General features: G+C 64.2%; 47 protein-coding genes and 1 tRNA gene (1 of these 48 running past the window's edge). 19 read left to right on the top strand and 29 right to left on the bottom strand.

Annotated elements, in window-relative coordinates; all coding sequences use genetic code 11:
• The 5 genes from R2N16_RS15525 to rng all read left to right on the top strand — a co-directional run.
• A protein-coding gene (locus R2N16_RS15525) for a nicotinate-nucleotide adenylyltransferase (RefSeq protein ID WP_316666637.1) crosses the window boundary here: on the top strand, positions 1 to 192 show its final stretch. 519 nt of this gene lie to the left of the window's left edge; the window shows 192 of its 711 coding nt (coding positions 520–711); the start codon falls outside the window, past its left edge; the stop codon is at positions 190 to 192.
• Between the two features lie 70 nt (positions 193 to 262).
• Complete coding sequence (rsfS, locus tag R2N16_RS15520; protein WP_316666636.1) at positions 263 to 889, top strand: ribosome silencing factor; 627 nt, start codon at positions 263 to 265, stop codon at positions 887 to 889.
• 21 nt (positions 890 to 910) lie between these two features.
• The gene (gene rlmH / locus R2N16_RS15515; RefSeq protein ID WP_316666635.1) at positions 911 to 1381 is read left to right on the top strand and encodes a 23S rRNA (pseudouridine(1915)-N(3))-methyltransferase RlmH; all 471 of its coding nucleotides are present in this window, start codon (positions 911 to 913) and stop codon (positions 1379 to 1381) included.
• Positions 1378 to 2001: a Maf family protein gene (locus tag R2N16_RS15510; protein WP_316666634.1), complete on the top strand. Its 624-nt coding sequence runs from the start codon at positions 1378 to 1380 to the stop codon at positions 1999 to 2001. The genes rlmH and R2N16_RS15510 overlap by 4 nt, the downstream gene beginning before the upstream one ends.
• Positions 2002 to 2128: 127 nt before the next feature.
• Positions 2129 to 3598, top strand: coding sequence for a ribonuclease G (rng, locus tag R2N16_RS15505; protein ID WP_316666633.1), 1470 nt, complete (start codon positions 2129 to 2131; stop codon positions 3596 to 3598).
• Positions 3599 to 3616: 18 nt separating this feature from the next.
• On the opposite strand, the gene R2N16_RS15500 is transcribed toward rng, so the two are convergent.
• From R2N16_RS15500 to mdlC, 4 genes are all read right to left on the bottom strand, one after another.
• Positions 3617 to 5008, bottom strand: coding sequence for an MFS transporter (locus R2N16_RS15500; protein WP_316666632.1), 1392 nt, complete (start codon positions 5006 to 5008; stop codon positions 3617 to 3619).
• Between the two features lie 147 nt (positions 5009 to 5155).
• Positions 5156 to 6091 carry a ketopantoate reductase family protein gene (locus R2N16_RS15495; protein WP_316666631.1) on the bottom strand — a complete coding sequence of 312 codons (936 nt, stop codon included), beginning with the start codon at positions 6089 to 6091 and terminating at the stop codon, positions 5156 to 5158.
• Positions 6092 to 6098: 7 nt separating this feature from the next.
• Positions 6099 to 7583, bottom strand: a complete 1485-nt coding sequence (locus R2N16_RS15490) for an aldehyde dehydrogenase (protein WP_316666630.1) — start codon at positions 7581 to 7583, stop codon at positions 6099 to 6101.
• Positions 7583 to 9172: a benzoylformate decarboxylase gene (gene mdlC / locus R2N16_RS15485; RefSeq protein ID WP_316666629.1), complete on the bottom strand. Its 1590-nt coding sequence runs from the start codon at positions 9170 to 9172 to the stop codon at positions 7583 to 7585. The genes R2N16_RS15490 and mdlC overlap by 1 nt, the downstream gene beginning before the upstream one ends.
• A gap of 92 nt (positions 9173 to 9264) precedes the next feature.
• On the opposite strand from mdlC, the gene R2N16_RS15480 reads away from it, so the two are divergent.
• Positions 9265 to 10164, top strand: coding sequence for a LysR family transcriptional regulator (locus R2N16_RS15480; RefSeq protein ID WP_316666628.1), 900 nt, complete (start codon positions 9265 to 9267; stop codon positions 10162 to 10164).
• Between the two features lie 13 nt (positions 10165 to 10177).
• Here R2N16_RS15480 and R2N16_RS15475 read toward each other — a convergent pair whose 3' ends face one another.
• Complete coding sequence (locus tag R2N16_RS15475) at positions 10178 to 10774, bottom strand: peroxidase-related enzyme (protein WP_316666627.1); 597 nt, start codon at positions 10772 to 10774, stop codon at positions 10178 to 10180.
• Between the two features lie 52 nt (positions 10775 to 10826).
• Positions 10827 to 12551, bottom strand: coding sequence for a lipid A export permease/ATP-binding protein MsbA (gene msbA, locus R2N16_RS15470; protein ID WP_316666776.1), 1725 nt, complete (start codon positions 12549 to 12551; stop codon positions 10827 to 10829).
• A 232-nt stretch (positions 12552 to 12783) separates the two neighbouring features.
• Here msbA and R2N16_RS15465 point away from each other — a divergent pair, with 232 nt between their 5' ends.
• Positions 12784 to 13566, top strand: a complete 783-nt coding sequence (locus tag R2N16_RS15465; protein WP_316666626.1) for a glycosyltransferase family 25 protein — start codon at positions 12784 to 12786, stop codon at positions 13564 to 13566.
• A 16-nt stretch (positions 13567 to 13582) separates the two neighbouring features.
• Here the strand turns inward: R2N16_RS15465 and R2N16_RS15460 are convergent, their stop codons facing one another.
• From R2N16_RS15460 to dnaE, 5 genes are all read right to left on the bottom strand, one after another.
• Positions 13583 to 14425: a glycosyltransferase family 2 protein gene (locus tag R2N16_RS15460; protein WP_316666625.1), complete on the bottom strand. Its 843-nt coding sequence runs from the start codon at positions 14423 to 14425 to the stop codon at positions 13583 to 13585.
• Entirely contained in the window at positions 14412 to 15185 is a 774-nt protein-coding gene (locus tag R2N16_RS15455; protein ID WP_232040607.1) for a glycosyltransferase family 2 protein, read from the bottom strand. Before R2N16_RS15455 ends, R2N16_RS15460 begins: the two co-directional genes overlap by 14 nt.
• 12 nt (positions 15186 to 15197) lie before the next feature.
• Positions 15198 to 16418 carry an O-antigen ligase family protein gene (locus tag R2N16_RS15450; protein WP_316666624.1) on the bottom strand — a complete coding sequence of 407 codons (1221 nt, stop codon included), beginning with the start codon at positions 16416 to 16418 and terminating at the stop codon, positions 15198 to 15200.
• Between the two features lie 56 nt (positions 16419 to 16474).
• Entirely contained in the window at positions 16475 to 17542 is a 1068-nt protein-coding gene (locus tag R2N16_RS15445) for a glycosyltransferase family 4 protein (RefSeq protein WP_316666623.1), read from the bottom strand.
• Positions 17543 to 17625: 83 nt separating this feature from the next.
• Positions 17626 to 21144 (bottom strand): DNA polymerase III subunit alpha, encoded by a 3519-nt coding sequence (dnaE, locus tag R2N16_RS15440; RefSeq protein WP_316666622.1) that lies wholly within the window; start codon positions 21142 to 21144, stop codon positions 17626 to 17628.
• A 150-nt stretch (positions 21145 to 21294) separates the two neighbouring features.
• Between dnaE and R2N16_RS15435 the strand changes: the two genes are divergently transcribed.
• Positions 21295 to 22143: a sulfurtransferase gene (locus R2N16_RS15435; RefSeq protein ID WP_316666775.1), complete on the top strand. Its 849-nt coding sequence runs from the start codon at positions 21295 to 21297 to the stop codon at positions 22141 to 22143.
• 186 nt (positions 22144 to 22329) lie between these two features.
• On the opposite strand, the gene R2N16_RS15430 is transcribed toward R2N16_RS15435, so the two are convergent.
• Both R2N16_RS15430 and R2N16_RS15425 read right to left on the bottom strand, forming a co-directional pair.
• Entirely contained in the window at positions 22330 to 22902 is a 573-nt protein-coding gene (locus R2N16_RS15430; RefSeq protein ID WP_316666621.1) for a flavodoxin family protein, read from the bottom strand.
• A gap of 76 nt (positions 22903 to 22978) precedes the next feature.
• Positions 22979 to 23677: a pirin family protein gene (locus R2N16_RS15425; protein WP_316666620.1), complete on the bottom strand. Its 699-nt coding sequence runs from the start codon at positions 23675 to 23677 to the stop codon at positions 22979 to 22981.
• A 106-nt stretch (positions 23678 to 23783) separates the two neighbouring features.
• On the opposite strand from R2N16_RS15425, the gene R2N16_RS15420 reads away from it, so the two are divergent.
• Together R2N16_RS15420 and gluQRS are read left to right on the top strand one after the other, a co-directional pair.
• Positions 23784 to 24686: a LysR family transcriptional regulator gene (locus tag R2N16_RS15420; RefSeq protein ID WP_316666619.1), complete on the top strand. Its 903-nt coding sequence runs from the start codon at positions 23784 to 23786 to the stop codon at positions 24684 to 24686.
• Positions 24687 to 24748: 62 nt separating this feature from the next.
• Positions 24749 to 25693, top strand: coding sequence for a tRNA glutamyl-Q(34) synthetase GluQRS (gene gluQRS / locus R2N16_RS15415; RefSeq protein WP_316666618.1), 945 nt, complete (start codon positions 24749 to 24751; stop codon positions 25691 to 25693).
• Between the two features lie 39 nt (positions 25694 to 25732).
• Here gluQRS and R2N16_RS15410 read toward each other — a convergent pair whose 3' ends face one another.
• The gene (locus R2N16_RS15410; RefSeq protein ID WP_428984136.1) at positions 25733 to 27214 is read right to left on the bottom strand and encodes a DEAD/DEAH box helicase; all 1482 of its coding nucleotides are present in this window, start codon (positions 27212 to 27214) and stop codon (positions 25733 to 25735) included.
• Between the two features lie 253 nt (positions 27215 to 27467).
• Here R2N16_RS15410 and R2N16_RS15405 point away from each other — a divergent pair, with 253 nt between their 5' ends.
• Entirely contained in the window at positions 27468 to 28283 is an 816-nt protein-coding gene (locus tag R2N16_RS15405) for an oxygen-binding di-iron domain-containing protein (RefSeq protein ID WP_316666616.1), read from the top strand.
• Here the strand turns inward: R2N16_RS15405 and R2N16_RS15400 are convergent.
• Positions 28267 to 28977, bottom strand: a complete 711-nt coding sequence (locus R2N16_RS15400; protein WP_316666615.1) for a TetR/AcrR family transcriptional regulator — start codon at positions 28975 to 28977, stop codon at positions 28267 to 28269. The genes R2N16_RS15405 and R2N16_RS15400 overlap by 17 nt on opposite strands.
• Positions 28978 to 29178: 201 nt before the next feature.
• Between R2N16_RS15400 and R2N16_RS15395 the strand changes: the two genes are divergently transcribed.
• Genes R2N16_RS15395 through R2N16_RS15385 form a run of 3 tightly spaced genes read left to right on the top strand, consistent with a single transcriptional unit; the run spans position 29179 to position 35508 of the window.
• Positions 29179 to 30882, top strand: a complete 1704-nt coding sequence (locus tag R2N16_RS15395; protein WP_316666614.1) for an AMP-binding protein — start codon at positions 29179 to 29181, stop codon at positions 30880 to 30882.
• 14 nt (positions 30883 to 30896) lie between these two features.
• Positions 30897 to 34205, top strand: a complete 3309-nt coding sequence (locus tag R2N16_RS15390; RefSeq protein WP_316666613.1) for an acetyl-CoA carboxylase family protein — start codon at positions 30897 to 30899, stop codon at positions 34203 to 34205.
• Positions 34206 to 34230: 25 nt separating this feature from the next.
• Positions 34231 to 35508, top strand: coding sequence for a branched-chain amino acid ABC transporter substrate-binding protein (locus tag R2N16_RS15385; protein ID WP_316666612.1), 1278 nt, complete (start codon positions 34231 to 34233; stop codon positions 35506 to 35508).
• A gap of 15 nt (positions 35509 to 35523) precedes the next feature.
• Here the strand turns inward: R2N16_RS15385 and R2N16_RS15380 are convergent, their stop codons facing one another.
• The 7 genes from R2N16_RS15380 to rpoD form a co-directional block, all read right to left on the bottom strand.
• Positions 35524 to 36537, bottom strand: coding sequence for an MBL fold metallo-hydrolase (locus R2N16_RS15380; protein WP_316666611.1), 1014 nt, complete (start codon positions 36535 to 36537; stop codon positions 35524 to 35526).
• Between the two features lie 236 nt (positions 36538 to 36773).
• Positions 36774 to 37265 (bottom strand): hypothetical protein, encoded by a 492-nt coding sequence (locus R2N16_RS15375; protein ID WP_316666610.1) that lies wholly within the window; start codon positions 37263 to 37265, stop codon positions 36774 to 36776.
• A gap of 109 nt (positions 37266 to 37374) precedes the next feature.
• Positions 37375 to 38199, bottom strand: a complete 825-nt coding sequence (locus R2N16_RS15370; protein WP_316666609.1) for an OmpW/AlkL family protein — start codon at positions 38197 to 38199, stop codon at positions 37375 to 37377.
• Positions 38200 to 38273: 74 nt separating this feature from the next.
• Positions 38274 to 39533 carry a DUF2957 domain-containing protein gene (locus tag R2N16_RS15365; RefSeq protein WP_316666608.1) on the bottom strand — a complete coding sequence of 420 codons (1260 nt, stop codon included), beginning with the start codon at positions 39531 to 39533 and terminating at the stop codon, positions 38274 to 38276.
• Positions 39534 to 39623: 90 nt separating this feature from the next.
• Positions 39624 to 41219: a DUF2957 domain-containing protein gene (locus R2N16_RS15360; protein ID WP_316666607.1), complete on the bottom strand. Its 1596-nt coding sequence runs from the start codon at positions 41217 to 41219 to the stop codon at positions 39624 to 39626.
• A 744-nt stretch (positions 41220 to 41963) separates the two neighbouring features.
• Positions 41964 to 42051, bottom strand: a tRNA-Ile gene (locus tag R2N16_RS15355).
• A gap of 108 nt (positions 42052 to 42159) precedes the next feature.
• Positions 42160 to 44484: an RNA polymerase sigma factor RpoD gene (gene rpoD, locus R2N16_RS15350; RefSeq protein WP_316666606.1), complete on the bottom strand. Its 2325-nt coding sequence runs from the start codon at positions 44482 to 44484 to the stop codon at positions 42160 to 42162.
• Between rpoD and R2N16_RS15345 the strand changes: the two genes are divergently transcribed.
• Complete coding sequence (locus R2N16_RS15345; RefSeq protein ID WP_316666605.1) at positions 44477 to 44857, top strand: hypothetical protein; 381 nt, start codon at positions 44477 to 44479, stop codon at positions 44855 to 44857. The genes rpoD and R2N16_RS15345 overlap by 8 nt on opposite strands.
• A gap of 108 nt (positions 44858 to 44965) precedes the next feature.
• On the opposite strand, the gene dnaG is transcribed toward R2N16_RS15345, so the two are convergent.
• The 3 genes from dnaG to R2N16_RS15330 form a co-directional block, all read right to left on the bottom strand.
• On the bottom strand, positions 44966 to 46777 hold the full coding sequence (dnaG, locus tag R2N16_RS15340) for a DNA primase (protein WP_316666604.1): 1812 nt from the start codon (positions 46775 to 46777) through the stop codon (positions 44966 to 44968).
• A gap of 40 nt (positions 46778 to 46817) precedes the next feature.
• Complete coding sequence (locus R2N16_RS15335) at positions 46818 to 47267, bottom strand: GatB/YqeY domain-containing protein (protein ID WP_316666774.1); 450 nt, start codon at positions 47265 to 47267, stop codon at positions 46818 to 46820.
• A gap of 131 nt (positions 47268 to 47398) precedes the next feature.
• Positions 47399 to 48622 carry a BaiN/RdsA family NAD(P)/FAD-dependent oxidoreductase gene (locus tag R2N16_RS15330; RefSeq protein WP_316666603.1) on the bottom strand — a complete coding sequence of 408 codons (1224 nt, stop codon included), beginning with the start codon at positions 48620 to 48622 and terminating at the stop codon, positions 47399 to 47401.
• Positions 48623 to 48717: 95 nt separating this feature from the next.
• Here R2N16_RS15330 and tsaD point away from each other — a divergent pair, with 95 nt between their 5' ends.
• Entirely contained in the window at positions 48718 to 49761 is a 1044-nt protein-coding gene (gene tsaD, locus R2N16_RS15325; RefSeq protein ID WP_316666602.1) for a tRNA (adenosine(37)-N6)-threonylcarbamoyltransferase complex transferase subunit TsaD, read from the top strand.
• 50 nt (positions 49762 to 49811) lie between these two features.
• Here the strand turns inward: tsaD and folE2 are convergent, their stop codons facing one another.
• From folE2 to R2N16_RS15305, 4 genes are all read right to left on the bottom strand, one after another.
• Positions 49812 to 50618, bottom strand: coding sequence for a GTP cyclohydrolase FolE2 (folE2, locus tag R2N16_RS15320; protein ID WP_316666601.1), 807 nt, complete (start codon positions 50616 to 50618; stop codon positions 49812 to 49814).
• Between the two features lie 249 nt (positions 50619 to 50867).
• On the bottom strand, positions 50868 to 52778 hold the full coding sequence (gene dxs / locus R2N16_RS15315; RefSeq protein ID WP_316666600.1) for a 1-deoxy-D-xylulose-5-phosphate synthase: 1911 nt from the start codon (positions 52776 to 52778) through the stop codon (positions 50868 to 50870).
• A gap of 57 nt (positions 52779 to 52835) precedes the next feature.
• Positions 52836 to 53735 carry a polyprenyl synthetase family protein gene (locus R2N16_RS15310; protein WP_316666599.1) on the bottom strand — a complete coding sequence of 300 codons (900 nt, stop codon included), beginning with the start codon at positions 53733 to 53735 and terminating at the stop codon, positions 52836 to 52838.
• The gene (locus R2N16_RS15305) at positions 53732 to 54019 is read right to left on the bottom strand and encodes an exodeoxyribonuclease VII small subunit (RefSeq protein WP_316666598.1); all 288 of its coding nucleotides are present in this window, start codon (positions 54017 to 54019) and stop codon (positions 53732 to 53734) included. The genes R2N16_RS15310 and R2N16_RS15305 overlap by 4 nt, the downstream gene beginning before the upstream one ends.
• Positions 54020 to 54433: 414 nt before the next feature.
• On the opposite strand from R2N16_RS15305, the gene R2N16_RS15300 reads away from it, so the two are divergent.
• The 3 genes from R2N16_RS15300 (at position 54434) to R2N16_RS15290 (ending at position 57528) form a co-directional block, all read left to right on the top strand.
• Positions 54434 to 55531 carry an aromatic ring-hydroxylating oxygenase subunit alpha gene (locus tag R2N16_RS15300; RefSeq protein ID WP_316666597.1) on the top strand — a complete coding sequence of 366 codons (1098 nt, stop codon included), beginning with the start codon at positions 54434 to 54436 and terminating at the stop codon, positions 55529 to 55531.
• A 98-nt stretch (positions 55532 to 55629) separates the two neighbouring features.
• Positions 55630 to 56619 (top strand): DMT family transporter, encoded by a 990-nt coding sequence (locus R2N16_RS15295; RefSeq protein ID WP_316666596.1) that lies wholly within the window; start codon positions 55630 to 55632, stop codon positions 56617 to 56619.
• 21 nt (positions 56620 to 56640) lie between these two features.
• Positions 56641 to 57528 (top strand): sulfurtransferase, encoded by an 888-nt coding sequence (locus tag R2N16_RS15290; RefSeq protein WP_316666595.1) that lies wholly within the window; start codon positions 56641 to 56643, stop codon positions 57526 to 57528.
• Positions 57529 to 57671 lie beyond the last annotated feature (143 nt).

The following is a 57671-nucleotide window of genomic DNA, read 5'->3' as shown; positions in this document are numbered from 1 at the left end:
GCATTGATACAATGCGCACCCGCCGGCCATATGTGGATCGACCAGACGCTGGCTGTCGACCTGTCATCCACCCGCCTGCGCCAGCAGCTCGCCACCGGCGCGCGCTGCGACGCCGACCTGCCCGCCGGCGTGGCCGACCTGATCCAATCGCATTCGCTGTACCGCCGTGCCAATGGCACAGTCAGTGCCTGACCGCGTGATTGACTGCATTCACGCGCTTTTTTGACCTTTTCTCGCCCTTTAAACGTTCTTCTCACTCAGTATGGATATTCGCAAACTACAACGCGTGATCGTCGACGCGCTCGAAGACGTCAAGGCGCAAGACATCAAGGTCTTCAATACGACGCACTTGACCGAACTGTTCGACCGCACGGTCATCGCCAGCGGCACGTCCAACCGCCAAACCAAAGCCCTGGCCGCATCCGTGCGTGATGCTGTCAAGGAAGCCGGCGGCCACATCATCGCCGTGGAAGGCGAAGACGTGGGCGAATGGGTGCTGGTCGACTGCGGCGACGCCGTGGTCCACATCATGCAGCCGCAACTGCGCCAGTACTACAACCTCGAAGAGATTTGGGGCGACAAGCCGGTGCGCATCGAGCTTAGCGGCACGAGTGCTCGCGGCCTGCCCAAGGCCAGCGAAAGCTACGACGACGAAGACGAGGCCGAAGAAGTGACGCCGGCCAAGCGCCGCACCACCAAGCCGAAGCTGGCAGGTGAGCGCCCGACAAAGGCCGCAGCGCCAGCCAAGAAGGCCCCCGCCAAGACGGGTGCCAAGAAGCCGGCCACCAAGCGGACGACCGGTACCGGCAAGCCGGCCACGAAGACCACCGCAAAGCCGGCGACCAAGACGGCAGCCAAACGCGCCCCCGCCAAGAAGCGCGCAGCGTAACGTCGAGCAGGCAGTCTCGCCATGCAGTTGCTGATCGTTGCCGTCGGGCACAAGATGCCGTCCTGGATCGAGGACGGCTTCTCTGAATATGCCAAGCGCATGCCGCCCGAACTGCGCATCGAACTGCGCGAGATCAAGCCCGAGCAACGCTCGGGCAGCCGCACCGCCGCCACCGTCATGCAGCTTGAGGCCGCGCGCATTGAAGCCGCGCTGCCCAAGGGCTGCCGCATGATCGCGCTGGATGAGCGCGGCAAGGACCTCACCACTATCGCACTGGCTGAATCCCTCACCGGATGGCAACAGGAAGGCGGCGACATCGCCTTCGTGATCGGCGGCGCGGATGGGCTGGATCCGGCGCTCAAGGCCAAAGCCCGTACGCTCATACGCCTGTCGAGCCTGACCCTGCCGCACGGCATGGTGCGCGTGCTGCTCGCCGAGCAACTCTACCGCGCGTGGAGCATCACGCAGAACCACCCGTACCACCGCGTATGACCATGGATGCACCCGGCGCGCCGCACCTCTACCTCGCCTCGCAAAGCCCGCGCCGGCAGGAGCTGTTGCGCCAGATCGGCGCACGCTTCGAGTTGCTGCTGGCCGGCGACGAGGAAGATGCCGAAGCGCTGGAAGCCGCGCTCCCTGGCGAGACGCCTGATGACTACGTCCAACGTGTCTGCGCATTGAAGGCACAGGCTGCAGTGCGCCGCCGCATCGCGCGCAAACTTCCTGCCCTGCCGATCCTCACGTCCGACACCACGGTATGCCTGGGCGGCGAAATCCTGGGTAAGCCGACTGACGCCGCCGATGCCCACCGCATGCTGCGCGCCATGTCCGGCCGCGAACACCGCGTGCTGACCGCCGTGACGGTCGTCACCGCCAGCGGCACGCCGATGCACGCGCTGTCCATTTCCGACGTGCGCTTTGCCGTGCTGACGGACAACGACATCGCCCGCTACATCGCCAGCGGCGAGCCGTTCGGAAAGGCCGGCGCATACGGCATCCAGGGCCGCGCAGCCGCCTTTGTTGCCCATATTGCGGGAAGCTATTCGGGTATCATGGGCCTACCCTTGTTCGAGACCGCCGCACTACTCGCACAGGCGAGCATCACGCTGTAACTCGCCCCTGGCCGGCCGCTGAAGCACGCACCGGGCAGCGTGCGAGGGCCGGTTTCACGACACGCTTCGGGCGCACACGATCAAGCCCAGAGGCGGGTGCTGAAACCCGCTCTCCTGGTACCTCTCCATGTCCGAAGACATCCTCGTCAATATCACGCCGCAAGAAACGCGCGTGGCCATCGTCCAGCAAGCCGCCGTTCAAGAGCTTCACATCGAGCGCACGCTTACGCGCGGCCTGGTCGGCAACATTTACCTTGGCAAGGTGGTGCGCGTGCTGCCCGGCATGCAGTCGGCCTTTATCGATATCGGGCTGGAACGCGCGGCATTTCTGCACGTGGCCGACATCTGGCATCCGCGCGACGCCAAGGACGCGCCACCCACACCGCAGGTCGCCATTGAGAAGACGCTCTTCGAAGGGCAGGCGCTGATGGTGCAGGTCATCAAGGACCCGATTGGCACCAAGGGTGCGCGCTTGTCTACGCAAGTCAGCATTGCTGGCCGCACGCTGGTGTATCTGCCGCAAGACCCGCACATCGGTATCTCGCAAAAGATCGGCAACGAGGCCGAGCGTGAAGCGCTGCGTGCGCGCGTGACCGCCATGGTGCCCACCGACGAACGCGGTGGCTTCATCGTGCGCACCATCGCCGAAGAGTCGACCGACGAAGAACTCGCCAACGACGTCGCTTACCTGCGCAAGATCTGGGCGACCATCCGTCACCATGCGACCACCCTGCCCGCGCCGTCGATCCTGTATCAGGACCTGAACCTCGCCCAGCGCGTGCTACGCGATTTCGTGACCGACGAAACGCGCAGCATCCAGGTCGATTCGCGCGAGAACCATCAGAAACTCGTTGAGTTTGCGCAGGAGTACACGCCGGCCGTAGTCGAGCGCCTGACGCATTACACCGGTGAACGGCCGATCTTCGACCTGTACAACATCGAGGCCGAAGTTGAGCGCGCGCTATCGCGCCGCGTCGATCTGAAATCGGGCGGCTACCTGATGATCGACCAGACCGAGGCGATGACGACCATCGACGTCAACACCGGCGGCTACGTGGGCGCACGCAACTTCGACGACACGATCTTCAAGACCAACCTGGAAGCGGCGCACACCATCGCACGGCAACTGCGGCTGCGCAACCTGGGCGGCATCATCATCATCGACTTCATCGACATGGAGTCGGCCGAGCATCGCGATGCGGTGCTGGCGGAATTGCGCAAGGCGCTGTCACGCGACCGCACGCGCATCACCGTCAACAGCTTCTCGCAACTCGGGCTGGTGGAGATGACGCGCAAACGGACGCGGGAATCGCTCGCGCATGTGCTGTGCGAGCAATGTCCGGTGTGCCACGGCAAGGGCCAAGTCAAGACGCCACGCACCGTGTGCTACGACATCCTGCGCGAGATCATGCGCGAGTCGCGACAGTTCAATCCACGCGAGTTCCGCATCCTCGCATCGCAGTCGGTGATCGACCTGTTCCTGGAAGAAGAAAGCCAGCACCTTGCGATGCTGGGCGATTTCATCGGCAAGCCGATTTCGCTGCAGGTGGAATCGTCGGCGGCCAGCCAGGAGCAGTACGACATTATTCTGATGTAGCACTGCCCCGCGCGGCAGCTACGGTTTGGCCGGGCTGCCGTGCGATACCGGCGCCGCGGCCATGGATGCCGCCGCACGCTCTGTCAGACGCGGAATCTGCTCGCGCATGGTCAGCAGCGCGGCCAGCACTACCAACATCGCAATCCCGAGCATCGCCAGATAGGCCACGGCCCCGCCGGCGGTGATGACCATCGCACCGGCAAACGCGCTGAGGATGGCGCCGAGGCGACCGAACGCCACCGCCGATGCCGTGCCCGTCGCGCGCACCGCCGTCGGATAGACGTAGGCACACAGCGCATACATCGTCGATTGCACGGCGTTGACGAACAGCCCGTGCAGCCCAAGGCCGATGATCAGCAGGTTCGTGTTCAGCTTGACATCGACACCCTGCAAAGCAAAGGCGCTCGCGGCCGCGCCCACGCAACACAGCGCCATTGGCCAACGCGAACCCCATCGCGCGATCGTCACCGCGCAAACCAACGCGCCTATCACGCCGCCCAGGTTATATGCCGTCAGCCCCGAGCCGGCCACGCTCACGCTCAAACCTTCTGAAGCCAGCATCGTCGGCAGCCAGCTGAACGCCGCGTACACGGCCAGCAGGCACATGAAGAACGCTGCCCACAGCGCAACCGTATCGCGAGCCTGCCCCGGCGCGAAGAGCGAGCGGAAACTCGCGTGCTGGATGACCTTCTGGCCCGCCACATCGGCAAACACCGCATCGGCGGGCACATCGCGCTCCATCTTCGACAACAGATGCGCCAGTTGCGGCCAGTGTGACTGGCGGCGCGCCAGGAAACGCGGCGATTCGGGCAGCGCAACCACCAGCACGAACCCGAGCACCAGCGGCAGTGCACCGCCGATCCAGAACAGCCCGCGCCAGCCATAGAGCGGCAGCACGTGGCCCGCGAACAGGCCTGCCAGCATCCCGCCCAGCGGCACGCATACGATGGTGGCCGTCACCGCCAGTGTGCGGCGACGCGCAGGTGTGAACTCCGCCGTCATCGTCGTCGAGCTTGGCAGCGCGCCACCGATGCCCAGGCCGGCGACAAATCGCAGCGCGGCAATCGTCGCCACGTTGGGTGCAAAGCCGATTGAGCACGTCGCCACCCCAAACACGAACACGCTGCCGATCAGCGCCCAGCGTCGCCCGAAGTGATCGGCAAGCAGGCCCGCCAGCGCGCTGCCCAGCCCCATGCCGATCAGCCCGGCAGCCACCGCCGGCGCGAACGCGTTGCGCGTGATACCCCACTCCTTGATGAGCACGGGGATGGCAAAGCCGATCAACTGGCCATCAAAGCCGTCCATGACGACCGCGAACGCCGCCAGCAGCACCGCCATCTTCTGCGCGAGTGAAAACGGCCCGTCGTCGAGGACCGTACCGATATCGACCGTGGTCTGATTCTGGTTCATGCCGGCCTCCGCTGGGACGCCAAGCACGCGAACACGCAACGCAATACCACCGCCGCGCTCACCAATCTGGAACTGCACATCATGTGGTTGTCTCCGTTGAGGTGGCGTCTGCGCGCCATCGAATGAAAAGCGGGGTACTTCGGTCACCTAGGGCGCTTGCCCGTGCACGGCCTGCGCCTGCACCAACCGCACCAGTTGCATCAACGTCTCGGTGTGCGGCACGGGCACGCCATGCCGGCGCGCCGTCGCCACCACGGCGCCGTTGATGGATTCGATCTCGGTCGGGCGTCGGGCCAGCACGTCCTGCAGCATCGACGGCTTGTGCCCGCGATGCGCGACGATGGCGTGCCGCACGTTGTCACCCACCTTCGCGGCATCGACCGTGATGCCGCTGGCGCGTGCCACCGCCAGCACTTCGTCCACGATGGCCAGCGCCAATGCCGGGCCGTCTTCCACCGCGCCCAGTGCGTCGACGGGCTGGTTCAGCACCGTGCACAGCGGATTGAGCGCAGCATTGAAGGCCACCTTTTCCCAGACTGCGCCCCATACGTTCGCGTCGGCCTGGCAGTTCAGGCCGGCGGCGGACAGCGTATCCACCACGCGTGCAAGCATCGGACGCTGTGCGCCATCTGCCGACATCAGGCGGATGGCGCCGGTGCCATGCGAGTGCACGTGGCCCGGACCGACAAGATCTGCCGGCCACGTCGTCACACCGACAAAGATGCGCTCAGACGGCACGACCGAAGCCAGTGCCTCCACATTGCCCAGCCCGTTCTGCAGGGTCAGCACGTGCGTTGACGTGCCGATCAGGTGACGCACGCTCGCCAGCGCCGCACGCGTATGCATTGCCTTGGTGAAGACGATCAGCAGCTCGGGCACGTCCGTCGCCTCCCCCGGGCGCAGGGCCTGCAGGTTGCGGACGTGGCGATCACCGCCATCGGTTTCGAGCCGCAAACCGTAGGTGGTGATCGCATGCAAATGCGCGTCATGGATGTCGAGCAGCGTGACATGCTGGTCGGCCTCGGCCAACAGTCCGCCGAATAACGAGCCCATGGCACCCGCGCCGAGGATTGCGATCTTCATCGTCATCTCAGAAAGGATAGTGCCGCGGCGTGGTCTGCACCGTCATCCAGCGCAGCTCGGTGAACTCGGCCACGCCAGCGCGGCCGCCAAAGCGCCCGAAGCCGCTCGCCTTGACGCCGCCAAACGGCATCTGCGCCTCGTCGTGCACGGTCGGGCCGTTGATGTGGCAGATGCCGGATTCGATGCGGCGCGCGACGTTCATTGCGCGGGCCACATCGCGGCTGAACACCGCAGACGACAGACCATACGCGTTGTCATTCGCACAGGCGATGGCGGCGTCGTCGCCACTCACACGCACGATGCCTTTGACCGGGCCAAACGATTCTTCCGTGTAGATCAGCATGTCGGGCGTAACGTGATCGAGCAGCGTGGCGGGCATCAGCGTGTTGGTGGCCTTGCCCCCGCACAGCAGCTTCGCGCCTTTGGCGAGTGCGTCGTCGATGAGGTGATTGCAGCGTTCGACCGTGCTCATGTCGACCACCGAGCCGAGTACCGCCGGCCCCTTGCGCGGATCGCCCAACGGCAGCGCTGCGGCCTTGGCGGCCAGCTTGGCAACGAACGCATCGGCGATGGTTTCGTCGACGATGATGCGCTCGGTGGACATGCAGATCTGGCCAGAATTGGCGAACGCGCCGAAGGCCGCGCCGTCGACGGCAGCATCGATATCCGCATCCGCCAGCACCAGCAGCGGCGCCTTGCCGCCCAGCTCCAGCACAACGGGTTTCAGATGCGTGGCGCACGTCTGCGCAATGATGCGGCCCACGCGCGTGGAGCCCGTAAAGTTGACGCGCCGCACAGCCGGGTGGGCGATCATCGCCTCCACCACTGCACCCGCGTCGGCCGGGGCATTCGTCACAAAATTGACGACGCCCTTCGGCAAGCCTGCCTCCTGCAGGGCCTCGATGATGAGCCCGTGTGTAGCCGGCGAAACCTCGGAGCCTTTCAATACGACGGTATTGCCGCACGCCAGCGGCAGCGCAATCGCGCGCACGGCCAGGATGACCGGCGCATTCCACGGCGCGATACCCAACACCACGCCTGCCGGTTGGCGCACGCCCATGGCGAGGCTGCCCGGCACGTCGGACGGAATGATCTCGCCTGCAATCTGCGTAGTCATGGCGGAGGCTTCCTGCAAGCCGCTCGCAGCCAGATGCACGTTGAAGCCGGCCCACAGCGCGGAGGCGCCTGTCTCAGCGGCCATCGCGGCAGCGAAAGCCTCGCCCTTCGCCTCGAGTGCCTGTGCAGCACGCATCAGCAACGCGCGGCGCTCGGTCGGGCCCATCGCGGCCCAGGCGGGGAATGCAGCAGCAGCGGCATCCACTGCGCGACGGGCATCCTCCACCGTTGCAGCGGGCGCGCGCGTGGCGACGGTGCCGTCAAGCGGGTTGCGCCGCTCGAAGACGGCGCCATTCGCAGCGTGCACGCGCTCGCCGTTGATCAGCATCGAGATGGTGTGCGCCGCGTCCAGTGCGGCGACATTTGTATTCGTCATCAGGCGATCTCCACTTCTATCAAGGTTGGTCCGGTGGATTGCAAAGCGGTGCGCAGCACGGCTTCCAGCGCGTGCGGGTCGCTCACGCGCTCGCCAGTGCAACCCATGGCGCAGGCCAGGCCGACAAAGTCGATGCCATGCAGGTCCGTGCCCTGAACAGCGGCGGTCGGCGCAAAACCGAACACCGGCGCGAAATCCTGCAGGGCAGCATAGCGGCGGTTGTTCAGGATGACGAATGTCATGGGCAACTTGAGCAGCGCCGCGCTCCACAGCGCCTGGATCGAATACATGCTCGATCCATCGCCAATCAGGCCGATCACACGTGTGCCCGGTTTGGCGAGCGCCACGCCGACGGCAGCCGGCATGCCATAGCCCAAGCCGCCGCTGTCCATCGTGTAGAACCCGCCCGATCGGCGCATCGGCAGATAGGCCTGCATGGTTGACCGGGCACTCGGCGCTTCTTCGACGACGATATCTGTGGGGCTGCGTACAGCGTCAAGCGTTTGCAAGACGAAGGCTGCCGACATGGGTGAACCAGGCTCGGCGCGTGGCGATTGAGCGCGTGGTAGCGGCAGCGGTCGTGCCGGTGGCGCGGGGCGAGCGAGCAGATCCAGCACCCCCAGGCGGATGTTGCCAACGGCGGAAATGCCCTCCGGCGTCCACGCAGCGGTCGCTGGATCGTCAATCAATTGAACGAGCTTCGCGCCCGTTGGCACATGCGGGCCATGCCCTTCCACGTGATACGTGAATGCCGGGGCACCGAGCGCGAACACCACGTCGTGCCCCTGCAGCCGGCTGACGATCTTTTCGCGCATGGCAGGCAGGAAACCGGCGAACAGGCGGTGATCTTCGGGAAACGCGCCGCGCCCGGCCATCGGTGCGGTGAACACACGCGCGTTGTGCGCCTCGGCGAGTTGCACGACGGCATCCCATGCGCCAGCGCGATCAACAGCCGCCCCCACCACGAACGCCGGCCGCTGCGCCGCGTCGAGCAGATCGCCGATGCGCGCCAGCGTGACCGGATCCGGCCGCACCGCGGTGGCCACTTCGTGCACGGCGACGGGCTCTGTCGCTTGATCCCAGTCATCCACGGGAATCGACACCAGCACCGGGCCGCGCGGCTCCTGCATGGCGATGTGATACGCACGGGCCAGGGCCAGCGGCACGTCTTGCGCACGCGCGGGCTCGATGCTCCATTTCACGTACGGCTTGGGCAGTTCGGTCGCCTGGTTGGATGCGAGAAATGGATCGAAGGGCAGGATGGACCGCGCCTGCTGCCCAGCGGTGATCACCAGCGGCGTGCGGTTCTTGAAGGCCGTGAAGATGTTGCCCATGGCGTTGCCGACACCGGCCGCCGAGTGCAGGTTCACCAGCGCGGCATTGCCTGTTGCCTGCGCGTAGCCGTCTGCCATGCCGACCACCACGGCTTCCTGCAAGCCCAGGATATAGCGGAAGTCCTCCGGGAAATCACGAAACATGGGTAGCTCGGTCGAACCCGGGTTCCCGAACACGGATGTCATGCCGAGCCGGCGCAGCAGCTCGATGGAGGCGTCGCGCACGGTGGTCAGCGCGAGCGAGGTGCGGGTCATACGGGCAGTCTCCTTGGAACAGGTCGCCAGTATGGAATCCGTAGTCCTTAACGCGATATTGAATTATTTCGCCAAAGTCATTACCTTTTGGCATGACTTTCGATCTGCGCCAGTTGCGCGCCTTCACCACCATCGTTTCCGCCGGCAGCCTCGGGCGCGCGGCGGAGGTTCTGCACGTCACGCAGCCGGCACTCAGCCGCATCATCAAGCGGCTGGAAGACGAGGTGGGCGCGCCGCTGTTCGAGCGGCACTCCAAGGGCATGCAGCTCACCGCCGTCGGGCAGGCGCTCCTGCCGCACGCGTCGTTGCTGCAGCACGAGGCCGATTACGCTCGCGAAGAAATCAACGCCATGCGCGGCCTCGCCAAAGGCACCATCCGCGTGGGTGCGGTAGGCAGCATTGCAAGTTATGTGTTGCCACTGGCCGTCGGTACGGTGGTCGCGCGCTGGCCGAGCCTGCGCGTGGAGATACTGGAAGGCGTGTGGGATCGGCTGGCCGAGGGACTGGTCAAGCACGAGATCGACCTCGCGCTGTCCATGGCGATGCCGGATACCGAAGAGATCATCGCCATCGCCGATTGCCGTTGGGAGGATGCGAGTTTCGTCGTCGCATCACCGGAGCACGCGCTGCGCCACCGCCCCAGCTTGACGTTGGCCGATACGCTGGATGCGCCGTGGGCCGTTCCGCCGCGCGGCACCGGCCCGTACGAGCACATGCGTCAGGTATTCGAAGCCGCCGGGCTGGGCCTGCCCAACATCGTGGTGGAAACGCGCTCGGTGACGGCACTCAAGAGCCTGGTAGCGCGCTCCGGGTTCCTGAGCTGGATGGCCGAACCGATGATCGATGCCGAGCGCCGCGCCGGCATGATCGAGCCGCTGCCGATTCCCGGCCTGGTGGCGCGCCGCACGCTCACTGCATTCCGGCGCCGCCACGGCATTCTGCCCAGCCCCGCCGTCAAGCTGCTCGAAGCGTTGCGCGAACTGACGGCGTAGGCACCCTTGCGCCCTATTTCTTCTCGCGCGGCAAGCGGCCGAGCAGGAAGAACTCGTCGTTGGGCCGCATCGAAATCACATTCGCCATGCGGTTCGATAGGCCGAAGAAGGCGGTGATGCCGGTGATGTCCCAGATGTCCTCGTCATCGAAGCCGTGCGCGCGCAACGTTTCATAGTCGGCGTCATTCACGATGTGCGAGGCGGTGCAGACCTTCATCGCAAAGTCGAGCATGGCCCGCTGGCGCGGCGTGATGTCGGCCTTGCGGTAATTGACGGCAACCTGGTCGGCCACCAGCGGATTCTTCTCGTAGATGCGCAGGATGGCGCCGTGCGCGACCACGCAATACAGGCACTGGTTGGCGGCGGAGGTGGCGACCACGATCATCTCGCGCTCGCCCTTGGTAAGGCTGCTGCCTTCGCGCAGCATCAACGCATCGTGGTACGCGAAGAAGGCACGGCACTCCTCGGGCCGATGCGACAGCGCCAGGAAGACGTTCGGCACAAAGCCGCTCTTCTCCTGCACTTCGAGGATGCGCGCACGAATGTCTTCGGGAATGTCGGCCAGTTCAGGAACCGGGAACCGGCTGATGGGCGGCGTGGTGGTCGTCACGATGTCTCCTTTGATTTGAGCATCTTGAGCACGCCGCCCGAGAGGAAGGGCTTTACTGGGTAGCGAACTGGATGCGATGGAGTCCAGCATACAACCCATCGCGGTCGATGAGTTCGCGGTGCGTGCCGGCTTCGGCAATCTTGCCGTGCTCGAGCACGATGATGCGGTCGGCATTTTCGATGGTCGACAGACGGTGCGCGATCACCAGCGTCGTACGGCCTTCCATCAACCGTTCGAGGGCGGCCTGCACCTGGCGTTCGGACTCCGAATCGAGCGCGGAAGTCGCTTCGTCCAGGATCAAGATCGGCGCGTCCTTGTAGATCGCGCGGGCAATCGCCAGACGCTGACGCTGGCCACCGGATAGTTTCGAACCGTTGTCGCCGACATTGGTATCGATACCCTCGGGGAGGTTGTCCACCACATCCGTCAGGTAGGCCGCTTCCAGCGCACGGCGCACGCGGGCCATGTCGATCTCGGATGCGTCACGCGCGCCATATGCCACGTTGGCAGCAATGGTGTCGTTGAACAGCACCACATCCTGGCTTACAAAAGCGATCTGGCGGCGCAGGTCGTGCAGCGCCAGATCTGCCAGCGCATCGCCGTCGAGCGAGATCGTGCCCGAGGTCGGATCAAAGAAGCGCGGCAGCAGGTTCACCAGCGTGGTCTTGCCGCTGCCCGAGGGCCCGACCAGCGCAACGACCTCGCCCGGCTTGACGTGCAGGTTGACGTTGTCGAGCGCCGCCCGGCCGTCTTCGCCATAGCGGAAGGTGACGTTGTCGAAGCGCACATCGCCGCGGGCGCGATCGATACGCTTGCCGTCCTCTTGCGGCTCGATCGGCGTGTCGATCAGGCCGAAGATGAACTCGGCGGCGGTCAGACCGCGCTGCAGCGGTTGATTCACGTCGGTCAGGTGCTTGAGCGGCGAGATCAGCAACAGCATCGCCATCACAAAGCCGGTAAAGCCACCGACCGTAGTCTGGTTGGCCTGCGCCTGCATCATGGCGATTGCCAGGATGATCGACAGCGCCAGCGCCGCCAGGAACTGCGTCACCGGCTGGTTCAGGCCACCGGCCACCGCCACGCGCATGGCGTAGCCGCGCAGGCGATTCGTCATGGCATTGAAGCGCAGCGATTCATACGCCTCGCCGCCGTGCAGCTTGACGACCTTGTAGCCACCCACGGCCTCTTCCACCACATAGGCGGCCTGGTTGGTCAGATTCTGGCTCTCGCGGTTGAGCGAGCGCAGGCGGCGGTTGATACGCGACATCAGCAGCCCGATGACCGGCAGGATCACCGCCACCACGAGCGTCAGGCGCCAGTTGGTATAGAAGAGGAAGATCAGCAACGCCAGCACCGTCATCGAGTCGCGCACCAGCGTGATGAAAACGCCGGTCAGCACCTGCAGCACCTGGTTGACTTCAAAGATGACCGCGTTGATGATCGACGCCGCCGTATTGCGCTGATAGTACGAAGCCGGTGCCTGCAGCAGACGCTCGAACATCTTCATCCGCAGATTCAGCAGCACCTTGTTCGACACGAGGCTCAACAGATACGTCGATGCAAATTGCGCGATGCCGCGCACCACCGCAATGCCCACCAGCATGGCCGGCACCTGCCACAGCTTGCCGGCGTATTCACCGCCGAAGCCCTGATCCAGCAGATCCTTCACGACCTTGGGGATGATCCCCTCCGTCGCCGCCACCACGCCCATGGCGACCATCGCCAGGATGAAGGCGGTCAATTCGGGGCGCAGATAGCTCCATAGACGCTTGAGCATCGGCTTGGCGGGCGCTGGGTGGTCAGACTTTGCTTGTATACTCACGGCGTTTTCAAATAAGGGTGGGCAGCTTGCGTCGCATGGCGATCGGCACTGCCGACATAAAGTGCGCTGCAGCGGCTGTCATCCGACAGACGGGCGACCCGGCATTTTAGCGGCAATCGACCACCCGGCCCATCCTGCTGCGCAATCCCCGGTCAAGACGGACCGACGCATCATCTGACGCTTTGCAATGAGTTCGCGCGTTCCCACGTTTTTCATCAATCTTGACCACGACACCGGACGCCGCGCGGCGCTGGAGCGCCAGCTCGATGCGCTTGGCCTGCCGTACAGCCGTTTCCCCGGTGTGTACGGCAAGGCGCTTCCGGCCGACGAACTTGCGCGCCACTACGATCACGCGCGCGCCACGGGCCAAAGCCGCGAACTGACCGTCGGCGAAGTCGGCTGCGCGCTGAGCCACCTGGGCGTCTACCGGGCAATGATCGAGCAGAACCTGCCCTACGCGCTCATCCTGGAAGACGACGCGAAACTGGGGCCGGACGTGCCCGCCGTGCTCGACGCGCTGGCGCAGCAGGTATCACCCGACGAACCCGTGGTCACGCTGCTCACGCACATCGACCGTTATTACAAGCGCAACGCACGCCCGCTGACGGCTGACCACCGCACGGTCAAGCTCGCCAACTACCAGTGGCTTGCGCATGGCTATTTCGTCACGCGGGCGGCTGCCCAGCGCATGGTGGAACAGCTCTATCCTGTGTGGCTGGCTGCAGACTATTGGTACAAGTTCGAGCGCGAAGGCATCGTGCAGATGCGTGCGGTCGTGCCTTATGTGATTGGCGTGCAGAACTTCGATAGCGGCTCCAACCTGGAAGCCGATCGCGCCATCAAAAGCCGCGAAGCCGACAACCGACTTGGTGTCGGCCATCATCTGTATCAGGTCTTTGTGCGCAAGTTTCTCTATCAGATCTTCGTGCGGCCGTTCCTCGGCATCGCCAAGCAGAAGAAGACCTGGTGAACATGACGGCGCCCGCTCAGGCGCTTTGCTCGCGCAGTTCCGCAAGCCCGGCTTCCGCGCGGATGATGTCGGTATTGCGGCGAGCCACCATGCGTTGATAGTTGGGGCTCTCCTGCTCCCGCGATTGTTCGCGATGCCATAGGTGGAAGACTTCAGTCGCGCAGAAGCCGCGCTTTCGCCGCACACCGGCGTTGTACAGGCGCACTGCCAGATCGGCGTCTTCATGACCCCATCCGACGAAGCTCTGATCGAAGCCGTTCACGCGCTCGAAATCGCTGCGCCACACGCCAAGGTTGCAGCTCTTGATACCGCGCAGGCTGGTGTCCTTGAACGTACGCGGCACCGGCAAACCTGGTACCAATAGCGGCAGAAACTTGTTGATGCGGCCCGCGCGCCAGGCGGCAAACCAATACGCGCGGTCCTTCAGATGGATATCGATCTGCTGGTCGACGACCTCACGCGTCATCGCTTCGTTCAGCAGGATGCGACTGCCGGACAGCAGGCGCCCCGGCTCAGACAACGCGCGGTGCCGGGCTACGAAATCCGGACGCGGCACGCAATCACCATCGAGAAAAACGAGGTAGTCGGCATCCGTCGCAAGCACGCCGCGGTTGCGGATCTCACCTGCACGAAAGCCATCGTCGGGATGCCAGACATGGCGCAGCGGATACGGCGCGGTCTTGGCAGCGACTTCGACCGCCACACGTGTGTCATCGCGTGAACCGTCGTCGGCCACGATGACGTCGAATGCGCGGTCGGTCTGTGCGCCACAGCCTGCCAGTACGCGGGCGAGCGCGTCCGGGCGGTTATACGTCGTAACGATGAGAGCGATGCGACGCGGCGGCTCAGCGCTTGCCATGACGATGCAGCATCATCAGCTTGATGTAGCGGTAGTACGTACCCTCCGCATTCGACACGGCGAGCATGAAGCCCTCCGCGCCATCGAGGAAGCCCCGCTGGATGATGTACGTACGAATGAACGCCCACAGCCCGTGACCGATCGCACTTCCCAGCGACGCGCGCTTGCCCTTGGCATAGGCTGCGGCCGCACCGGCGGTCGAATAATCGTTGGCCTTGTCGAGCGCAGCCTTCAGGTCGGGAATCGAGTAGTGGATGATGGGCGCGCGGAAGTCGCCCACCGTACCCTCAAAGACCAGGTGCGAGTGCACCGGCGCATCGAAGAACGTCACCTGCTCGCGCTTGAAAAAACGACGAATGCGGTCCGGCCACCAGCCCGAATGTTTCATGAAGCGGCCGCAAAAACTGGAGCTGCGCGGCATGGAGTAGACCGTGTGCGAGCTGCCCGATTCGAGCACGGCGATCATCTCGGCGCGCAATTCCGGGCTGATGCGCTCGTCGGCGTCCAGCGAGAGCACCCAGTCGGTACGGGCTTCGCGCAAGGCACGGTTGGATTGCTCGCCATAGCCGGGCCAGTCGGTCTCGAACACGCGTGCGCCGAGTTGGCGGCAGATGTCCTGCGTGCCGTCGGTGCTACCCGAGTCGAAGACAATGACATCGTCCGCCCAGTCGCGCACCGAGCGGATGCAGTCGCCGATATCAGCAGCTTCATTCTTGGCGACGATGATAACGGCGAGCGTGGCTCGATTGGATGCGGACATGCGAAAGCAATCTCAGAGAACGGGAGCGGCGCCCAGCTGCTGCCGGCGCCGATGAATATGCGTGGTGAATACGGCCACCATTACGCTGTAGAACACGACCGTCTGGGCGATGATCAGCATCACTTCGGTCAGCCCGAACAGTACGAACCCGACGCACAACGTCAGGCCCATCGCGCCGGTGGTGCGCAGGATGCGGTCGTCGCACAGTGCGGCACGCAGAAAGTACGCGGCAGGCACCAGATAGAGCGCCAGCAATGCGCCGATACCCAGCACGCCAAGCGTGGCGCCATTGTATAGAAACTCGTTGTGGGCATGCTCGAAGGCGCTCGCCTCCTGTGTGATCAGGCCTTCCGCGTGAATCGCTTTAAGCGCAGGCTCGAATTGCCCTCTTCCCACCCCAGCTAGCGGGTGGCGCGTCAACATCAGCGTGGCAGCCTTCCAGAGTTGGAGGCGGATGCCGACCGACGAGTTGGTCTGACCCGCTTGATAGGCATGGATGTCCTCCATCGCCTGATCAAAGCGGGTACGCACCATACTCGACGACACGCATACGGCCGCCAGCAGTGCGAAGAACACCAACAAGGCTGTCACTCGCTTCTTCCAGCTCACGTGACGCAGCGTCGCCACGGCAATCAGCAGTAGTACGGGGATTGCAATCCATCCCCCGCGCGCCTGCGACAGGTACGATGCATAGAGTCCCGCACCGCCCGCTACCAGACGCAGACCGATCAAGGGCCAGCCGTCATTTTTCGCCCAACCCATCGATATCAGCGCGAACAACCCCATCAGCAGCGACAGGTTGCCGAATGGAATGGCGTTGGAAAACGCGCCGACCGTACCGGTTCTTCCCGCTCGCAGCTCGAGATACGACCACACCGCCGAGCCGATGGCCCCCGCAACACAACCCCACTGCACACTCTCCAGCTGTTTAGGACGTAATTGCAGCAGCGCAAAAAGCGCAAACCCGAACAGCCAGAGCCGGCCATAGGCAAACGGCACACTGCGCGGCGCCGCCGGGTTCAGTTGCGCACTGATCAGCATCGCAGTCGGCATGGCCGCCATGGCCACAATCAGCCAGCGGTGTTCGCGCCACATCGCTCGCAGTCGGTCCATGCTCTCTGCAGGCGCGGCCAGCATCGACCAGAAGGCAGCAACCAGCAGCAGCAGGAACGATAGGAACGCTGCACCGCGCACCGACAGCATGAAGGCCGGGAGGATGGCGATTCCGAACACGGCCAGCGCCGCCGGCGCGCTGGAGATCAGCGTCCGGCCACGTTGCATCAAGGTGCTCATCGCAATGTCCCCGCGCCAGGTGCAAGCGCCAGCAGCGCGTCGATGTGCGCAGCGATGCTCGGGTCATAGCGCAGGTGCTCGCGCGGATTCGCCAGGCGCGCTTGGCCAGCCTGCACTCGGGCAACAGCGGCCTCGATCGTGCGGGCCAGCGTCGCTGGATCGTTCACATCGAACGTAGGTGCCCCTTCTTCCGAGATCACTTCAGTGCAGGCGATATTGGCTGCCAGTACGGCAGGCGTGCCGCACAGCACGGACTCCACCCCGATCAGCCCAAACGGCTCGTAGTGCGAAGCGAGGATCGTGTAGTCGGCCGCGCGATAGACGTTCTCGATGTCCTTGCGGTATCCCAGGTACCGGATGTTGGGCGAAGACGATGACACCGGTCGTCCGATCACCGCGAGCTGCACCGGCAAATCCGTCTTGGAGAAGAATGCCTCCAGCAGCGGATAACCCTTGCGCTTGTGGCTCGACGATGGGAAAACAAACGTGACGCGATCCTTCGCGAAGCCCAGCTCATCGCGCAGCCGCTGACGCTCGGCCTCATCCACCGGCGAGAACTTCAACTCACTCACCGGCGGATACACCGTCTTCACCTTGGCCGCGGGAATGTCGTAGTAGTCGAGCACTTCCTGCGCCATCAGCCGCGAATGTGCAACGACAACGTGCGAGCGCACATAGTCTCGGCGCTCCAGCGCGATCTGCTGGCGATCCCAGAAGGAAGCCTCTTTGGAAAAGCTCTTGAGATAACCGACGTGCGTACCGCCACAAATAGCGATATCCGATGCACCCGTGCGGTTGCAGCCAATCATCAAGTCGACATGCTCCCGCTTGGCTAGGTAGCGCACCAGCCAGCCAAACGCGTGGTCGTTCAATTTGCCCGGCAGCTTGCGCGTGGGCAGTGCAATTGCCTTGACCTGCCGGTATTCGGGCAGCGCCTTGTCCACCATCTTGGCGAAGAACACGGGACGGATGGCGCGCTCATGCAGGCCGCGCACCAGGTCCATCGCGTAGCGCTCGCTGCCGCCGCTGTAGCCCAGCGCGTTGCACGAGATTCCGACGTTCATGGATGCTCTAGTAATAATCGTATTGAGACTGCAGTCGTGCCGAGCGTGCGCCCGGCAATGGCGCCCCCTGCGCCATCTTCGAACTACTCATACACCGTCGCCACGTTCTCGGCGTTCAGCGCCTGACGCAACGCGGCGATTGCCGCTTCGCTCGGAACAATGCGCCAGGCGTCGCCGAGCACGGCTTCGCAGCGGGCTTGCTCGCAGACGTAGGTGATGCGCACCGAGACGCCATTGCCATCCGCCGCCACATGCGGCGAGAGCAGATCGCGCAGCTTGGCCGCCGTCGAATCGCCATTCATCGACAGGCGGATCGCCCGCGCAAACTTGGCGCGCGCCTGCGTCATGTCCATGACGGTTTCAGCTGTCACGCGCACGCCGCCAGTGAACATGTCGTGGCGGGCGCTGCCCTGCACGATCAGCACTTCGTCTTCCTTGAACAGCGCGCGATTGGCTTCGAAGACTTCGTTGAAGACCGTCACTTCGGTGGCTTCGCTGGCGGAGCCGTCGTCAAGCATGACGATCAGCATCTTGCCGCGTTGCGTCATCTGTGTGCGCTGGCCGACGATCACGCCCGCCACCGTCTTGTTACGCGCATCGCGGTTGCCGTAGCCGCCACCGGTGCCCTTGTCGGTCACTTCGCGAGCCAGATCCGCCAGCGTCGTGCGCGCAAAGCGGCGCACTTCGTCGCGGCACTCATCGAATAGGTGACCGGAAAGGTAGAAACCCAGCGCCTGCTTTTCTTCCTGCAGCTTGCGCTTGGTGGTCCAGGCCGGTTCGTCGACGAGTTCGGGGCGATGCAGCTCGGCATCGTCACCACTCATCAGATCGAAGAGCGACACCTGGTTGGCGGCCGCTGCCTTCTGCTCAGCGGCTTCCATGGCCAAGCCGATCGAAGCGAGCAACTGCGCGCGGTTGTCGTGGAGGCTGTCGAAGGCACCGGCACGCACCAGCGCTTCGATTGTGCGGCGATTGACCTGGCGGCGGTCAACGCGCTCGCAGAAGTCGAACAAGTCCTTGAAGGGGCCGTCTTCGCGTGCACGCAGGATATCTTCGATCGCGCCCTGGCCGCTGCCCTTCACGCCGCCCAGGCCGTAGCGGATGGTCTTGGCGTCGGTCGGCGCAAAGCGGTACTGGCTCGCATTGATATCGGGCGGCAGCACGGTGAGGCCGTTCTTTCCTCGGGCATCGTCGTAGAGGATCTTCACCTTGTCGGTGTCGTCCATGGCGAGCGACATGTTGGCCGCCATGAATTCGGCCGGGTGATGTGCCTTGAGCCAAGCCGTGTAGTAGGCCAGCAGCGCATATGCCGCCGCGTGCGACTTGTTGAAGCCGTAGCCTGCGAACTTCTCCATCAGGTCGAAGATTTCATCGGCCTTTTCGGTAGACAGCCCGTCCTTGGCCGCACCCGCGCGGAACAGCTCGCGGTGCTCGGCCATTTCTTCGGCCTTCTTCTTACCCATCGCACGGCGCAGCAAGTCGGCGCCGCCGAGCGAGTAACCGCCCACGATCTGCGCCATCTGCATCACCTGCTCCTGGTAGACCATGATGCCGTAGGTCTCCTTGAGCACCGGCTCGACGCGCGGGTCTGGGTATTCCACCTTCTCGCGACCGTGCTTACGGGCGCAGAAGCTGGGGATCAGGTCCATTGGGCCCGGACGATACAACGCCACCAGGGCGATGATGTCCTCGAAACGGTCGGGCTTGGCGTCCTTCAGCATGCCCTGCATGCCGCGGCTTTCCAGCTGGAACACGGCGACCGTGTTAGCCGTCTTCAGGATGTCGAACGCCTTCTTATCCGTCAGCGGAATGTGGCTGCAGTTCCAATCCGCCTTGGACGGATCGAGCATGCGAATGTAGCGCTCGGCCCAGTCGAGGATCGTGAGCGTGGTCAGGCCCAAGAAGTCGAACTTGACCAAGCCGACGGCTTCCACGTCGTCCTTGTCGTACTGGCTGACGACGCCGGCATCTTCACCGCCTTGCGTGTAGAGCGGGCAGAAATCGGTCAACTTGCCCGGGGCGATCAGCACGCCGCCGGCGTGCATGCCGACGTTACGCGTCATGCCTTCCACGCGCTGCGCGAGTTCCAGGAGCTGCTTGACCTCTTCTTCATTGGCTTCGCGTTCGGCCAGCAACGGCTCTTCCTTCTTGGCCTCTTCCAGCGTGACGAGCTTGCCCGGCTTGAACGGGATCAGCTTGGCCACGCCGTCAACGAAGTTGTAGCCGAGATCGAGCACGCGGCCCACGTCGCGCACCGCGGCCTTGGCGGCCATGGTGCCGAAGGTGGCGATCTGCGAGACGGCATCCTTGCCGTATTTTTCCTTCACGTACTGGATGACGCGGTCGCGGCCGTGCTGGCAGAAGTCGATGTCGAAGTCGGGCATCGACACACGTTCCGGGTTCAGGAAACGCTCAAACAGCAGGTTGTATTTGAGCGGGTCCAGATCGGTAATACCCAGCGCGTACGCCACCAGCGAACCGGCGCCCGAACCCCGGCCCGGCCCCACCGGCACGCCGTTGTTCTTCGCCCAGTTGATGAAGTCCGCAACGATCAGGAAGTAGCCCGGGAAGCCCATCTTGATGATGGTGCCGGTCTCGAATTCCAGGCGGGCGTAGTACTCGGCGCGCTTGGATTCGCGCACGGCCTCATCGGGGAACAGCACCTCCATGCGCTTTTCCAGCCCTTCCTTGGCGAGCTGGACGAGGTAATCGTCCAGCGACATGCCATCGGGCGTCGGGAACAGCGGCAGCTTGGGCTTGCCCAGTTCCAGCTTGAGGTTGCAACGCTGCGCGATCTGCACCGCGTTGGCCAGCGCGGACGGGATGTCGGCAAACAGCGCGCACATCTCGTCCTGCGTCTTGAAATACTGTTCGGTCGTGAAACGGCGGGCGCGCCGCGGATTGGCGAGCAGTTCGCCCTCCGCAATGCAGGTGCGCGCTTCGTGGGCCGTGAAATCGTCCGGCGTCATGAACTGCACCGGATGCGTGGCCACCACCGGCAACTGCATGGCCGAGGCCAGCTTCACGGCCTGCTGGATGTAGGCTTCGGTGCCAGCGTGCCCCGCGCGCTGCAGTTCGATGTAGAAAGCGCCCGGAAACACGCGCGACCAATTCGTCGCGAGCTTGCGCGCCAGCGCATCGTTTCCATTGGCCAGCGCCATGCCGATATCGCCCGCCATACCGCCGGAGAGCGCCAGCAGGCCGGTGGCCAGGGGGGCGTTTTCCACGCCAGGCTCATCGAACCATTCGGGGGCGATTTCTGCGCGGCCGCGATGTTGGTTGGAGAGCCACGCCCTGGCCAGCAACTGGCACAGGTTCAGGTAACCCTGCTTGTCACGCACCAGCAACAGCAGGCGTGTCGGTTTGTCGCGTTCGTCGTGATTGGTGATCCACACGTCGGCGCCAACGATAGGCTTCACGCCCTTGCCACGCGCTTCCTTGTAGAAGCGCACCAGCCCGAAGGCGTTGGCAAGATCGGTCAGCGCCAAGGCGCCCATGCCGTCTTTGGCGGCGGCCTTGACGGCATCGTCGAGACGCACGTTGCCATCGACGACGGAATATTCGGAATGGAGACGGAGGTGGACGAAGCGCGGCGAATTCATCCGCGTATTGTACCGGGTGACACCTTCTGTAAAGCATTCCGAGCGTGTCCGGTTGACCATCGACAACCCCGCACGGCTGCGCGGGCGGCTATAATTTCGGCTTACGAATCAACGGGTTACCCAAGGCGCCAGAAAATGGCGCGGCAGCACATGCAGATCGTCAATATTTCCGCTTACAAATTCGTCACCCTCGATGACCGCGAGACCCTGCGCCCCGCCCTTCTGGCCGAATGCCAAGCGCGCGAGTTGAAGGGCACCGTGCTCCTGGCGCCCGAGGGCATCAACATCTTCCTGGCCGGCTCGCGCGAAGCCATTGACGGCATCGTCAGCTGGCTGCGCGCCGACCCCCGTTTTGCTGACCTGGCACCGAAGGAAAGCCTGTCCGACCACCAGCCGTTCCGCCGGCTGCTGGTGCGCATGAAGAAAGAAATCATCACCATGCGCCACCCGCTGATCCGCCCGGAAGAGGGCCGCGCGCCGTCGGTCGCGCCGCCCGATCTCAAGCGCTGGCTCGACCAGGGTCACGACGACGAGGGCCGCCCCGTTGTGATGCTCGACACGCGCAATGACTATGAAGTCGCCGTCGGCACATTCAAGAACGTCGTCGAATACAACCTCAAGAAATTCACCGAATTCCCGCCCGCCATTGCCGCGCACAAGGACGACTTTGCCGGCAAGACGGTCGTGTCGTTCTGCACCGGCGGCATCCGCTGCGAAAAGGCGGCGATCCACATGCAGGAGATCGGTGTCGAGCGCGTGTATCAGCTTGAAGGCGGCATCCTCAAATATTTCGAGGAAGTCGGCGGCGCCCATTACGACGGCGATTGCTTCGTGTTCGACCACCGCACCGCCCTCAATGCCGAACTGCTGCCTGCGGGCCCGAAACAATGCTTCGCCTGCCGCGCCGTGGTGACGCCGGAAGAACAGCAGTCCGCCGATTACATCCCCGGCCAGCGCTGCCCGCATTGCGCAAGCAACCCAACGCGCGCCGCCGCATGAACCGTCTTGCCGCCACCCTCCTCGTCAGCGCGCTTTGCCTTGCAGCATTGAGCGGTTGCGCGACGAGTTGCGCGGGTGGATCGAACCGCGGCGCATTCTGCGAAGTGGGCACGCGATTCTGACCCTCCGTGGCACACCAACAAAAAAACGCCGGACATGCCGGCGTTTTTCTTTGCGTGGCACGCTTTACTGACGGCCGCGCACGAACTGGTTCGTGATGGCGACAATGCGCTCGCCGAACTGCTTGGAGGTTTCCAGGTCACCCGGCAGCGGGCCCTCTTCGGGGCTCCCATCCGACGGCGATTGCGCCAGCGCGCCGCCGAAACCACCCAGGTAGTTCACGTCGTTACGCGTGGCGGCCTTGCTGTTGGCCGGCATCATGCCCGTGCCGACCCAGATCATTCCGTGCTGCTGCGACAGCGTCCACAGGTACTGGATCGAGGCGTACTTGTCGCCGTTCATCGATGCGGAATTCGTGAAACCAGCGGCGATCTTGTCCTTCCACGCGCCGGTAAACCACGCCTTGGACGAGGCATCGGCAAATTTCTTGAAGTCGCCCGAAACGCCGCCCATGTAGGTCGGCGCGCCAAAGACGATCGTGTCGACGCCGGCCAGCAGCGCCCAGGTGTCGTCGTTGACGTCTGTGACCGAAATCAGGTGTGCTTCCGCGCCGGCGCCCTGCACACCTGCAAACACGGCCTCGGCCTGCTTCTTGGTATGGCCATAACCGCTGTGATAAACGACTGCAACTCGTGCCATGGGAATCCTCTTGGGGTTGGACTACGGTGGGGGAACAAAGGCAAAGAAAAGGCGCACACAGCGTGCGCCACGAACATTACGGCAGATCGAACACCAGCACTTCGCTGTCTTCGCCGCCGGAGAGCGTCACCGCCTCTTCTTGCGTCAGCTTGGCTGCGTCGCCGCCAACCAGCGTGCGACCGTTGATGCTCACCTTGCCGCGAACCACGTGCACATAAGCGCGGCGGCCCTCGGCGATGGGCAAGGACGCAGTTTCTGCGCCATCGAACTTGCCGGCGTAGAGCGCCATATCCTGATGCACCTTCACCGAATCGTCACGACCATCGGCGCTCGCGATCAGGGCGAGCTTGCCGCGCTTGGCGGCCTCGTCGAAATGGCGCTCTTCATAGCCCGGCGTGAGGTTCAACTGCGCGGGAAGCACCCAGATCTGCAGGAAATGCGTGGTCTGGTCCTGCGCGTGGTTGAACTCGGAGTGACGCACACCTGTCCCAGCCGTCATGCGCTGCACGTCGCCCGGGCGCAGCACGCTGCCGTTGCCCATGCTGTCCTTGTGCGCCAGCTCGCCGTCAAGCACATAGCTGATGATTTCCATGTCGCGGTGGCCGTGGGTGCCAAAGCCCATGCCGGCGGCCACACGGTCTTCATTGATGACGCGCAACGGGCCGAACTGAACGTGTTCCGGGTCCATGTACTCGGCAAACGAGAAGCTGTGATACGACTTGAGCCAGCCGTGGTCTGCGTAACCGCGATCTTGAGAGTGGCGAATTTCAATCATTTTGATGAATCTCCCATCCAAATTGCTGCGTTGATGTGTGAATGGTACGCAGATTGGCTATAGTTGCGCGACACGGCTTTGATTCAATACATCAAAAATTCTGAACATGGCACTATCGCTGGAATCTCTGGAAGTGCTCGACGCGATCGAACGCAAGGGCAGCTTTGCCGCTGCGGCGCACGAGCTGGGCAAAGTGCCGTCGGCGCTCACGTACGTGGTGCGCAAGCTGGAAGACGACCTCGATGTACTGCTGTTTGACCGCCGCCGCCACCGCGCGGAACTCACGCCCGCCGGCCGCGCGCTGCTCGACGAAGGCCGGCACCTGCTGCAGGCAGCCGACGATCTCGCTCGCCGCGTCAAGCGCCTCGCTACCGGGTGGGAAGCCACGTTGACCATCGTAGTCGACGATCTCGTGCACTTTCGCGCACTCATGCCCGTCATCCAGGATTTCTACGCCGAAAACACCGCCACACGCCTGCGCTTCTGCCGCGAGGTGCTGGCCGGCACGTGGGATGCGCTGCTCTCCGGCCGTGCGGATTTGCTGATCGGGCCGGCGCAGGTGATGCAGGTGCAGGGCATTCAGACGCGCACCGTGGGCAACATTCCCTTCGTGTTTGCAGTGGCCGCACATCACCCGCTGGCGCAGATGGAAGAGCCGTTGCCTGCAGCCGCCATTACCCGGCATCGCATCGTTGCCGTGGGGGATACGTCGCGCAATCTGCCCGCACGCACCATCGGTGTGATGGCCGGCCAGGACACGCTGGTGGTGCCGTCCATGGCGGACAAGGTGCAGGCACAGATTCGCGGCCTGGGCTGCGGCTGGTTGCCGGTGCCGCTGGCGCAACCGTATCTCGATTCCGGCGTGCTGATCGCCAAGGAAACCACCGAAGACAAGCGCGCCGGCACGTTCCAGGTTGCCTGGCGCAACAACATGCGCGGCAAGGCGCTGCAATGGTGGGTCGATAAGCTGGAAGACCCGCGCCTGGGGCAAGCGCTGATGATGCAATAGGCGCCTCGGGCCGACAAATCGCGCACAATAGCGCCATCGACCTCTGCGCCTGGAGCGTTGCGTTGTCCCAAGCCAATCTCGATTTTCCGGAATCCACTACGTCGCCGCGCGAACCATACCGCGGCCGCTTTGCGCCCTCGCCCACGGGGCCGTTGCATATCGGCTCGCTGGTCACCGCGCTGGCAAGCTGGCTGGATGCGCGCGTGCACGGTGGCGCGTGGCTCGTGCGCATTGAAGACATCGATTTCCAGCGCAACGTGCCCGGCGCCGATCGCGACATCCTCGCCACATTGGAAGCACTCGGGCTCAATCCCGACGAGCCCCCGCAGTGGCAGAGCACGCACCTCTCACGCTTTGAACAGGCGCTGGAGCAGTTGCAGGCCAACGGCAACCTCTACCCGTGCGGCTGCACGCGCCGCGAGATTGCGGATTCCGTCACGAGCATCGACGCCAACGGGCACCTGCGCCACCAGACCTTGATCTATCCCGGCACGTGCCGCAACGGACTGCACGGCCGCCCGCCGCGCGCGTGGCGTGTGCGTGTGCCGGACGCCGATGCCGCCACCGTCTGCTTCAACGACCGCTGGCAAGGCACGCAATGCCAGAATCTGGCCGAAGCCGTAGGCGACTTCGTGCTCAAGCGCGCCGACGGCATGTGGGCGTATCAGATTGCGGTTGTGGTGGACGATGCCACGCAAGGCATCACGGACGTCGTGCGCGGCGCCGATCTGCTCGACTCGACGCCGCGCCAGATCTATCTGCAACAGTTGCTGGGGCTGCCTGCGTTGCGCTACCTGCACGTGCCCGTGGTGGTGAACCGCGACGGCGAGAAACTCAGCAAGCAAACGGGCGCACGCGCCATCAACCGCAGTCAGCCGCTGGCCGCGCTAACGGAAGCCGCGCAACACCTGGGGCTGGACATTCGTGCGGAGGATGTGGAGGGGTTCTACCGGGACGCCGTCCCGGCGTGGGCCAATCGCCTGGCACAACCGGCCCGATGCAATTGACCCTGGCGGCAGGAGCGCCGCCGTTTTCAGCCGACTGACTTAACGCTTGCGCGGCACGCCACCGAGCAGCGCCGCGATCGGGCGCTTGGCGCTGCGGGGGTGTCCGGTCGATTGTGCCGGCTTGGCAGCCCCAGCCGATTCCGCTGGCACGGACGATTCGTACGGGCGATTGAAGAACGGGTCGTCCGATGGGCGGAACGCCGGGCGCACGATCGTGTGATCAAGCACGCGGGCGCCGTTGCGGTCTTCGCGCTCGCGGGAGCGGCGGACTTCGCTGCGAGCGCGCTTTTCGTCGCGCTCACGGCGCTCACGGTCACGCGCCTGTTCGCCGGTCGGATCGAAATCAGCCAATTGCTCGCGCGGCAGGTTGCGCTTGATCAGCTTTTCGATGTCGGCCAGCAGGCGTTCATCGCCCGGGGCGAACAGCGACAGTGCATCACCGGAAGCACCGGCACGACCCGTGCGGCCGATACGGTGCACGTAGTCTTCTGCGTTGAACGGCAGGTCGAAGTTGATCACGCACGGCATCTGCGAGATATCGAGACCTCGCGCTGCCACGTCGGTGGCAACCAGCACATCCACGGTACCTTGCTTGAACGCTTCGAGCGTTTGCATGCGCTCGGTCTGCGTCTTGTCGCCGTGGATGGCGTTGGCGTTGATGCCTTCGCGCTCCAGCGCGCGCGCCAGGCGCGAGCAGCCGATCTTGCTGTTGGAGAACACGATGCACTGGCGCGGCAGGCCTTGCTCTGCGCGCTGGCGCAGCAGATGCACGAGCGCCGCCTGCTTGTGGTTGTCCGGCACGGTGTAGATAACCTGGCGGACGTTCTCTGCCGTGGCGTTGCTGCGTGCCACCTCGATCGTCTGCGGATGACGCAGGTAGCTGGCAGCCAGCTTCTTGATCTCGGGCGAGAACGTGGCCGAGAACAACAGCGTCTGGCGATGCGCCGGCAACAGGTTGATGATGCGCTGCAGGTCGGGCAGGAAGCCCATGTCGAGCATGCGGTCGGCTTCGTCCAGCACCAGCATGCGCACCTGCGACAGGTTCACGCTGCGCTGCTGCACGTGGTCGAGCAGACGGCCCGGCGTGGCAACGAGGATCTCGACGCCGCGGCGCAGTTGCTCCGTCTGCGGGTTCATGTCGACACCGCCGAACACGACGGCGCTGCGCAACGCCGTGTACTTCGCGTACTTGGCAACGTTGTCGTATACCTGGTCGGCCAGTTCGCGCGTGGGCGTGAGGATCAGCGCCCGCACCGGGTGGCGCGCCGGCGACGCGCTCGTGTTGGCTTCGGGCAGCAGGTTATGGATGATCGGCAGCGAAAACCCGGCGGTCTTGCCGGTGCCGGTTTGCGCGGCGCCCATGACGTCGCGGCCGGCAGTCACCACCGGAATGGCGGCAGCCTGAATGGGCGTGGGCTTGGTGTAACCGCTTTCGGTCAGCGCGCGGAGGACGTCCGGATGCAGGCCGAAGCTGTCGAATGTCACCGATTCATTGGCCGGCGCTTCAGACGCTTCAGACATCGTTGCAGTATTCATAGGGGGAGATGCGGCATGCCGGTTGGCATGGCGGCGCGCCAGACCCAAGCGGAAAACCCCGCGTGCGGCTCGCGCAAAGCGTTAAAAATCAAAAGTTTATCACGTGAGACCCCGCGCGGGATGGATGATCGGCCACCCAGGCCAACGCCGGCGCCACAGCCGCCTTGACACGGATCAAGTGTGGCGGGCACGCGCTGCGCGACCATCGGGGCATTCCAACCGCGCCCCGTCCTCTCTCATGGTCACCACGCTTTACGAAACGCTCGAGCATGTCTGCCTGATGTTTTCGGATCTGGTCGACGATCACGACGACCTGCCAGTGCAGACCAACCAGTTCCTCATCGTCGATCACGGCCACGGCGCCCTGATCGATCCGGGCGGCCAGATGACCTACAACGCGCTGTTTCTGGCGATGAACCGGTACTTCCCGCCCAAGCAGCTCGACTATGTGCTGGCCTCGCATGCGGACCCGGACATCGTCGCCTCGGCGGGAAGGTGGCTGACGAGTTCCAGCTGCGACATCCTGATCTCGCGCGTATGGGAGCGTTTTCTGCCGCATTTCTGCACCGTCGGCAAGACCGAGGGCCGCATCGTGCCGATCCCGGATACGGGCATGGCGATTCCGCTGGGGCAATCGCATCTGCTGGCGGTGCCGGCGCATTTCCTGCATTCGGAAGGCAATTTCCAGTTCTACGATCCGGTGTCGCGCATCCTGTTCTCGGGCGACCTGGGGGCATCGATGGTGCATGCCAACGTAGCCGCCAAACCCATTGAAGATTTTGATGCACACCTTCCGCTGATGGCGCCCTTCCATCGCCGCTACATGAGCGGCAACCGCGTGTGCCGCCTGTGGGCGCAGATGGTGCGCGGGCTGGAAATCGAATGGATCGTGCCGCAGCACGGCCAGCCCTTCCGCGGGAAGGCCATGGTCAACCGGTTCATCGATTGGGTGGAAACGCTCGACTGCGGCATCGACCTGATGACGCCGGAGATCTTCCGGCTGCCCGCCTTGCCGAGCGCAACTGCTGGCGCAGCGCTCAGGACGCGGGTTTAGCAGCCAAGCTCGGGGCGGCCGGCAGGATGATCTTCATCATGGCGCCCGACAGCTCAACCGCCAGCACCTCGGCATCGATGCGCGACGGGTCATGCCACGTGTACATGAAGCCCATGACGCCGCCCATCGAGTGCGCCGCGACCCGGGCATCGCCAAAGTCGAACACGCCGGCGCGCTTGCCCTCGTCGAGCAGCGCATAGAGATCGCGGTAGTAACCTCGCGACATGCCGTGCAGCCACTCCACCGTTTCGGGGCGCAGGTACTGCCGATCGCGATACGTCAGTGCGGCGGCGTAGTGGCAATCGATGCAACGGCGCGCCATTTCCAGCAGACACGCCTGCAAGCGTTCTCGCACGGGCAGCGCCGGGTCGGCGGTTTCACGGATGGCCGACAGACAGATCTGCGCGGCCTCGCGGCACAGGATGTCGAAGATCTCGTACTTGTCGGTGAAGTAGTAGTACACCGCCGGTTTTGTCACGCCGAGCGCGTTGCACAGGTCGCTCATCGTCATGCCGGCATAGCCTTTGGTGAAGAAAAGCTGCGCGGCTGTATCGAGAATCTGCCGGCGACGAGCCTCCTGCCGCTCGGCGATGTGCGGGCGCGTGGCCGGCGGTGTGACGCCCGGGGCTGCGGAAGCGTCGGTTTCAGCAGACGGTTGCACGTCGGGAACGGCAGATTTGCGGACGATGGACATGACACATATTTTCGCATGTCGCCCGCGTATGCGCCGTGGCATGTGCGCATCTTGGCGACACCATCGTTCTCAAATGCTTGACGCATCAAAGAACGCTTTCTATATTCATACCCGTTGGTATAAAAAATTACTTCTCAGTATAGATAGTGCGGCGCCGCATCGCGCACGCACTGCACAACCCGACGGAGACAAGCTTTGGCGATGGACGAGTCCGAGTATCTCGGCCGCGTTCGCGCGCTCTGGGCGCGCGCATGGCCGGTCGATACCCCACGTGAGCCGCATTACCCGATCGGGCGCACAGCCCTCACCGACTATCTGCGGCACTGGGCGCGCACCACACCAGACAAGCCGGCCATCCACTTCTACGGGCACGATACGACGTTCGCCCAGCTTGATGATCTCTCCGACCGCTTTGCCGCGCTGCTCGCGCAACACGGCATTGGCACGGGCGACCGGGTGGCAGTGTTCCTGTCGAACTGCCCGCAATTCAATGCGGTCTTCTTTGGCATCCTAAAGCTTGGCGCCGTGTATGTGCCGATCAGCCCGCTGTCCCAGCGCGCGGAGTTGATGCATGCGCTGCGCGACGCGACACCGCGCGCCATCGTCACGCTGGACCGCCTCATGCCGCTGGTGCGTGACGTGCGGGCCGAAACATCGGTCGAGCACGTCTTCGTCACGCGCTATGCAGACGTGCTCCCTGCACAGCCGACGTTGCCGCTCCCGGCAATGCTGACCGAACCATCACTGGCCTGCGACGATGCAATCGATTTGTTGCCTGCATTGGCACAGACCACGCCGATCCCCCTGCCGCCTGGCTCGCTGGATGCGGTTGCCGCGCTCAACTACACGGGCGGCACGACCGGGCTGCCCAAGGGCTGCATCCACACGCAGGGTGACATGGTGGATATGGCGGCCGCGTTCTCGGCCGTCTCGCTGCGCGCCGATGCCGACACCGTCATGCTCAGCTTCTATCCGCAGTTCTGGATTGCCGGGGAGAACACCGGACTGATCTTCCCTGCCTTCCTTGGCGTGCCGCTGGTGTTGCTCGCGCGCTGGGATGCGGAGGCCTTCATGGCCGGCGTGCAGCGCTATCGGGTGACCAATGGCTCGATGCTTGTCGACAGCGCGGCCGAGGTGATGGCGCACCCGCGTGTGCATGCTTACAACCTGCGCTCGCTGCGGCATACAGGCGTGTCGTCGTTCGTAAAGAAGCTGAACCCCGAATACCGCCGCGCATGGCGTGAACTGACGGGCTCGATGATGGCCGAGAGCGCCTGGGGCATGACCGAAACGCAGACCTGCAACAGCTTCACGCTCGGCATGCAGGATGATGATTTCGATCTGCGCTCCCAACCGATTTTCGTGGGCTTGCCGGTGCCGGGCACCGACTTCAAGATCTGCGATTTCGACACGCACGAACTGATGCCGATCGGCGCCGAGGGCGAACTCTGCGTGCGCACGCCGACGCTGCTCAAAGGCTACTGGAACAAGCCCGACGCCACCGCGCAAACACTGCGTAACGGCTGGTTCCACACCGGCGATATCGGCTGCATCGACGAACACGGTTATGTCCACTACCTCGGCCGCCGCAAGGAAATGCTCAAGGTCAACGGCATGAGCGTGTTCCCGGCGGAGATCGAAGCCCTGCTCGGCAAACATCCGGCCGTCCTCGGTTCTGCCGTGATAGGCCGCGCCGACGAGCAGCGCGGCCAACTTCCCGTAGCCTTCGTGATGCTGCGCCCCGAGGCCATCGGCACATTGGACGACGCTACGCTCACCGGTTGGTGCCGCGAAAACATGGCCGTCTACAAGGTGCCCATCGTGCGCATCGTCGACGCGCTGCCACTCACAGCCACCGGCAAGGTGCGCAAGCAGGATCTCGCGCCGCTGGCAGAACAGCTCTAACCCACGCTTGCTCCATGACGTTTCGCAAACTGCTGATCGCCAATCGCGGCGAGATCGCCATTCGCATTGCCCGCGCAGCCGCCACGGTGGGCTTGCCCTCCGTCGCCATCTACTCCGAAGACGATCGCGACGCGCTGCATCCACTACGAGCCGATGAAGCCGTACCCCTGCCCGGCACGGGCCCGCGCGCATACCTGGACGGGGCAGCCATCCTTGCCGCCGCACGCGCCGCCGGCGCCGATGCCATCCATCCCGGCTATGGCTTCCTGAGCGAGAGCGCCGCCTTCGCGCGCCAGTGCGCACAGGCCGGCGTGCAGTTCGTCGGACCACCTCCGCGTGTGCTCGACCTCTTCGGAGACAAGGCACGCGCGCGGGCCCTTGCGCGCGAGGTTGGCATTCCCATCGTCAACGGCACGCAAGGCGCGACCACGCTGGAAGATGCGCGCGCCTTCTTCGCCGCGCTGCCGCCCGCGCACGGCATGATGATCAAAGCCGTGGCCGGCGGCGGCGGACGCGGCATGCGTGCGGTGCACGATGCGCAGGCGATTGCCGAGGCGTATGCGCGTTGCGTGTCCGAAGCCACCGCCGGCGGCGTCGGGGATGTCTATGTCGAAGCGCTGGTGCCCGCACCGCGCCACATCGAGATTCAAATCGTTGCAGATGCACAGGGCCACGTGACACATCTCGGCGAGCGCGAATGCAGCCTGCAGCGCCGTCACCAGAAGCTGATCGAGATCGCACCGAGCCCGGCGTTGGACGAAACGCTGCGTGCGCGCATCGCTGAGGCTGCCGTCACGCTCGCCAAAGCTGCGGGCTACAGCGGCATCGGCACGTTCGAGTTCCTCGTAGAAGGCGCGGGCACGCCGCACGCCACGTTCTATTTCATGGAAGCCAACCCGCGCGTGCAAGTCGAACACACCGTCACGGAAATGGTGACGGGCGTCGACTTGGTGACGACCCAACTGGCGCTGGCGCAAGGTGCGTCGCTCACAGACTTGGGGCTTGCTCGGCCGATCGCGCCACGCGGCCATGCCGTGCAAGTGCGCATCAATGCAGAGACCCTCGATGCAGGGGGGCAGCCGCATCCATCCACCGGCACGCTCACCACATTCGAACCGCCCAACGGCCCAGGCGTGCGCGTCGACACCTGCGGCTATGCGGGCTACCGACCGAACCCGCGCTTCGATTCGCTGCTGGCCAAACTGATCGTCCACGCACCGCAGGGCACGCATGCGCAGACGCTGACGCAAACGTATCGCGCGCTGTGCGAGTTCCGCATCGAAGGGCTGGCGACGAACAAGCGGTTGCTGCAAGACCTGCTGCGCGACGCCGATGTGCAGGCCAACGCCGTGCACACGCAGTTTCTGGATGCAAAGCTCGCCGAGCTGGCCGCCGGCAACGGCGAAGCGCATCCCACCCTGCACGCCGCGTCGATAGCCGCCCCCGACCTGACACCGACAGCCTCATTCGTCGACACGCTTCCTGACGATGCCGATCTCGTCACCGCGCCCATGGATGGCGCGCTCATCCAGCTCAATGCAGAAGCCGGTGCCACCGTCGCGCGCGGCGAGGTGCTGGCCGTGATTGAAGCGATGAAGATGGAACACGTCGTCATCGCGTCCGCCGCCGGCCGTGTGTTGCAAGTCTGCGCAAAGCCGGGCGCAACAGTGCGGGAAGGCCAGCCGCTGGCGGTGCTCCAGCCTGGCGACGCGCAACACGAGGCCGCGGCAACCGAGGCCGAGATCGACCTCGACCGCATTCGCCCCGACCTGCAAACCGTCATCGACCGCCATGCATTCGGCCTCGACGCGCACCGCCCGGATGCCGTCGCGCGCCGCCGCAAGACCGGTCAACGCACCGCGCGCGAGAACATCGCACACCTGTGCGACGCAGACTCGTTCATCGAGTACGGCGCACTCGCCATCGCAGCACAACGCCAACGGCGCGCCCTGGATGACTTGATTCGTTCGACACCGGCCGACGGCATCATCACCGGCATTGGCACCGTCAACGGCACGCACTTCCCGGATCAGGACGCGCGCTGCATGGTGCTCGCGTATGACTACACCGTGCTGGCAGGCACGCAGGGCACCTTCAACCACAAGAAGACCGACCGCGCACTGGAGTTGGCGCAGCAATGGAAGCTGCCCGTTGTGCTGTTTGCCGAAGGCGGCGGCGGCCGGCCGGGCGACACTGAAAAGCGCGGCGTCAGCGGCCTGGACTGCCCGACCTTCATCCATTTCGCGCGCTTGTCGGGGCTGGTGCCGACCGTCGGCATCGTGTCGGGCCGCTGCTTTGCAGGCAATGCCGCGCTGCTGGGATGTGCTGACGTGATCATCGCCACGCGCGACGCGACCATCGGCATGGGTGGCCCCGCCATGATCGAAGGCGGTGGCCTTGGCGTATACGCGCCCGAGGAGGTCGGCCCCGTGAGCGTGCAGGCGCCCAATGGCGTGATCGATGTCCTGGTCGACGACGAGACCGAAGCCGTGGACGCCGCGCGCCGTTACCTGAGCTACCTCCAGGGGCCACTCACCCACTGGGACGCCGGCGACGTGCGCCACCTGCGCCACGTGATTCCAGAAAACCGCATGCGCAGCTATGACATGCGCGCCGTGATCGACGCATTGGCCGACACCGGCTCCGTGCTGGAGCTGCGCCAGGCCTTTGGCGTGGGCATCATCACCGCGCTGATCCGCATCGAGGGCCGCGCCTTCGGTTGCCTCGCCAACAACCCGCGCCACCTGGGCGGCGCCATCGATTCTGCAGCGGCTGACAAGGCGTCGCGCTTCATGCAACTGTGCAACGCGTTCGATCTGCCCATCGTCTCGCTGTGCGACACGCCGGGTTTCATGGTGGGGCCGGAGGCGGAAAAGACCGCCACCGTGCGCCACGTCAGCCGCATGTTCGTGACGGCCGGAAACTTGCGCGTGCCCTTCTTCACCGTCGTGCTGCGCAAGGGCTACGGGCTTGGGGCGATGGCCATGGCCGCGGGCGGCTTCCACGCGCCGTTCTTCACCGCGTCGTGGCCGAGCGGCGAATTTGGCGGCATGGGCATCGAAGGCGCCATCCGCCTGGGTTACCGCAAGGAACTGGAAGCGGTCGAAGACCCCGCAGAACGCGAGGCGCTGTTCCGGAAGATGGTCGATGCTGCTTATGAGGAAGGCCGCGCGCTCAACATCGCCAGCTATCTCGAGATCGACGCGGTGATCGATCCGGCCGATACGCGCCGCTGGCTGTTGCGCGGGCTGCAATCGGCGCCCCCTGCGCCGCCGCGGCACGCGCGCGACCCAGCCACGCGCCGCTTCATCGACACCTGGTAGACGAGAACACCCACAAGGAGGCGACATGCCCGCAGTGATCCGCTTTGCCTGTCCGTTGACCGCATTGGCGTGTGCTGGAGCGTTGTGGTTTGCACCACTGGCGTACGCCGCAGACCCCGCGCCGATCAAGGTGGCGTTCATCGATCAGTTGAGTGGGCCGCTCTCGAATGTGGGCGAGCAGTTTCTGGCGAATCTAAAGCTCGGCATTGACGACGCCAACGCGCAACCGCAAGGGGTGCTCAACGGTGCGCGTTACGCGCTGTCGACCTACGACAACAAGCTGTCGGCGCAAGACAGTCTGTCGGCGCTGCAGAGCGCCATCGATGCCGGCGCGAAGATCGTCTTCACCGGCGGCTCGGGCTCGTCCGTGGTGGCGGCCATGGTGGATGCCGCCACCAAGCACAACGAGCGCAATCCGGCCAAGCGCGTGCTGATCATCAACTACGCGTCGATCGACCCCGACCTGACCGGCGCACATTGCAGCTTCTGGCATTTCGCCACCGAGGCCAACACGGCGATGAAGATGCGCGCGCTGGCCAACTTCGTCAAAACGCAGCCCGATATCCGCAAGGTCTATTCGCTGAACCAGGACTACGCGCACGGCCGGCTGTGGGCGTCACTGGGCAAGCAGATGATCTCGGCCGTGCGACCCGACGTGCAGTTCACCGGAGAGACGCTGCACCCGATCGGCAAGGTGAAGGACTTCGCGCCCTACGTCTCGAAGGCCAAGGCGACAGGCGCCGACACGCTTCTCACCGGCAACTGGGGGCAAGACCTGAACCTGCTCATCAAGGCAGCGGGCGACATGAGCTACGACGTGCGCTATCTGAACCACAGCGGCGCAGGCGCCCCGGGCACAGTACTGGCCGTTTCACAGGCCAAGATCGGCAAGGTGACATGGGTATCGGAATGGACGCCCGGCAACGGCAACGCGCAACTGATGCAGATGGATGCGCGTGTGCGCCAGACGCCCGCCGGTGAACACTTCGCCCCGCGCACCGTGTTGTCCGTCGAACTGGTGACGGACGCCATTCGCAAAGCCAATTCCACCGACCCGCTGAAGATTGCGCTGGCGCTGGAAGGCATGCAGAAACGGAGCTTCCTGGGCGATGTCACGATGCGCAAGGCCGACCACCAGTTGCTGCTGCCGCAGGTGGTATCGACGATCGCGCCGGTGGACGGGACGACCGTCAAGGTCGGCTACGACGGCACCCAATGGGGCCACAGGACCGAGAGCACGACCGCGGCCAAAGACCTGGACCTGCCAACCACTTGCAAGATGAAGCGGCCGGCAGGCGCTTGACGGAGCCACCCGGGATCAGTCAGCGCGGTCCGTGCGCAGCGGGCCGTACTCGATCGGCACCCACGCGAAGGCGTTGCCGTCGCGGCGCACGTGCCCCAGCCCCGGGAACGGCAGATGTGCACCGGCCACCCAGAGCTTGTCCCGCGCCGCTTCTGCAAACAGCTTGCGGCGCGAGGCAACGGCCGCTTTCTTGTCGACGTCGTATTCGAAAGCGACCTCGGGGTGCTGGAACTGCACCGCGTGGCTGTGGACGATATCGCCCCACACCAGCAGGCTGTGCCCCTTCGAGGCAAACAGATAACCGCTGTGCCCCGGCGTATGCCCGTTGGCGACCACCGAGCGTACGCCCGGCACCACCTCGTCGCCCGGCTTGAACTGCTTGAGCTTGCCAGCCGCCGCATACGGCGCCACCGAGTCGCGCGCCATCTTGAAGAATGGCAGCATGTCGTTCGGCTTGGACGCGGCAATCGTTTCGCTCAACCAGAAATCGGCTTCGGGCGCGGCCACATACACCTGCGCATTCGGAAAGGCCGGCTGGCCTTGCGGCGTCACGAGGCCACACGCGTGGTCCGGATGCAGGTGCGTCAGGAGCACGGCGTCAATCTGCTCGGGCTGGTAGCCCGAGGCACGGACGTTTCCGGGCAGGCCGCCCATCGTGGGGCCAAAGCAGATGCCCGAACCCGTATCGACGAGGATGCGCTTGGCGCCCGTGTCGATCAGGAAGCCGTTCACCGCCGTCTGCATGCCTGGCGTGTTCGATACAAACATCCGAGCCAGCAGACTCTGCACTGATTGCGCATTCAGGCCGAGCAAGGTCTTGGCAGGCAGATCGGTGTAGCCGTCGTAGAGGGCAGTCACAACGTCGTCGCCCAGCGCCATGCGGTAATAGCCTGGCACCTGGGTGCGTTGTTGCGTAGCGGCGGTGGTAACAGCGGTGGCGGCTGCGGCTGATGCTGCAGTTTGGGCGTGGGCGAATCCGATGGACGCTGCCATCGCGGCGGCCACGGCGGCAGAGGTGAGCAAACGCATGTCTTGGCTCCTGGAAAAGACCGCTGCCCCGGTGCAGCGGCGCAGCGGCGCAGCGGCGCAGCGGCGCAGGCCGGATCATGCCACTGCCCCAGCACATTGCGTTGCCGCCATTGGCGACAGGGGTATTGCCCAGAGAAAAATACGGCCCGCAAAAAGAAACAAGGCCCGACATGCCGGGCCCCTGCTTCAGACCAATCGACGGCGGCTGCGCAACCGCCCGTCAACCGGGTACGCGCTTACTGCACGTGGAACTTCGGCGTCGACACCACCGTGCCGCTCACCGTGCAGTCGGGCGTGAGCAATGCGTTGGTGAACGTGAGCGACGAGTTCGGATCGTTCCAGGCGGTCACGACCTTGCTCGGGCCACAGCTGCCCAGCAGGAACACGCTGACCCCCGCGTTGTTGATCGACAGCTGGGTGGTGCTGTCTGCCTGGCCGGTCCACGGGGTCGTTCCCGAGATGAGGCCGCACGTCCCGCCGCCGGTAAACGATGTAGACGTGATGTTGACGATGCCCGAAGGCGTGATCGTGCCGGTGAAGGTCGCTGTGCAATTGGCGCTGATGGAGCCCTTGGACAACGTGGTCTGGCCGGTCACCGAGAACGGCTCGCCGTTCGGGTTCATGGCTTGACCATCGACACGCGAAACGGTGACGGCAAGTGCGGGTGTGGCTGCTACGGTGGCAAGTGCGAGTGCAACTGCAAGAGATACGACTTTACGTGTGCTCATTTATTGCCTCACTAGAACTGACGGTAGAAACCGCCTTCAGAATGCGGCGCAAACCGGTTCCCGCTCGATTCACGCCGCGCCGATTAGCCAGGCGCAGACAGCCGACCGGCTAAAACTTGTACGACACCCCTACGAACGTGATGATCGGATTGGCCTTGAGCGTGGTCTTGGTGGTGGCCAGCGTGGTACCGTCCGCCGCCTTGATGACGGTCGCCGCTTCGGTCTTGAGCGGCAGGTACGAGACCGTTGCCGTCAATGCCCAGCGCTGGTTGATCGCATAGCTCGCACCCAGGTTGAAGATCGGCGCCCACGAGGAGGACGATTTCCCTTCGACATACGTCGGCCCCGGCTTGCCCGCCCCCGCTGCCAGCACGCTGCCCAGTTCGCGATTCACTGCCGCCGCAAAGTACGGGTTCAGCTCGATATTGGTAAAGAAGCTGTAGACCACGCCCACGCCCACGAACGGACGGAACTGCGATTGCGCGTGCCCGAAGTACCACTGCAGGATGACCCCGGGGCTCCATTGCCGCGCCTTGCGCACGGCCGGCTGGTTGGACGGATCGTCCAGATCGACGTGGCCGAGTGCGCCTGCGGGGCCCGGCGCGCGGATCACGCCATGCCCCGTCAGCTTGAATTCGGGCGGCACGCCGGCAATCGTGGTCAGCGCAATGTTGTCGGTAAAGAAGTGCGTGAGCGTCAGGCCCAGCGTGTTGGCGTTGCTCACGCGCAGCCCGCTGTTGGGCGATGTGAAGCTGCCCGGCAAGCGCAGCGGATCATTGATCGGCGCATTGATCACGCTGGTGGTCAGGTTGTTGCTCGAGTCCTGCGGCATGATGTGGAACCAGCCCACCGTCGCGACGTTGTCACCGGCCTGCTGCGCCATGGCACCTGCGGATGCGCAGGCCACCACCAATGCGACAGTCAGTTGTTTCATGATGCTTCCTCCTGTTGTTCTGAGCGGAGCGCGGTCGTTTGTGCCGCGCCCCGTGGCGTGTTATTCCGGAAACGTCACTGCACGAAGGCGCCCACGGTGAAGTACGGGTTCTTCGTATCGCTCATGTCCAGGAAGCCGAAGGTCTTGCCGGTGAAGATCAGCTTGCCCGTCGGGGCCGAGCCCGCCGGTGCGCTCGTCTGCGTGGTGCGGATCACGCCCGGGACGGTCTGCGTGAAATCCAGGTTCAGCGGTCGCGCCAGCGCTGCCTGCGATGCGTTGAACGGATCGAGCATCGTGGCCTGCGTACCCACCAGCGCCGTGGCGCGGTAGTTGAACGTGCTATCCACACCCGTGTATTCGCCGTCTTGCGAGCCCTGCGCGATGTTGCCAACCGGCGCCATGATGGAAATGCCGGACTCGTCATCCGCCACCGGCGGCCCGGCGGTCAGATCGGAGTTGGCCGCTCCCACGCGGATGAAGATCGGCACGAGCTGGCCATAGAGCCTGCCCACGATCATCACGCCCTTGCCCGCCTTGGTCGGATCCAGCGACGACACCGTTGCCGGCACCTGCGGCTGATAGTTCAACGTGGTGAAGGCCGGCGCATCGCCGCGCAGCGTCAGCTTCTGGTTGACCGTCGCGCTTGACGTCAGGCACGCGCCGCCGTTCTTCACGCCCAGGTTGTCGCACTCGGTGTAGGTGCCGTCCGCGTTGATGGTGAATCGCGCATCGACCGCCTGCTGCGAGAAGCTCTGCGACGGCACCTGGTGGTAGCCGAGCTGGTTGTAGTTGCCCGCGATCTTGTTCAGGTCGGTCTCGGTGTTCGAAAAGCTGATGAACGGGTAATACGGGAACGTGGTCTGCGCAATCTTGCCCACGCCGACAATGCCGTCGAACTGGATCGTCGCTCCCGGAATCGTGCCGCCCAGCACACCCTGCCCCAGGAAGAACCGCGCCGGACGGCTCGGATCAAGGCTGGCGTTATTCAGGCGGAACGCGCACTGGTTCAGCTTCTCGGTCGGAAGCGCCGTCTCTTGCGTGAGCGTGCCGGTCTGCACGTTGTTGGGCGCCGTATCGCGCGTGGGCGCAACGGTGCCAGTCTTGACCGGAATCGGTGACGCCAGGTACGTGATCTGGTACGTCATCTTCGTCGTGTCGAGCTGCACCTTCACGAGTTCGCCCGAACCCGAGCCGCCGGTGAACACGGTGTTGTAATCGATGGCCTGCGGACACAGGCGTTGGATCACCGGAGCCGGCGAATCATCTCCGCCGCCTCCGCATGCTGTCACCATCGGCGCGCAAGCGAGCACGACCAACCATTTACGCCATTGCATTTGCGTCTCCTCCATGTTGTTGTTCAGCCGCGGCAGCGCAGCGTGCACAGGTCACGCACGCCGCCGCATGTGGTTTCGTTGCTGCGCGCCTCACTGGACGAATGCGCCGACCGTGAAGAACGGGTTGTACTTGTTGTTGTTCATGAGCATTGCGTACACATTGCCCACCTTGACGGCCACGCCCGTGTCGCCCGCCTTGAACAACGCAACGTTGCCGCTGGCGCCCTGCGCGTTGAAGTCGTTCTGCGCCGTCACGATCAACTTGCCCGGCGCGCTTTGCGTGTAGTCGAGGCCGAACTGCGCCGTCACACGGGAAGTGAGCGGGTTGATGAAAGCCGCGGCGCCGTTCTGGAACAGCGTGGAGGTGTAGTTGGCGGCGAGCGTCGACACGGCCGTGCCATCGCTGCAATTGCCGGCATTGGCGTGGAAGAAGCCACCGCTGAAGGAGCCCGACAGCTCCGGGTGATCGACCGTCGCGTTCAAGCCGTTGCCGCTGGCAGGCGCACCGCTCGGGCCGTTGTTGGTGACCACGCCGCAGGCCGAGCCGCTGGTTGCCCCAACGTAGCCGCCCTTGAGCGCGTTGGCCGGGATCGCCGTTGCCGGCGACAGGATCGAGATGCCAATCTGGTCGTCCGCCACCGAAGCCAGCAGGTTCGTCGCGTCGCTATGCGAATAGCCGACGCGGATCATCACCGGCACCACCTGCCCGTTGAGCTTGCCGGCAATCAGAATGCCCTTGGCTTGGCTCGGCGCCAGCAGCACCAGCGGCGAGACTTGGCCGACATACGGATACGGCACGCTGCTGCTGGTCGGGTTGCTGACAAACACGTTGTCCTGCGAGCCATCGGTGTTCTGGCGCAACGTCCACGGTGTGCCTGTCGTGTGGCATGAATAGTCGATGCCTTCCGACGTACACGAGCCGTCCGCATTCAACGTTTGCGTCCAGTTGACGGCGTCAGGTTGCCAGCCTTGCGGCGCCGAAGTCTGGTTGCCCGAGCCCGTGGGCGTTACGTGCACGCCGACCTGGTTGTAGCGCCCTGCGACCTGCGAGAAATCCGTCACCGTTTCGGAGAAGCCGAGGAACGGATAGAAATCAAACGTTCGCGAAGGCACTGCGCCAATCACCACGCCGGGAATCGGCTGGATGCCGGCGAACTGAATGGTCGCCCCAGGAATGCCGCCCCCCACGATGCCCTGGCCGACAAACAGCATCGGCGGGTCTTGTGGATTGACGGTGATGGCGTAGCTGTTGTCGGCCGTCTTGCCCGACTGCAGCACGAAAGCGCAGCGGTTCTGCTCGGGGGTGGGCAAGTTGGTTGGATGGACGAAGGTACCGTCGATGGTCAACCCCTTGCGGGTCGTATTGATCTGGCCCGCCGAGGTCGGCACCGACGACTCCAGGAACTGCATCTGGTACGTGTTCTTGCTCGTGTCGAATTTGACCTTGATGTACTCGCCGCTGCCCGAGCCGCCGGTGTACGTGGTCGTGTAATCCAGCGCGGCCGGGCACAGACTGGTCGGCGTGCTGGGCGTGGTGTTCGCTCCGCTGGGTGGGCAAGAGCTGCCCGAGCACTGGGCCACATCTGACGAGCCGGGGTCGTCCGCCCCGCCGCACCCGCCAATAAACGGCATGGCAACCATGCAACTGGTTGCCATGACAACAAAAAGATGACGTCGACTACCCATGGTTGTCTCCTCACGTTTTGGAACTTGTTGTGTTTTGGGCCGGCGAATGTGTGCAACAGCCGGTCAATACCCCGTCTGCCGGCGAACGACAGCCGACAGCGCACGACCTGCCCCGTCGGCAGATCGACCTGCAAACCACAAAGAAACGACGGACGTGCTTTGGGCGCGTTACCCGACGGTCAGCCGGGTATCACGCAGATCGGCTGGGTGCCGATCCCAAAAACAATCGGGGTCATGCTGCTAGCGTGGCCGAGCCTCGCCACCGCTGCTGCAGTGACGACGATGGCGATGACGCGCGTGGGCACGCGCAGAAGCGGAATGCTGGAATGGCCCGTTTTTGAATGCGTAACATCCTGTGTCTCCGAAGGGTACGCTACTGGCTATTTACTTATCGTTATGGCCGAAACTATGGTCTGCCCAGAGTATGAAGTAAATAGAGATTTCATTCAAAACACGGTACGCAATCCCCCGCACAAGCAGGCGCGGCGCGGTTTGGCAGCTTTTCAAACGAGGGAATGAAACCCGTTTCGTTTGAAGCGTTTTAAACTACCCCCCCTCTGGTGGGGGAATGCCGGCGCAATGCTGTTATTCAATTATGTCGAAATGAATATATTTCGTCGGGAGCATGCGCAGTAGCAAAATACGATCCCGAGACAGTCACGCGCGCAAGACAAGAGAAAGCCGCCACATAAAAATGGCCCACGAACGCGGTGAAGGAAAAAAGAAAAGGCGGGAGAAGAAGGATGGTGGGCCGGGTGGGATTCGAACCCACGGTGTCCTTTCGGAGGCGGATTATGAGTCCGCTGCCTGCAACCAGCACGGCGTCCGGCCCTGGAACACGAGAAAAAAAGAGACCCGGCGCTTAGGCCGGGCCTCGTGCAGGATTTTACCTGAAAGTGGGCGCAAGCCCACTCGGAAAATCGCCTGCTTCGCTACAGAATCAGCTTCCTTCGAGGAAGCTCTTCAGCTTGTCCGAACGGCTCGGATGGCGCAGCTTGCGCAGTGCCTTCGCCTCGATCTGACGGATACGCTCGCGGGTCACGTCGAACTGCTTGCCGACTTCTTCCAGCGTGTGGTCGGTGCTCATTTCGATACCGAAGCGCATGCGCAGCACCTTGGCTTCGCGCGGCGTCAGCGAGTCGAGCACGTCCTTCACCACACCGCGCATGGAACCATGCAGCGCCGCTTCGGCCGGGGCCAGCGTGTTCGTGTCCTCGATGAAATCGCCCAGATGAGAGTCGTCGTCGTCCCCGATCGGCGTTTCCATGGAGATCGGCTCCTTCGCGATCTTCATGATCTTGCGGATCTTGTCTTCCGGCATCTCCATCTTCTCGGCCAGCGTTGCCGGATCCGGCTCGTTGCCGGTTTCCTGCAGGATCTGACGCGAGATGCGGTTCATCTTGTTGATCGTCTCGATCATGTGCACCGGAATACGGATGGTGCGCGCCTGGTCGGCGATCGAACGCGTGATGGCCTGACGGATCCACCACGTGGCGTACGTCGAGAACTTGTAGCCGCGACGGTATTCGAACTTGTCCACCGCCTTCATCAGGCCGATGTTGCCTTCCTGGATCAGGTCGAGGAACTGCAGACCGCGGTTCGTGTACTTCTTGGCGATCGAGATCACCAGACGCAGGTTGGCCTCGGTCATCTCTCGCTTGGCCTCACGGGCGCGGCGCTCGCCTTCCGACATCTTGCGATTGACGTCCTTCAACTCGGTCAGCGGCAGCACCACGCGTGCTTGCAGGTCGATCAGCTTCTGCTGCAGTTCGTGCACGGCCGGCACGTTACGCTCGACGATGGTGCTATACGGCTTGCCGTCAGCCACCACGGTCTCGATCCACTTCAGGTTGGTCTCGTTGCCCGGGAAGCGCGCAACGAAGTCGCCGCGCGGCATCCCGCACTTATCGACCACAATGTTCAGGATGGCCCGTTCGAGCTTGCGCACTTCGTCCACCTGGCCTCGCAGCGTGTCGCACAGGCGCTCGACGTTGCGTGCCGTGAAGCGGATCGTCATCAGCTCGGCCTGGATGGCCTCCTGTGCCTTCACGTAAGGCTTGGACTTGTAGCCTTCCTTCTCGAACGCACGGCGCATCTTGTCGAACTGCTCACCGATCACACCAAACTTGATCAGCGCAGCCTGCTTGAGCTCTTCGAGCTGACGGGCCGAAGCTGCGGCAGCGCCGGCACCTTCATCGTCCTCGTCTTCCTCTTCGTCGCCCTCTTCTTCGGCCTCTTCTTCCTCGAATTCCTCTTCTTCCTCGGCAGCAGCAGCGGCCTCGGCTTCAGCGTTCGGGTCGATCAGGCCGTCGATGAATTCGTCGATCTTGGATTCATCGTTGGCGACGCGCTCGCCCATGGCGAGGATTTCCGAAATGGTGACCGGGCAGGCCGAGATGGCCATGACCATGTCTTTCAGGCCGGCTTCGATGCGCTTGGCGATTTCGATTTCGCCTTCGCGCGTGAGCAGCTCGACCGTGCCCATTTCGCGCATATACATGCGCACCGGGTCGGTCGTGCGGCCGAATTCGGAGTCAACCGTCGACAGCGCGGCTTCGGCTTCTTCTTCAGCCTCTTCTTCCGTGGTCACGGAAGGCGCGTTGTCGTTCAGGAGCAGCGTTTCGGCGTCCGGAGCCTGCTCGTACACGGCAACGCCGATGTCGTTGAGCGTGGCGACCAACGTTTCCATCGACTCCACGTCGACCATGTCGTCGGGGAGGTGGTCGTTGATTTCGGCGTAGGTCAGGTAGCCGCGCGATTTGCCCAGCTTGATCAGCGCCTTGAGCTTCTGGCGGCGGGCCTCAAGCTCTTCTTCCGAACCGCCTTGCTGCGAGGCAGCGAATTCCTTGAGCAGGGCTTTTTCCTTGGCCTTGCGGTCACGGGCCTTCAGCTTTTCGGTTTTCGGTGCCGGAGCGGCGGGGGTGTCAAATTCTTCAGTCACGTCCGTGCTGCTGTCGTCGTCTGCCTGCGTCTCTGCCTTGGGCTTGCGGCCGCGCTTTTTGGGCTCGGCTGCTGCCTCGGCGCGGGGCGCAGGAGGAGTTGTAGGGGTGGCCCCTGCCTGGGCGATGCGCTTGGTGTCTTCCGCGGTTGCCTTGGCTGGCTTGGCTGCGGTGCTGGTACGAGCGGTACCCGTCTTGGTTGCGCCTGCGCTGGCTGGGGTCTGCTTGCTCTCGACTTCGGTAACTTTCGATTTCGCCACGGTGGTTGTCTTGCCCTTGAGTGCGACGGAAGCGGCTGTGCCGCCAGGTCTGGCGCTCGTGCTCATCGACGTCGAGACCTTGCCTGAGGTTGAAGATTGGATCGCGCCCTTTGTGCGCGCTGTCGGTTTGACAGTCTTGGCGGCGACGGTGATATCGGCGGTCTGGCGCGGCTGGGTTTTCCCCGTCTTTGCCGGCGCAGTGGCCTTAACTCCTGTCGATCCCGCCTGCCCCATATGGGTCCGACCATTCGCGACTTTCGCCGTTCCCGCTGTAGTCTTTCCTCCTCCCGAGCCGCGCGCCGATGAGGATCGCGTGGCAGAAACAGAAGCAGGACTGGCCTTGGAACCGGCCTTCGCGGAGGTCTTCACCTTCACCATGGGCACGCTCACTCCCCCAAAAATGGGAAAAAGGACTTGCAATCCAAACCGGTTATTGTAGCACGCCCGACTAAGCCGGTCTAAACGAAAATCGGGTTTTCGCCTGAAAAATCAAGGGGCTACCCGCAATTGCCCGCCCCGCTTGGAGCTTGGCTCTGCGGCCTATGCGCTACACGAGCTGCCGACGGCGGCTGATTTCGCCCACCAGCCAGCGCATGCGCTCCTTGTCGTCGTCGCCGGCATGGCCGGCTTCCATCTTGCGCTGCAACATCTCCAGCTCGCGTTTGAGTGGCTCGGCGAGCATCTTTTGCACGGCAGTATCGAATTCGGACGTGGCCGGCTCCAGCTCAATGTCGTCCTGGAGCACGGCGGGACGCAGCCCGGCAAAGGCTTCGGCATAAGCGGTCTGCCCCAGACGCTCGACAAAGGCGCCGAAGTGCACTTCCGGCCCCACAGCATCGCATTCGGCCAGCAACCCCGCCAATACCTCACCTTGGGGCAATTGCGGCGCAGTCAACTGGGTGCGGGCATCGGCGTCGAGCCGTGCGGCCAGTGCGGGATAGCGCATGAGCAGGCGCAGTACCTTCTGCTCCAGCGCCGTGGGTGCGGTGCGCGCCACGCGGGGGCGCTTCTGCGTCATGCGGCCCGCTTGGGCCGGGTCGCTGCGCAGACCGCACAGCGCTTCGATGTCGGCAGGGGTGGTGCCGGTCATGTCGGCCAGCCCGCGCACGATCTGCAGGCGCAGGCCGCCGGCGGGCATGGCACTCAGCAGCGGCTTGGCTTCGTATTGGGCGCGGGCACGGCCCTCGGGCTGACGCAGGTCGAGCTCTTCGGTCACGGCCTGCAGCAGGAAGCGTGACAACGGCATCGCGTTGTGCACTTCGCGGGCGAAGGCCTCGGTGCCTTCTTCTCGCACGAAGCTGTCCGGATCGTGCTCGGAGGGCAGGAAGAGGAACTTGATCGTCTTGTTGTCGGTGGCGTGCGGCAGGCAGGCTTCGAGCGCCCGACGTGCGGCGCGGCGCCCGGCGCTGTCCCCATCGAACGAGAAGATGACGGTATCGACCTGCCGCAGCAGCTTCTGCACGTGGATCGGCGTACAGGCCGTACCCAGCGTGGCCACCGCATTGGCAAAGCCCAGTTGGGCCAGCGCGACGACGTCCATGTAGCCTTCCACGACCAGAACGTAGTCGAACTCGCGGATGGCGTTGCGCGCCTCGAACAGGCCGTACAGCTCGGTGCCTTTGCTGAACAGCGGCGTTTCGGGGGAGTTGAGATATTTCGGCTCGCCCTGCCCCAGTACCCGGCCGCCAAAACCGATGACCACGCCCTTGGTATTGCGGATGGGGAACATGATGCGATCACGAAAGCGATCGTAGCGGCGGTGCGAGCCATCGGCGCCGGTCTTCTCGCTTTCGATGACGAGGCCGGCTTCGATCAGCGGCCCCGCAGTGGCGTCTTCGCGATACGGACCGAACACGGCTTCGAGCGATTGCCAGTCGTCCGGCGCATAGCCGAGACCGAAGTGCGCGGCGATCTCGCCGGTCAGGCCTCGGCCCTTGAGGTATTGGATGGCGTTGGGCGCGCTGCGCAATTGCTTGCGGTAGTGATCGCACGCGCGGGCCATGACGTCGCCCAGTGCAACGGTCTTGGCTTGCTGTTCGGCGCGAGCGGCGGGCGGCAAGCCACCGCGCTCTTCGGGGACCACCATGCCAACGGACTGCGCGAGATCCTTGATGGCCTCGACGTACGATTGCCCCGAAAACTCCATCAGGAAGCCGATGGCCGAGCCGTGCGCGCCGCAGCCGAAGCAGTGATAGAACTGCTTGGTGGGCGACACCGAGAACGACGGCGACTTCTCGTTATGGAACGGGCACAGCCCCATGAAGTTGGCGCCGCCCTTCTTCAACTGCACGTAACGGCCCACCACGTCGACGATATCGACGCGGTTGAGCAGGTCGTCAATGAACGGCTGCGGGATCACGCGGGGTGCGCCCCTTGGAAGCTTCGAGTGTGGAAAGGATTCAGGCGCCGGCCAGGGCGGCCTTCACGCGTGCCGAGACCTGCGTCATGTCGGCGCGACCGGCCAGGGCCGGCTTGAGGATGCCCATCACCTTGCCCATGTCTTGCGGGCCCGAGGCGCCGGCCTTGGCCACTGCGTCACGCACCGCGGCGTCGACTTCGGCCTCCGACAGTTGCGCGGGCATATAGACCTGCAGCACGGCCACCTCTGCCGTTTCCTTGGCGACGAGATCGTCACGGCCGGCTTGCTCGAATGCGGTGATGGAATCCTTGCGCTGCTTGAGCATCTTGTCGATCACAGCCAGCACGGCAGCATCATCCAGTTCGATGCGCTCGTCCACCTCGCGCTGCTTGATTGCAGCCTGCAACAGGCGGATCGTGCCCAGACGATCCGTTTCCTTGGCGCGCATGGCGGCCTTCATGTCTTCCGTGATCTGTGCCTTGAGGGACAACTGCGACATTCCGAACTCCGATAAACGGCAAAACCCGCTTGGGCGGTTGGCCCAGCGGGTTGCAAACTTGGAAAAATGGATCACTGATCGTAGCACAGAACCCAAACAGTTCCAGGACCGATCAGTGGGGGTCAGCGGGCGGAGGCAGCCTCTCCTGCCGCCACGCCCGAGGCCCACGCCCACTGGAAGTTGTAGCCGCCAAGCCAGCCCGTCACGTCGACCACCTCGCCGATGAAGTACAAGCCGGGCGCCGATTGGGCTTCCATGGTGGCAGATGACAGCGCACGCGTATCGACCCCGCCGCGCGTCACTTCGGCCTTGCGATAGCCTTCACTGCCGGAAGGCGTCAGCTCCCAGCGGTTGAGCGCGCCGCCCAGTGTGCGCAGCACCTTGTCCGGCAACTCGGCAATCGGCGCCTGCGGGTTGGCACCGTGCGTGGCGCACCACGCCTGCGCGACGCGTTCGGGCAGGCGCTGCGCCAGCACCGTCCCGAGTTGCTTGCGTGAGCCCGATTTCTCATCGCACAACCACTGCGCGGCGTCAGTGTCCGGCAGCAGATCGATGGCAAGCGGCTGGCCCGAATTCCAGAAACTGGAGATCTGCAGCACCGCCGGACCCGACAGGCCGCGATGGGTGAGCAGCAAGTCTTCGCGAAACGTCGTAGCGCTGCCCTTGCGACCGCTCTTGCCCGGAGGTTGCGCGACGGTCACGTCCACTTCCATCGACACGCCCGACAACGCCGAGAACGGCGCCCAATGCTCGGCATTGAAGGTGAGCGGCACCAGCGCCGGATGCGTCTCAACGATCTTCAACCCAAACTGCCGCGCAATGCGATACCCGAAATCCGTCGCCCCGATCTTGGGGATGGACAGGCCGCCCGTGGCAATCACCACCTTGCTGGCGACAATCTCGCCCGCGCTGGTCGACAGTCGGTAAGCCTCGCCGTCCTTGCCCACTTCAGCGATCGAGCAGCCGGTTCGCCAGGTCACGTTGCCCTTCTCGCACTCGGCTTCGAGCATGCGGATGATGTCCTCCGCGCTGTCGTCGCAAAAAAGCTGGCCCTTGTGCTTCTCGTGATACGGAATGCGATAGCTGGAAACGAGGCGGATGAAATCCTGCGCCGTGTACCGCGCCAGCGCCGAGCGGCTGAAGTGCGGGTTGTTCGACAGGTAATTGGCCGGCCCAGCGTTGACGTTGGTGAAGTTGCAGCGCCCGCCGCCCGAGATGCGAATCTTCTCGGCCAGCTTCGTCGCGTGATCGATCAGCACCACGCGTGCGCCGCGCTGCCCGGCCACGGCAGCGCACATCATCCCGGCCGCGCCCGCGCCGATCACCACTACATCGCACCGCATCATGATGGCTGCGCCGCCCTATTCTTGAAGAAACCGCGCATTTTAACTTGTGCTATCTTCGGCGGCCTTCCCATTGCAATTCTTCACGCCCGCTTGCCATGCTGGTCCTCGGCATCGAATCCTCCTGTGACGAAACCGGCGTCGCCCTGTACGACACCCATACCGGCCTGCGCGCGCACGCGCTGTATTCGCAGATCGCCATGCACCGCGAATACGGCGGTGTGGTGCCCGAGCTGGCCTCGCGCGATCACATCCGCCGCGTGATCCCACTGCTGGAAGAGGTGCTCGGCAAGGCGGGCGCCACCCGCGCGGACATCGACGCCATCGCCTATACGAAGGGCCCGGGGCTGGCCGGCGCGCTGCTGGTGGGCGCCTCGGTAGCGAACGCGCTGGCGTTTGCGCTCGGCAAACCGCTGGTGGGCGTGCATCACCTCGAGGGGCATCTGCTCTCGCCGTTGCTGGAGACAGAGCGGCCTGAGTTTCCGTTCCTGGCGCTGCTCGTCTCGGGCGGGCATACGCAGTTGATGCGCGTCGATGCCGTCGGCCAGTACACGCTGCTCGGCGAGACGCTGGACGATGCCGCCGGCGAGGCCTTCGACAAGACCGCCAAGCTGCTCGGCCTCGGCTACCCGGGCGGCCCCGCCGTTTCGCGCCTGGCCGAGTTCGGCAACCCTGGCGTGTTCGATTTGCCTCGGCCGATGCTGCATTCGGGCAATTTTGATTTCTCGTTCGCAGGCCTGAAGACCGCGGTGCTCACCCAGGTGCGCAAGCTCAACCTGACCGACAGCGAGACCTGCTACCAGCCGCGCGCTGACCTCGCCCGTGCGTTCGTCGACGCCATCGTCGAAGTGCTTGTCAAGAAGACTCTGCGCGCCGCACGCGAGCATGGCCTCAAGCGCATCGTCGTGGCCGGTGGTGTGGGCGCCAATCGCCAGTTGCGCGATGGCCTGAACGCCGAGGGCAAAAAGCGCGGCCTGCGCGTCTACTACCCCGACCTGCAGTTCTGCACCGACAATGGTGCGATGATCGCCTTTGCCGGCGCGATGCGGCTGCAGGCTGACCCCACCCAGGTGCAGGACGGCTACAGCTACGGCGTCACACCACGCTGGGATCTCGAAGACATCCGCATCCAGCAAGCATGAAAAAAGCCGCTCGATTGAGCGGCTTTCTGTTTAGGCACGAGGCACGTCGATTACTGATCGGTGCGCTTGTCGCGCTCGATCAGCGCATAGGCGCTGTGGTTGTGGATCGACTCGAAGTTCTCGGCTTCCAGCGTATAGGCGACGATGCGGTCGTCCTGGTTCAGGCGCATGGCGATATCGCGCACCAAGTCTTCCACGAACTTCGGGTTTTCGTACGCACGTTCGGTCACGAACTTCTCGTCCGGGCGCTTGAGCAGGCCCCACAGTTCGCACGATGCTTCTTCTTCGGCCATGCGGATCAGCGATTCGACCGGCGTATCGGCCGCCAACTCGGCGTCGATCGTGATGTGCGAGCGCTGGTTGTGCGCGCCGTACTGCGAGATCTTCTTCGAGCACGGGCACAGGCTCGTCACAGGCACCAGCGCCTTGACGCGGACCTTGGTGTGGCCGTCGCGCACTTCGCCAATCATCGTCACCTCATAGTCCATCAGCGACTGCACACCCGACACCGGGGCCGTCTTGCTGACGAAATACGGGAAGTGGACTTCGATGCGGCCAGCGTCGGCTTCGAGCTTCTCCAGCATCTTTTCCAGCAGAAGCTGGAATTGCGCCAGATTCAGCGGCTCGCGCTCTTCTTCCAGCAGCGCGACGAAGCGCGACATGTGCGTGCCCTTCTGGTCGGCCGGCAGATGCACATCGAGGTTGTAGGTGCCGACGGTGTTCTGCACGCCCGACGGCGTCTGCAACGACATCGGGTAACGCACCCCGCGCACGCCAACGCGCTGAATGGGGATCTGGCGGGTATCGTGGCTGGACTGCACGTCCGGCATCGCGAAAGCCGGGTTCATATCGTTCATGATCGGTTTCCTTTACGGTCGCCCGGCCATCGCAGTCGGCCGGTACGCAACGAGTGTGAAACCGCGGAACCTGGCTGACGGTGACCACCCCTCAAGTGATCGAATCGGCCCATCCCGCGACTGCGCACACATTCACAAATAAGACTGGCGGAGTGTAAAAGAAATTTCCCACCTCTGCAGTCAACTACTCAATCCCGCGGACGCAATGCGGGTGATTGATTCTGCCTATGGCTAGAAGCCGAAAGTGATTCAGGCGACGCGCGGTGCCACCGCACGCGGCTGTACGGCAAAGCGCTCGCGGATGGAAGCGAGGATGCCGTTGGCATCCAGCCCGCATTGCGCCAGCAGCGCGGCGTGATCGCCGTGATCGACAAAGCGATCGGGCAGGCCGAGTTGCAGCACTGGCGTTGCGACACCGGCGGCAGCCAGCGCTTCCAGGCAGGCGCTGCCGGCGCCGCCCATCACGCAGCCTTCCTCTACCGTGACCACGTAATCGTGCGTGCGTGCCATTTCCAGCACGCAGGCCACATCGAGCGGCTTGACGAAGCGCATGTTGACGACGGTCGCGTCCAAACGCTCGGCCGCTGCCGAAGCCGGGGCAACCATCGAACCGAACGCCAGAATCGCTACGCGCTGTCCTGCCGGGGCCGTGGAAGCGCGGCGCACCTCAGCCTTGCCCAACGGCAGCGGCTCCAGCGTTGGCTGCACAGCCACACCCGTGCCGGCACCGCGCGGATAGCGCACAGCGGCCGGGCAGTCCTGCGCGAACGCCGTGCTCAGCAGCTGGCGGCATTCGCTCTCGTCGGCCGGCGTCATCACCACCATGTTGGGAATGCAGCGCAGGTAGGCAATGTCGTAGGCACCGGCGTGCGTGGCGCCGTCGGCACCGACCAAACCCGCGCGGTCCAGCGCGAACACCACCGGCAGATTCTGCAGCGCCACGTCGTGGATCAATTGGTCATAGCCACGCTGCAGGAACGTCGAATAGATGGCAACGACGGGCTTCAGCCCCTCGCACGCCAGGCCGCCGGCAAAGGTCACGGCGTGCTGCTCGGCGATGCCGACGTCGTAATAACGATCGGGAAAGCGCTGCTCGAACTCCACCATTCCGGAGCCTTCGCGCATGGCCGGCGTGATACCCACCAACCGCTTATCGGCCGCCGCCATATCGCACAGCCATTGGCCGAACACTTGGGTGTACGTCACCTTGGCGGGGCGCCCGGAAGGCTTGATGCCCTCCTGCGGATTGAACTTGCCCGGGCCGTGATAGAGGATCGGGTCGGCCTCGGCCAGCTTGTAGCCCTGGCCCTTCTTGGTGACGACGTGGAGGAACTGCGGGCCACCGCCTTCGCGCGCGCGCTGGCGGATGTTCTGCAGGGTCGGCACGAGCGATTCGAGATCATGCCCGTCGATCGGGCCGATGTAGTTGAAGCCAAACTCCTCGAACATCGTGGCCGGCACGAACATGCCTTTGGTGTGCTCCTCGAAGCGCTTGGCGAACTCAAGCACCGGCGGCGCCACCGACAGCAGCTTCTCAACGCCCTTCTTGGTGGCCGCGTAGAACTGCCCGCTCATCAGCCGCGCGAGGTAGCGGTTCAACGCCCCCACCGGCGGCGAGATCGACATGTCGTTGTCGTTCAGCACGACCACCAGCGGCAGGTCTTTATAGACGCCCGCATTGTTCATCGCCTCGAAGGCCATGCCGGCGCTCATCGCGCCGTCGCCGATGACGGCAATGGCGACGCGGTCTTCACCGTTGGTCTTGGCGCCCAGGGCCATGCCCAGCGCGGCCGAAATCGACGTGGACGAGTGCGCCGTGCCGAACGTGTCGTACGGGCTCTCGCTGCGGCGCGGAAAGCCGGAGATGCCGTCCAACTGGCGCAGCGAGCCCATCTGGTCGCGGCGGCCAGTCAGAATCTTGTGCGGATAGCTCTGGTGGCCGACATCCCACACGATGCGGTCTTCCGGCGTGTTGAAGACGTAATGCAGCGCGATGGTCAGTTCGACCGTGCCCAGGTTCGACGACAGGTGGCCGCCCGTTTGAGAGACGGAATCGAGCACGAAGGCGCGCAACTCGTTGGCCAGCGGCCCGAGTTGGCGGCGGTCCAGCCGGCGCAGGTCGGCCGGATCGTCGATGGTGTTCAGGAGTTCGTACGTCATGTGGGACCGCCGCTCAGGCGTTTTGGCAAAGACTTCTACCGTCTATGCAATGGTTGTTCAGTGGCCACGCCGCACGATCAGGTCGGCCATCTCGGCCAATCGAACGGTACGGACTTCGCCCAGTTCGCGGGCCAGTCGCGCGACCGCCGCACCCGCTGCGGCGTGCAGCTCATCGGCCAGTGCCCGGGCCTTGTCCAGCCCGAGGATGGACACGTAAGTCGGCTTGTCGTTAGCCTCGTCCTTGCCGGCGGTTTTGCCCAGCGTGGCGGTATCGGCCGTCACGTCGAGGATGTCGTCGACCACCTGGAACGCGAGGCCGACAGCACCCGCATAGGCATCAACCTGCTCCAGGGCAGCGGCATTCACTCCAGCACAGAGCGCACCCATCCGCAGGCTTGCCCGCAGCAACGCACCGGTCTTCATGCGGTGCATCGCTTCCAATTCGCCTTGCGACAGCGCAATGCCGACGCTTTGCAGATCAATCGCCTGACCGCCCGCCATGCCCAGCGAACCGGAGGCGCGTGCCAGTTCACTCACCAGCACCGCCCGCGTTGCCGGGCTCACCGCACCCAGCTCAGCCAGCACGATGAAGGCCTGCGTCTGCAAGGCGTCCCCCACCAGCAGGGCCGTCGCTTCATCATAGGCGCGATGCACGGTGGGGCGGCCGCGGCGCAGGTCGTCGTCGTCCATGCAGGGCATGTCGTCGTGGACCAGCGAATAAGCGTGGATCATCTCCACCGCACAGCTCACGCCGTCAAGCGCCTCGGGTGAGGGGTCACCCATCGCACCGGCGGCATGTGCCAGCAATGGGCGCACACGCTTGCCCGCACCCAGCGTGGCGTAGCGCATGGCGGCATGCAGACGTTGCGGCGAAACGGTTTCGGCCGGCAGCGCGCGCTCGAGCGCGCCTTCCGCCCGCGCGACAACGGACGCCATCCATTGGGCGAAATCACTCATGCGTCGCCCTGCTCGTTCGCGTTGCTGTCGTCGCCCAACGGCTTCAGGGCATCGCCATCAAGCACGCGCACTTGCTGCTCGACGCGCTCCAGCACCTGCTGGCAGTACTTGACCAGTTCCGCCCCGCGTCGATACGCCGCAAGCGAGGCCTCCAGCGGCAATTCACCGGATTCCATGCTGGCAACGAGGGTTTCGAGTTCAGCCATGGCCGCTTCATAGGAAGCCGGCGGAGCGGAAGGCGTGGCGGACGCGCTGCTGGAGGCGTCGTTTGAGGCACGGGGCATGCCGATTGCGAATCAGAAAAGGACAATCTGCCATTTTACGGCAATTCCGCGTGCGTTCTGCGCACATGCCGCAAGGCGTGGGGTAGCGGGTTGCGGCGGCAAGGTGGGGCATCGTCGATCTGAGGGCCGAATGGCCGGAGGCGGAAAGGGTTCGAAAATCAGGGACTTATCAATTCCCCTGGGGTACAATCCCCCCCTTTCCTCCAAAGGCCGGGCCGGTGTACGCCGCTCCGCACGATGGTTTGGGTCTGTTGGCCCATTGAACGTATGGTCGTTGGCCCAAGCGGGGGCCAGCAAGCGCTCGTTTCCTACCTCAACAGACCCTAGGCCACCTGCCAATGGCGTCCTTTCCCAAATCGATCTTGTCGATGGTTGGGTTGTTCACTGCTTTCACCGTTATTGGGAGTGGGGATAATGTCCAATCTCAGCGCAGCACTGAATCTAGTGCCGTCTGAAACCCAGTTGCCCGTCTCTGCTTACTTCGACGAGGCGCTGTATCAAACTGAAATCGAACGTCTGTTCAAGCATGGCCCCGGTTACGTCGGCCATGAGTTGATGGTCCCGGAAGTTGGCGACTATCACACGCTTGCCGCCGAGGCCGAAGGCCGCGTGCTGGTGCGCAACCCGAACGGCGTCGAACTGCTTTCCAACGTGTGCCGGCATCGGCAGGCCATCATGCTCAATGGGCGCGGCAATGCCCAGAACATCGTGTGCCCGCTGCATCGCTGGACGTACGACCTGCAGGGCGACCTGCTGGGCGCACCGCACTTCGAGAAGCAACCTTGCGTACATCTGTCGCGCTCGCCGCTGCAGAACTGGAACGGCCTGCTGTTCGAGGGCAAGCGCGACGTGCGCAACGACCTCGCCCGCCTGGGCGTGGCGCGCGATCTCGACTTCTCCGGTTACATGCTCGACCACGTCGAGGTGCACGACTGCAACTACAACTGGAAGACCTTCATTGAGGTGTACCTCGAGGACTACCACGTCGTGCCCTTCCACCCGGGCCTCGGCCAGTTCGTTTCGTGCGACGACCTCGAATGGGAGTTCGGCGAGTGGCACAGCGTGCAAACGGTCGGCATTCACGCAGGTTTGCGCAAACCGGGCTCGCCTACGTATCAGAAGTGGCACGACGCCGTGCTGCGCTTCAACAATGGCGAGATGCCGAAGTACGGCGCAGTGTGGCTCACGTACTACCCGAACGTGATGGTCGAGTGGTATCCAAACGTGCTGGTGGTCTCGACGCTGCATCCGCTGGGCCCGACCAAGACGCGCAACGTGGTCGAGTTCTACTATCCGGAAGAGATCGTGCTGTTCGAGCGCGAGTTCGTTGAAGCCGAGCGCGCCGCCTACATGGAAACGTGCATCGAGGACGACGAGATCGCCGAGCGCATGGACGCCGGGCGCCTGGCGCTGCTCAAGCGCGGCACGAGCGAAGTCGGCCCGTACCAGTCACCCATGGAGGACGGCATGCAGCACTTCCACGAGTGGTATCGACGCGTGATGAACTACTAAGCGACGACTGAAGGTAGGCATCTGCCGCCTTCCGCGTCACAATAGGAACGGTGCAGCCCCCAAGGGCCGCACCGTTTTTTTTCGCCCCCTTCCTCGCCATGCCTGCCGATACTGCAACCGCTGCTCAGACTGCCGCCCAGGCGGCCGACAGCTCTTCTCGCCAATCGCTGTGGATGATCCTCGCCGCATTCGCCTTCTCGGCAATGGGCGTGTGCGTAAAGCTGGCCTCGGCGCACTACAGCACCGGCGAGATCGTGTTCTACCGCAGCGTGATCGGCATGACTCTGATGGGCGCCATCCTGGCCAAGACAGGCGCTGGCATCCGCACGCCCTACCTCACGGCACACATCAAGCGCAGCGTGTTCGGGGTGACGTCGCTGCTGCTGTGGTTCACGTCGATCAGCCTGCTGCCGCTGGCGACGGCCATGACGCTGAATTACATGTCGCCGGTGTGGATTGCGTTGATCATCGGCGCAGGTGCGGCAATGGCCGGCAAAGCCGCCGGCGCCGACAAGAAGATGGTGGCTGCGATCCTGATGTCGTTTGTCGGTGTGCTATGCCTGCTGCAACCGAGCGTGGGCAGCGGGCCATCCCAGCTTGCCGGCGGCATGATCGGGCTGGTGTCCGGCGTGTTCACCGCCCTCGCCTATGTGGAGGTCCGCCAACTGGGCGACCTGGGTGAGAACGAGGCACGCATCGTGTTCTACTTTTCCTTGGTGAGCGCAATTGCCGGCGGCGTCTGGATGCTGATCGGCGGCGCGCAGCCGCATACGTGGCACAGTGCCGGCCTGTTGCTGGCGGTCGGGCTTCTGGCCACGCTGGGCCAGACCGCCATGACGCGGGCCTACAAGCGCGGCAACACGCTGTTGACTGCTAACCTGCAATACGCCGGCATCGTCTTTGCGAGCGGGTGGGGTATGTTGCTATGGGATGACCACCTGAATGCGCTGTCGTGGGCAGGCATGGCGCTCATTATCGGCAGCGGCATCGTGACCACCGTCATGCGCGCCCGTCAGTCGGGCACCGAGCACCCGACGCCACAGACCGCCGTGGCCGGCCCGGAAGCCGAGATTCACCCGGAAGTTTGATCGACCCTGGAGATTGCCGCCATGAGCGAACGCGCTCACTACGCCACCCTCATCACCGCACCGCAACTGGCCGCATTGCAGCAGAGCGCGCCCGAAGCGGTGGTCGTCATCGATTGCAGCTTTGACCTCGCCAACCCCGCCGCGGGCCGCGATTCCTATCACGCCAGCCATGTGCCCGGCGCGTTCTACATGCACCTCGACAACGAACTGTCGGGCCCCAAAACCGGCACCAACGGCCGCCACCCGCTACCCGATGCGGAAGCACTGGTCGCGCGCCTGCAGGCGCTGGGCGTGAACGACGACACGCAAGTCGTCGCGTATGACCGCCAGGGCGGCATGTACGCCGCGCGCCTGTGGTGGCTGCTGCGCTGGGTCGGCCATGCCGATGCGGCCGTGCTCGATGGCGGCCTGCAGGCCTGGGAAGCCGCACACTTCCCCGTCGACCAGATCGTGCCCGAAGAACCGCAACTCAACGCCACGCCCGGCAACATCACGCGCAAGCCATCGCTCGTCCAATTGGTGACCGCCGACCTCGTGCAGAAATACCTGGGCCACGCCGACAAGCCCGTCGTCGATGCCCGCGCCCCCGACCGCTACCGTGGCGAGAACGAAACGCTCGACCCCGTCGGCGGTCACATCCCGGGCGCACGCAACCGGTTCTTCCGCAACAACCTGCAGGCCGATGGCACTTTCAAGCCCGCGGAACAGTTGCGCGCCGACTTTACAGGCGTGTTGGCCGGCGCCCGACCGCAAGACGCGATGCTGCAATGTGGCTCGGGCGTGACCGCATGCCACAACGCATTGGCCATGGAGATCGCTGGCCTGACGGGCGCCGCGCTCTACGCCGGCTCGTGGAGCGAGTGGTGCAGCGACCCATCACGCCCGGTGGCGACAGGGCCGAATCCGTAATCTGCGAATCTCGCGCGCAGCAAAAAGCCCGGCATCGACCGGGCTTTTTTTCGGTTCATCGAGTAATACCGGGGAACGCGGCGCGGATCTTGAGGAAGAAGTATTCCTCATCGCGGTACCCATAAGCCCGACGTTTGATGACC

Origin of the sequence: Ralstonia psammae (assembly GCF_958405935.1) — a bacterium.
GTDB classification, from domain to species: Bacteria; Pseudomonadota; Gammaproteobacteria; order Burkholderiales; family Burkholderiaceae; genus Ralstonia; species Ralstonia psammae.
The sequence above is the reverse complement of the archived record's forward strand: the minus strand, read 5'-3'. Positions and strand labels throughout refer to the sequence as shown.

Bases quoted from the DNA above. Each gene is read 5' to 3' on its own strand.
- R2N16_RS15445 (WP_316666623.1), bottom strand. From the start codon at position 17,542: ATGAACGTCGGAATCTCGTGCAACGCGCTGGGCTACAGCGGCGGCAGC.
- R2N16_RS15405 (WP_316666616.1), top strand. From the start codon at position 27,468: ATGGTCACCACGCTTTACGAAACGCTCGAGCATGTCTGCCTGATGTTT.
- R2N16_RS15410 (WP_428984136.1), bottom strand. From the start codon at position 27,214: ATGTCTGAAGCGTCTGAAGCGCCGGCCAATGAATCGGTGACATTCGAC.
- folE2 (WP_316666601.1), bottom strand. From the start codon at position 50,618: ATGAACGATATGAACCCGGCTTTCGCGATGCCGGACGTGCAGTCCAGC.
- R2N16_RS15500 (WP_316666632.1), bottom strand. From the start codon at position 5,008: ATGAACCAGAATCAGACCACGGTCGATATCGGTACGGTCCTCGACGAC.
- dnaE (WP_316666622.1), bottom strand. From the start codon at position 21,144: ATGAATTCGCCGCGCTTCGTCCACCTCCGTCTCCATTCCGAATATTCC.
- R2N16_RS15430 (WP_316666621.1), bottom strand. From the start codon at position 22,902: ATGGCACGAGTTGCAGTCGTTTATCACAGCGGTTATGGCCATACCAAG.
- R2N16_RS15510 (WP_316666634.1), top strand. From the start codon at position 1,378: ATGACCATGGATGCACCCGGCGCGCCGCACCTCTACCTCGCCTCGCAA.
- R2N16_RS15295 (WP_316666596.1), top strand. From the start codon at position 55,630: ATGCCTGCCGATACTGCAACCGCTGCTCAGACTGCCGCCCAGGCGGCC.
- R2N16_RS15300 (WP_316666597.1), top strand. From the start codon at position 54,434: ATGTCCAATCTCAGCGCAGCACTGAATCTAGTGCCGTCTGAAACCCAG.
- R2N16_RS15385 (WP_316666612.1), top strand. From the start codon at position 34,231: ATGCCCGCAGTGATCCGCTTTGCCTGTCCGTTGACCGCATTGGCGTGT.
- R2N16_RS15465 (WP_316666626.1), top strand. From the start codon at position 12,784: ATGAGTTCGCGCGTTCCCACGTTTTTCATCAATCTTGACCACGACACC.
- mdlC (WP_316666629.1), bottom strand. From the start codon at position 9,172: ATGACCCGCACCTCGCTCGCGCTGACCACCGTGCGCGACGCCTCCATC.
- R2N16_RS15380 (WP_316666611.1), bottom strand. From the start codon at position 36,537: ATGCGTTTGCTCACCTCTGCCGCCGTGGCCGCCGCGATGGCAGCGTCC.
- R2N16_RS15390 (WP_316666613.1), top strand. From the start codon at position 30,897: ATGACGTTTCGCAAACTGCTGATCGCCAATCGCGGCGAGATCGCCATT.
- R2N16_RS15330 (WP_316666603.1), bottom strand. From the start codon at position 48,622: ATGATGCGGTGCGATGTAGTGGTGATCGGCGCGGGCGCGGCCGGGATG.
- dxs (WP_316666600.1), bottom strand. From the start codon at position 52,778: ATGACGTACGAACTCCTGAACACCATCGACGATCCGGCCGACCTGCGC.
- R2N16_RS15360 (WP_316666607.1), bottom strand. From the start codon at position 41,219: ATGGGTAGTCGACGTCATCTTTTTGTTGTCATGGCAACCAGTTGCATG.
- msbA (WP_316666776.1), bottom strand. From the start codon at position 12,551: ATGCTCAAGCGTCTATGGAGCTATCTGCGCCCCGAATTGACCGCCTTC.
- R2N16_RS15460 (WP_316666625.1), bottom strand. From the start codon at position 14,425: ATGGCAAGCGCTGAGCCGCCGCGTCGCATCGCTCTCATCGTTACGACG.
- R2N16_RS15305 (WP_316666598.1), bottom strand. From the start codon at position 54,019: ATGCCCCGTGCCTCAAACGACGCCTCCAGCAGCGCGTCCGCCACGCCT.
- R2N16_RS15455 (WP_232040607.1), bottom strand. From the start codon at position 15,185: ATGTCCGCATCCAATCGAGCCACGCTCGCCGTTATCATCGTCGCCAAG.
- R2N16_RS15400 (WP_316666615.1), bottom strand. From the start codon at position 28,977: ATGTCCATCGTCCGCAAATCTGCCGTTCCCGACGTGCAACCGTCTGCT.
- rpoD (WP_316666606.1), bottom strand. From the start codon at position 44,484: ATGAGCACGAGCGCCAGACCTGGCGGCACAGCCGCTTCCGTCGCACTC.
- R2N16_RS15495 (WP_316666631.1), bottom strand. From the start codon at position 6,091: ATGAAGATCGCAATCCTCGGCGCGGGTGCCATGGGCTCGTTATTCGGC.
- R2N16_RS15375 (WP_316666610.1), bottom strand. From the start codon at position 37,265: ATGAGCACACGTAAAGTCGTATCTCTTGCAGTTGCACTCGCACTTGCC.
- R2N16_RS15480 (WP_316666628.1), top strand. From the start codon at position 9,265: ATGACTTTCGATCTGCGCCAGTTGCGCGCCTTCACCACCATCGTTTCC.
- R2N16_RS15365 (WP_316666608.1), bottom strand. From the start codon at position 39,533: ATGCAATGGCGTAAATGGTTGGTCGTGCTCGCTTGCGCGCCGATGGTG.
- R2N16_RS15290 (WP_316666595.1), top strand. From the start codon at position 56,641: ATGAGCGAACGCGCTCACTACGCCACCCTCATCACCGCACCGCAACTG.
- tsaD (WP_316666602.1), top strand. From the start codon at position 48,718: ATGCTGGTCCTCGGCATCGAATCCTCCTGTGACGAAACCGGCGTCGCC.
- R2N16_RS15395 (WP_316666614.1), top strand. From the start codon at position 29,179: ATGGACGAGTCCGAGTATCTCGGCCGCGTTCGCGCGCTCTGGGCGCGC.
- R2N16_RS15490 (WP_316666630.1), bottom strand. From the start codon at position 7,583: ATGACGAATACAAATGTCGCCGCACTGGACGCGGCGCACACCATCTCG.
- R2N16_RS15435 (WP_316666775.1), top strand. From the start codon at position 21,295: ATGCAGATCGTCAATATTTCCGCTTACAAATTCGTCACCCTCGATGAC.
- R2N16_RS15310 (WP_316666599.1), bottom strand. From the start codon at position 53,735: ATGAGTGATTTCGCCCAATGGATGGCGTCCGTTGTCGCGCGGGCGGAA.
- rsfS (WP_316666636.1), top strand. From the start codon at position 263: ATGGATATTCGCAAACTACAACGCGTGATCGTCGACGCGCTCGAAGAC.
- R2N16_RS15370 (WP_316666609.1), bottom strand. From the start codon at position 38,199: ATGAAACAACTGACTGTCGCATTGGTGGTGGCCTGCGCATCCGCAGGT.
- rng (WP_316666633.1), top strand. From the start codon at position 2,129: ATGTCCGAAGACATCCTCGTCAATATCACGCCGCAAGAAACGCGCGTG.
- R2N16_RS15425 (WP_316666620.1), bottom strand. From the start codon at position 23,677: ATGATTGAAATTCGCCACTCTCAAGATCGCGGTTACGCAGACCACGGC.
- R2N16_RS15420 (WP_316666619.1), top strand. From the start codon at position 23,784: ATGGCACTATCGCTGGAATCTCTGGAAGTGCTCGACGCGATCGAACGC.
- rlmH (WP_316666635.1), top strand. From the start codon at position 911: ATGCAGTTGCTGATCGTTGCCGTCGGGCACAAGATGCCGTCCTGGATC.